Raw genomic sequence first — 57,671 nt, forward strand, 5'->3', positions numbered from 1 at the left:
CATTTAGGACAAGAAGGCTGGACGGTTCAACGGTTACTAAGAATGATCCAAGTAAATCTGTTTGAGAGAAAAACCTTAAAAGCTTTATTCATGCCCGATAAAATACCGATAAAACAAAAGGAAGCTCAATTGAGCCTCCTTTTATGAAAAATTGTGGGACAGCAGTGTGCCTACCGCATCCTTTTTTATTAATCTAACTACCCATTAGCGTCTGTTATAAATCGCTTGAGCTGCGGGCAAGTTTTTACGCATTGCTTCAATACGCTGGCCATTTGAAGGGTGAGTAGACAAGAATGATGCACCACCTGCACCTTCCAGTTTATTCATTTTTTCCCAAAGGGTAATGGCTGCTTGTGGGTTATAACCCGCACGTGCCATGAGCATTAAACCACCTTGGTCAGCACGACTTTCCAGACTACGTGAAAAAGGCAAACCTACGCCGACTTGAGCACCCAACTGCGCCGCAGCAGTACCCAACTGGCCCACATTACTTCCAGCAGCGCTTAGACCAATGTTTAAAGCCAAGTCAGTTAATGCTTGTTGACCAATTTTATTTTTAGAGTGTTCCTCTAAAGCATGCACCATTTCGTGACCCATGACTGCCGCGATTTCTGCATCAGTCAGGTTCAATTTATTCACGATACCGGTATAGAACACCACTTTACCACCCGGTGCCACATACGCATTAATCTGATCTGATTTTAGAACAGCCAGTTTCCAGTCAAATTTTTGGCCTGTCTGATTGATTTGATCGCCATAAGGTTTTAAACGCATAAATACAGAATTAATGCGTTTATAAGTCGTTGAAGATGTATCTAAAGTTTTATTTGCACTCGCTTCCTGAACGGTTTTATTAAAGCCTTGTGCTGCTGTTACATTTAATGTCGATGAATCTGCCCCTGCCATTTCTGCTACAGTCGTACAGCCTGAGACAGTGATTACACTAGCCGCACACAAACTTAAAACGAGTTTGCTCTTCATTATAATAATCTCCACCTTGAAAACAGATATCAGTTTTAGACAGATTATAGGGAATCATGAATAAGCTTTAAATTATTATTCCCTCCATATTCATATTATTTATGTAACTGTGTCTATTTAACAAACTGAAAAATAAGCCAATAAATAAGACATAAAGCATTCAAAACCAAATACACCTGGCAAAGGGGTTTAATTTTCTGTTCAAGCTGCTCATTTTTTCTTTTAAAAAATAAAATAGCATTTTGAATGAGAATTAATGGAACTAGAATACAGGCAATAATCACACTTAAACCAATAAATGCCGTATAGATAATATTTGGATCTTGCGTTTGAGCCTGAATAATCAGCATCGCAATGGTGGGCGCACCACCCATGGCAAATAATAAGGAATAAAAAATCGTTCCTGAAATATTCTTATGCATCCCGCACAACCTTTCATTTATCTTATGTTGGGTATTCTAACAAGTGCCAGTTATTTAAACAGTATTCTCTGATGCAACTTTAGTCTGGGCAAAATTTTCTCCCAATATATTCTCTTAGTGCATTATCAAAATAAGAACATAAAAAAAGCCCCGCAAATCGCGAGGCCTTTTGATCATCATTATATCAGCTTAAATTAAGCATCAAACGGATGACGTAAAACAATGGTTTCTTCACGGTCTGGACCAGTCGAAATAATATCGATTGGGCATTCGATCAATTGCTCAAGACGTTTAACATAGTTAAGCGCAGCTTGTGGTAATTGTTCTAATGTTTTAGCACCGAAAGTAGACTCAGACCAACCTGGCATAGTTTCGTAGATTGGTTTTAAAGATTCAAATGCAAGCGCATCAGAAGAACCGACACAACCTGAATCTGCAGCTTCATAACCTACACAGATTTTCACCTCTTCCAAACCGTCAAGAACATCAAGTTTAGTTAAGCAAATACCTGAAAGTGAGTTTACATCTACTGAACGACGAAGAATTTCAGCATCAAACCAACCGCAACGACGTTGACGACCAGTTGAAGCACCAAATTCAGAACCTACAGTTCCGAGGTGTTTACCAATCGCATCACCAACATCATTGGCAGCATCGTAAACAAGTTCAGTTGGGAATGGACCAGCACCTACACGAGTCGTGTACGCTTTAGTAATACCCAATACATAGTCAAGGTGCAAAGGACCCAGACCTGAACCCGAGCTTACGCCACCAGCCGTAGTGTTTGAAGAGGTTACATACGGATATGTACCGTGGTCTACGTCAAGAAGTGAACCTTGTGCGCCTTCAAACATGATGTTGTCACCGTTTTTACGGTAATTGTGCAATTCCGTAGTAACGTCCACAACCAGTGGAGCAACGACTTCACGCCATTGGTCGCAAAGTGCAAGCACATCTTCCAACTTAACCGCTTCAACACCGTAGTATTGAGTTAATTGGAAGTTATGGTAATCCAGAAGTTCAACAAGTTGAGCTTTAAGATGTTCACCACCACGAACCAGGTCAGCAACACGGATTGCACGGCGTGCAACTTTGTCTTCATACGCTGGACCAATACCACGACCCGTGGTACCGATTTTCGCATTACCACGTTTCTTCTCACGCGCTTGGTCAAGTGCAATGTGGTTCGGCAAAATTAACGGACAGTTTGGAGAGATGCGTAGACGTTCTTTAACCGGAACACCTTCTTTTTCAAGAATATCCATCTCTTTGATGAGTGCTTCAGGAGAAAGAACAACACCGTTACCAATTAAGCACAATACGTTTTCACGTAAAATACCAGATGGAATGAGGTGTAATACAGTTTTCTTACCACCAACCACGAGTGTATGACCAGCGTTATGTCCGCCTTGGTAACGAACTACCGCAGCCGCTTGATCTGTGAGCAGGTCAACGATTTTACCTTTACCTTCGTCGCCCCATTGGGTACCAAGTACCACAACATTCTTGCCCATAATAGCCTCATTGCATCATGCTGTTAAAATTGAAAACTTGAATTGGTGACTTGAAACCAATTCACGTCATTAAATCTTTTCGACTTTCCACTCACCTGCCACATTCACCAATTGGTGCGTTGCATGCGGTACCGAGTTTAAACTGTCATTTCCAAGTAATTGGATTACACCAAAGCCTTGTGTACGTGCATTTGAAATTGCTTTAAGCAAATCTGCAGCCGTACCTTTGGGTGCAACAACTACATTTAAATCTTTAAATTGACCTGTGCTTAACGCATATAAGTCGCACGAGAAACCTGTTGCAGGACGCGCACGACCAAAATGTTCGCCAATGCCGTCATAGCGACCACCTTGAGCCAGTGGAGCTGCACGGTTTGGTGCATACACTGCATACATTAAACCAGTGTGATAATGGTATGAACGTAATTCTACAACATCTATACCAATATGCAGATTTGGCCAACGTGACTGAATTTCGATTTGCGTGGTTTTCAAGGCGTCAAAGGCTTGCTTGAACGCTGCATCCGCGAAAATTTCAGCACTTAAATTGGCTTGTAATGCATCCAGATCACTTGAATAGCGACCTAGTGTATAAAAATCTGCACCAAATTTTAATTCTTGGGTAAATTCAGCAAGTTCAGGTAATGCTTTACGTTGATAAAGGTCAGAAAGATGACTTTCCACAGCCTTGGTCAAACCCGCATGTTTCACTAAACTACGGAACAAACCGACATGCCCTAAATCTAGATGGATCCCTTCTGCCAAGCCTGCTTTTTCAATCAAGCCGAGCATGACATCAACCATTTCGACATCAGCATCAATACTGTCCGAACCAAATAGCTCTGCACCGAGTTGCAGTGGTGCACGTGTGGTATTAAACCCTTGTGGTTTCGTATGTAAAACCGTTCCTGCATAGCAGTAACGAGCCACACCATCTACTGGATGTACATGCGCATCAATACGAGCCACTTGTGGTGTCATATCGGCACGCACACCAAGTAAACGACCGGATAACTGGTCGATGACTTTAAAAGTGGCTAAGTCTAAATCTTGATTCGATTCTGAAAGAGAAGATAGAGATTCGATGTATTCGATAAATGGCGTGTACACCAATTGATAACCTCGAGATGCGAGGAAATCTAGTGCGTCACGACGCAAAGTTTCAATCACTTGCGCCTGTTCTGGTAATACATCAGCTACACCATCAGGTAATAACCATGTCTCTGAAATGGGCATGTTGTAAACCTAAATTCTGTCAGAGCGGAAGTTATCCGCATAAAAAAATCGGGAGCACACCCGATTTCTCCTAGTCTAGCACGATAGTTTTGGCTGTGCACCTGACTTTTTCACAAAAACCAGCGGAATACTTATTGTTTAATCAGACAAAAATCGCCCGATTCGATTAAAGCACTCATACAGTTTAAATATGATACTAAATCAGTCCATTATTAGGTTAATGGCAATTCTGTAGTCTGCTTAATCTTCTGCAATGGAATTTCAGTTTTTACATTTTGCAGCCCTGAAATTTTGTTTAAATGATGAATCTAAAACTTACGGTACGCATCCAGATCAGCCACCACAATCCGTAAAAAGAAGTCACAATCCCCTGCCATCAACTGACATTCTACAACTTCAGGCATATCCTGAATCGCATCTACAAACTGGTCGACTGTTTCGGCATCCTGACTTTTTAACCAGATGCGGGCAAAAACTGTTAAACCCAAATTAACTTTAGTAGAATCCACCAACGCTACATATTTTTCAATAATGCCATCATCTTCTAACTGTTTTACGCGACGTAAACATGGTGAGGGAGACAATCCAATCACTTGCGCCAATTCATTATTTTGCAACTTTCCATTTTGCTGTAAGGCTTTCAAGATACGTTTATCAACTTGATCCATTTCACGCCACCCAAGAATTTAATTTCAAATTAATCATCATTGTTAATTTTTAATGCTCAATTAAACCTAAATCAAGCTAATTTAAGCGAAAAATTCCACTCTAACCCTTATAAAATACCATTCTTGAAAAACAAACCTTCTCTGCTCAGGTAAAACCGCATGTTGACGTTAAAAAACACCGTTCACGATTCAACCTATACAAAGAAGTATGTTGAATTTAAGCGCGGTGTTAAAACGTCTATTCCCCTACTGCTGGGTATTATTCCATTTGCACTGGTGCTAGGGGCTCAAGCCACCCAGAAAGGTTTTTCATTTTTTGAAGTTCCCTTATTAACAGGACTGAACTTCGCAGGCGGTTCTGAGTTTGCCATTCTGGAAGTCTGGATCAACCCACCTAATATCTTAATGCTGATATTTATTACTTTTTTGGTCAACAGCAGACACTTATTGATGGGCGCAAGTTTGGTGCCTTATTTACGCCATTTACCCAATAAAAAAGTTTTTCCTGCGCTGTTTTTTATGGTCGATGAAAGTTGGGAAGTCAGTTTAGCTGATGCGCAAAAGAGACAATCTAGCTGGGGTTACCAACAGGCATTCTGTATGCCCTTTTATGCAGGCTTATGCTTTGCCTTGTATATCATGTGGGTCGGTTTTACCAGCTTAGGCGCAATCATTGGTCCAGTTCTAGGTGACATTAATCGCCTCGGTTTTGATATGGCATTCCCTGCAGTATTTTTGGTGCTCTTGCGTGGTATGTGGAAAGGCGTTCGCGCAGCTCACCCATGGTTGGTCAGTTTAATTGCCGCTGCTTTAGCTTATTTATATTTACCGCAAGGCTGGTATGTACCCATTGGTGCAATCTCGGGAATCGCATCTGCGTTCTTTTTAATGGGAGATGAACAATGATTCACTCCGCAACGCTTCTTGCTATTGTGTTTATTGCAGCGACAACCTACCTCACGCGTGTTTTAGGTTATGTATTACTGAAAAATAAGACTTTAACAAATCGCCAAAAACGCATTTTAGAGGTTGTTCCCGGTTGTGTGCTTATTTCTGTGATTGCACCTTATTTTGTCAAGGACAACCCTGCTGACCTGCTTGCAATTGTGATTACCCTCATAGCAGCTTCACGTTTTTCATTACTGCCCACAGTTTTGATTAGCATGACATCTGCTGCTGTTTTAAGGTTGGTGATTCTTTAGATCCTAACAAAGATGAAGTTATATGGATGGTCTGTCCGAGGAGTTGACTGCCTTTGCTAATAATCCGACCAATTCAGCATTTTGCAACTCGACTTGACTGAGTTTATTGGTGGTTTTATCCAGTACTTGTTGCTGAATATGCATTTTTTTGGCCAAGTCCTGCATAATTTCCAAGGTTTTCTTCAAGTTCTCTTCCAAATGAATCACTTTTTCTTCTAATTGTTGCTTCATCTGAATGTCACTGACCGCCTCATTTTGATTTGAAAACTGTGCCCAAATCAAAAAAATCACTGCTATGGCTAATAGCAGAATAAAACTCCATATAAATATCAACATAGGACTGATGCTCTTATTTTATTTAGTTATTATTCAACATCATGGTGGATTAATGAAGTGAATTTTTTTAAAAGCTTGATTTAAGTAATTTATTTAAAAATTACTAAAAAAAGCTCAACCTTTTCACAGACACATTGAAAAACCATTTCATTTTTTTACAGACCAATTTTTATCAAGCTAAAGTTTATATTTATTGATCTATTTAGTTCGACTAAAACAGCATTTTATCAGTGTTTGATGCTCTCAATTTATTAAGTTTTGTTCTAATTTCGAAGCCTCATCGTTATTAACCTCGTTATTTACGATTCGAACATCCTCATCCCAAAATAATGGATCAATGAGACACTTTGTTTAAAGCATCTCATAGTATCAAAATATTCAGAACAACGAGGATTACCCTCTAATATTTTTTAGCTATCTGAATTTTATGATGTAAATGACTCACACAAATCCAGCAAGCGGTTGGCATAACCCCATTCATTGTCATACCAGGCAAATACTTTGGCCTGATGTCCAACCACCATGGTTTGGCTTAAATCCACAATCAAAGAATAAGGCGAGTGATTAAAATCAGATGATACCAAAGGCTCATCGGTCACATCCATAATTTCAGCATAATCATGCCGTGCCGACTTGACCAAGACTTCATTAATTTTATGCGCTGTGACATGCGATTGAGCCACAAAAGTTAAATCAATGGCAGCAACATTAATGGTGGGTACACGAATGGAATAACCATCAATCCGGTCTTCCATTTTAGGCATCACACGTTTTAATGCAGCCAAGGCTGAAGATGTGGTGGGAATAATATTTTGCCCTGAAGCACGCGCACGACGCAAGTCACGATGCGCATGATCCAGTACCGACTGATCAGCCGTTACCGCATGAATTTCAGCCATCAAAGCGGTATCAATTCCAAAAGCATCATCAATGATTTTAACTAAAGGAACCAAGGCTTGCGTAGTACAAGATACACTGGAAATAATTTGATCGGTGTCTTTAACTTCATAATGGTTTACACCATAAACAATGGCAGCATCCACACTGTCAAAAGGTGCAGCGCCAATAATGACGCGTTTCGCTCCTGCGGTAATATGTTTGGTTGCTGCTTCACGTGAACGGAACAAGCCGGTACATTCAAGTACCACATCAATATTTAAATTATTCCAAGGTAAGAGTTCAGGCTGTTGCTGACAGAATACCTGTACTTTTAATTGCGCCAAACCGGCTGAAATATGCAAAAAAATCTGTTCATTTTCCAGCAGCACTTCGACTTTGCCTTTAAAGCGTCCATGAGTAGTATCGTATTTAAATAAATGAACTAAAGTCTCTACCTCTGCAACATCATTAATCGCCACAATGTCAAAATGAAAATCTTTGGGATTTTCAAACCAAGCACGTAATACATTGCGACCAATTCGCCCGAAACCATTAATGGCTACTCGTTGCATCAGATATCCTTAACTCTTGGGTAGATGTAAACACGTGCCTATGTTAATGGATTTTAATCAAATACCAATACCATTTCTGTACATCAATTTATGAAATATGGTTGTGTGAATCATTCCCTATCCCACTTGTCCCATTTATTTCAAACCTGATCATCGCTAATTCTTGCGATATAAAAATATTCACTCCATCCTTCATGAAATTTTAAAAATAAGACCAAGCTTTAAATTAAGGTAGAGATTTCTCTCAATATGCCGATATAGTGATTACACAGAATTGTCATTAATTCGCCTTAAAGTGATTGGTGCATGAGGGTTTTTCCGTTATAATTTGGCGTTTTAAAATTTTAAGCCCAGTGTACTGAGGCAGTTCATTTTGCATGAAAATGCTCGGTATACTACTCGCCAATACGAAATATGGAGTGACTTGGTTGTGAGTACTCGTTTTATGACATCAGCTGAAATTCGTGAAGCATTTTTGCGTTACTTTGAATCGCAAGGGCATACACGTGTCGCGTCGAGTTCACTTGTACCCGCCAATGACCCGACTTTATTGTTTACCAATGCCGGGATGAACCAGTTTAAAGACTGCTTCCTGGGTTTGGAAAAACGTGATTATGTTCGCGCAACATCTTCACAAAAATGTGTACGTGCCGGTGGTAAACACAACGACCTGGACAATGTCGGTTATACCGCACGTCACCATACATTCTTTGAAATGTTAGGTAACTTTTCATTTGGTGATTACTTTAAACGTGATGCGATCAAATTTGCTTGGGAATTCTTAACGAGCAATGAATGGTTAGCGCTACCTAAAGATAAACTCTACGCCACTGTTTACCATACTGATAATGAAGCATTTGATATCTGGAACAAGGAAATTGGTCTAGATGCAAGCCGTATTATCCGCATTGGCGATAACAAGGGCGGTCAATACGCATCTGACAACTTCTGGGCAATGGGCGACACCGGTCCTTGCGGTCCATGTTCTGAAATTTTCTTTGACCATGGCGATCATATCTGGGGTGGCCTGCCGGGCACACCTGAAGAAGATGGCGACCGTTTCATTGAAATCTGGAACAACGTATTCATGCAGTTCAACCGTACTGCGGATGGCGTATTGCACCCTCTTCCAGCGCCTTCTGTAGATACAGGTATGGGCTTGGAACGTATTTCTGCAGTTTTACAACACGTAAACTCAAACTACGAAATCGACTTATTCCAACACCTACTCAAATCAGCTGCAGAAATTATTGGCATGGATACCACTGCCATTGAAACTGAAGCTGCTGCAAATAACAAACCAGTTGAATACCCTGCATCTTTAAAAGTTGTGGCTGACCATGCACGCTCATGCTGTTTCCTGATTGCTGACGGTGTAAACCCTTCAAACGAAGGTCGTGGTTATGTACTTCGTCGTATCATTCGTCGTGCGGTTCGTCACGGTAACAAATTGGGTGCGACCGGTTCATTCTTCCACAAAATGTTGCAACCACTCATCGAAGTGATGGGCGAAGCTTATCCTGAACTTGCAGCGCAACAAGCACGCATCGAAGCACAATTACTGAAAGAAGAAGAGCAATTTGCGAAAACTCTAGAGCAAGGTTTGAAATTGCTTGAAGGTGAATTGGCTCACTTAAAAGGTAACGTGATTCCGGGTGAAACCGTATTTAAACTGTATGACACTTACGGCTTCCCGACGGACTTAACCGCTGACATCGCGCGTGAACGTGATTTAAGCATTGATGAAGCTGGCTTTGAAGTTGAAATGGCTGCACAGCGTCAACGTGCACGTGATGCAGGTAAATTCGCAATTGATTACAACTCGATTGTAAACGTCGACAGCGAAACTCAATTCGAAGGCTATGATGCAACTCAAGGTGATGGTCAAATTGTTGCAATCTATAAAGATGGCGAACAAGTTGAAGAAGTGGTTGAAGGCGATGAAGCTTTAATCGTACTCAACCAGACGCCTTTCTACGCAGAAAGCGGTGGTCAAATCGGTGATACAGGGATCTTCAGAAACGAGACCGGTATTTTCGAAGTTCAAGATACCAAAAAATCTGGTGGCGCATTCGTTCATCAAGGTATCGTGACCATGGGTAGCTTAAATGCTTCTCAAAGCGTTGAAGCTACTGTTAAAGCCGACATTCGTGCTGCAACTGCGCGTAACCACTCTGCGACTCACCTTTTACATGCTGCCCTACGTCAAGTTTTGGGTTCGCATGTACAACAAAAAGGTTCACTGGTTGCAAGCGACATCCTGCGTTTTGACTTTGCCAATGACCAACCGGTGTCATTTGAACAACTTCAAGAAGTTGAACGTATTGTTAACCGCGAAGTGATTGCCAACACTGCTGTATCTACTGAACTTCTAGACATCGAATCTGCCAAAGAAAAAGGTGCGATGATGTTGTTCGGTGAAAAATATGGTGACGAAGTACGTGTACTTTCTATGGGTTCAATCACTGAAGATAAAAACTTCTCGATCGAACTTTGTGGTGGTATTCATGTAAAACGCACTGGTGACATCGGTCTGTTCAAAATCACTTCTGAAGGTGGTGTTGCAGCAGGTGTACGTCGTATTGAAGCGGTAACTGGTACTAAAGCAGTGGAAATTGTGCAAAAAACCGATTGTGATGTTCAATACATCAATGGTCTGTTAAAAGCACAAAATCATCAAACGGTAGAAAAAGTTGAAGCCGTTGTTGAAACTGCTCATCAATTGCAAAAACAAATTGAGCAATTGAACCAAAAACTTGCGAACTTCCAGGCAGCTGAACTTTTAAGCCAAGTTCAAACCATTGCTGGTCGTTCGACATTGATTACCACCGTTCAAAACATGGATGCGAAATCACTTCGAAACCTGCATGACGGTGTGAAATCTAAATTAGACAATGCAGTGATCGTGCTTGCTGGTGTAGAGGGCGATAAAGTTAGCCTGCTTGCATCTGTAGCAAAAGATTTCACTGCAAACATTAAAGCAGGTGACATCATCAAACACTTGGCTACCGAACTCGGTGGCAAAGGTGGTGGTAAACCTGACTTGGCACAAGGTGGCGCGCCACTTAACGAGAAGTTTGCACCAGTGATGGCAGATTTAACTGCCTGGCTTGAAGCAAAATAAAGACTTCACTTTTTGTGTAACGGACCCTGATAGCTATATCAGGGTCATGGCTTTTATGGAACAACTATGGCATTAATCGTTCAAAAATATGGCGGTACCTCTATGGGTACTCCCGAGCGCATTTTAAATGTTGCTCGTCGTGTAAAGCGCTGGCATGACCACGGCCACAAGGTAGTGGTGGTGGTATCAGCAATGAGTGGCGAAACCAATCGTCTGCTTGCTTTAGCGAAGGCCATTACCGAAACCCCTGACCCGCGTGAACTTGACCAAATGGTTTCTACCGGTGAACAGGTTACGATTTCTATGTTAGCGATGGCACTTAACTCGATTGGAGTTGAAGCAAAATCACTAACAGGTCGCCAAGTTGGCATCAAAACCGACAGCGCATTTAACAAAGCCCGCATTGAATCTATTGATACTGACGTATTAACTGAAAACCTGGATGCAGGCCGCGTACTTGTAGTTGCAGGCTTCCAAGGCTTTGATGAACAAGGCAATACCACGACTTTAGGTCGTGGCGGTTCAGACACTTCTGGTGTTGCACTTGCTGCCGCATTAAAAGCGGATGAATGCCAAATTTACACAGACGTGGATGGGGTTTATACCACCGACCCTCGTGTTGCACCTAAAGCAAAAAAAGTTGATCGTATTTCTTTTGAAGAAATGCTGGAAATGGCATCTTTGGGTTCTAAAGTTCTTCAAATTCGTTCAGTTGAATTTGCTGGTAAATACCAAGTGCCTTTACGTGTATTATCAAGTTTTGATAATGACGATGATGGCGCATTTGACGAAGACTTTAAACAAAACGTTGGTACACTTATTACGACTGAATTGGAAGACAACATGGAACAGCCAATTATCTCTGGTATCGCATTTAACCGTGACGAAGCAAAATTAACGATTCTAGGTGTGCCTGATGAACCAGGTATTGCAGCTAAAATCTTATGCCCAATTGGCGATGCTAACGTTGAAGTGGATATGATTATCCAGAACGTTGAAGAAGATGGTACAACTGATTTCACCTTTACGGTTAACCGTGGTGAATTAGCCAAAGCCAAAACCATTCTTGAAGATACCGCGAAAAAAATTGGTGCACGTGAAGTTTCAACCCGTGATGACATCGTAAAAGTGTCGATTGTGGGTGTAGGTATGCGTTCACATGCTGGTGTGGCAAGCAAAATGTTTACTGCCCTCGCTGAAGAAGGCATCAATATTTTGATGATCTCTACCTCAGAAATTAAAATTTCCGTGATCATTGAAGAAAATTATTTAGAACTTGCTGTGCGTACTCTTCACACTGCTTTCGGTTTAGACCGTGAATCTGGTGAATCAAGCGTACGTGCATAATATCGGAAAATGTGTCACAAATTGTCATTGTTAGACAGTTTTTAAAAAAGTAGAAAAAAACGGTACCACTATAGTTTTTCCTATAGTGGCTCTGTTATATTAGCCATGTGCTTTTAAGAAAATTTTAACTAAACACTATATGGGACGAGGTTTGTCACATTGCTTTGTTAAAATTTTCTTTGATATTTTAAGGTTGTGTTTTTTACATTTTAGATCAATTGCAGGTTTAGCATTTTGCAAGGAGATAAACATGCTGATTCTGACTAGACGTGTCGGAGAAACATTAATGATCGGGGACCAAGTCAGTGTAACTGTGCTTGGTGTTAAAGGAAATCAAGTTCGTATTGGTGTAAATGCTCCAAAAGAAGTATCTGTTCATCGTGAAGAAATTTACCAACGTATTCAGCATGAACGCGCTATGCACGAACATCTTCAACATCTCGATCAAGATTATCAACCTTCTTTTGAAGAAGATAATTTTCCACAGAATACCCAGAATGACTTTAATCGTTAAAAAGATTAAATGTTTTTCTCCTAAAGCGGCTTACATAAGCCGCTTTAAATTTATCTGGACATTAGTTTTGTTCAAGTAAAGCCAAGGCTTTTTTGACCGGTGCATAACTGCGACGATGCTGATCAATCACACCATGTTGCGCAATCGCCTCAAAATGGGCTTTGGTTGGATAACCCTTGTGTTTGGCAAAGCCAAAGTGCGGATATTGCTGATCAAGCTCTACCATTTGATGGTCACGCGTGACTTTTGCCAAAATACTGGCAGCTGAAATTTCTGCATGTATGGCATCACCACCTACAACTGCATCACAGCTCATCGTTAAGCCCTGTGGGACTTTATTTCCATCCACCAATACATGTTCAGGTTGTATGCTTAGAGCCTCTACAGCGCGGCGCATAGCCAATAATGATGCTTGAAGAATATTGATCTCGTCAATTTCTTCATGACTCGCTTCAGCAATGGCCCAAGCCAGAGCTTTTTCCTGTATTTCTATAAATAACTTTTCACGTTTTTTTTCAGTGAGTTTTTTAGAATCATTCAAGCCCTCAATCGGATTATTGGGATCTAAAATAACTGCAGCTGCAACAACTGAACCCACAAGTGGACCACGCCCTGCTTCATCTGCACCAGCGATTTTCATAACCTATCTACCTACAAAAAAAAAGAGGCTGAACAAGTCAGCCTATTTATTACTTCATTGACAATTATTGTACTGCTTCAGCGACACAGGCGTTAATTGTTTTAGTGACTGCATTTGAAACAATTGTCGTACGTGCTGCCGGATCAATCGCTGCTGTTGCCAAATCTACAGCTGTTACGCTTTGTGGCGCTTTTTCACTGACACAACCACAAATTTCAGACTGAATATTTTGTTTTTGCGTTGCAGTCATCAATTTAGTCGCAGTTTGCCATGCAGCAATATTATTCAACTCGGTTGTACATTTTGCGTTAATTGCAATTTTAATTGCAGCGTTACCGAGTTGCTGAGTTGCTGATTGCGTGCCTGTTGCACCCGGTGTGCCTGTAGTTGTGCCAGTTGACACACATGCAGTGAGCGCTAAAGTTAAAGGGGCAAGTACAGCAATTAATTTTTTCACAGTTAAATCCTTTGTTATAAAATCTGTTGGGCATATTCTGCCGAAACTTTTCCTTAGAAGAAATCGATATTTCAAATGAATTTTCCAGGTGCGTATTGTCTGTGCAAAAACAATACTGCTTTCAGCGTTGCAAGGATTATACGCTTCGTTCCATATTCATGGTTTTTTAGAATATGCTATTTGATTAGCATGCTGAGACTTATAAATTACATGTTGGTCTAACATGACAAGCACTTCACAATACTATACCCGTACAGCACAAATGCTTCATTGGCTGATGGCGGTTATTTTCATTGCCGCATGGTTGATTGGTTTTTATAGCGGAAATTTTTTAAGTTATGATATTGATGGCAGCTTTAAAGGCCAAGTCATCACCTTACATAAAAATATTGCAACCACGATTATATTTTTGATCTTGATTCGTCTGTTTTGGCGCTATACCCACCCCGTTCCACAACTGCCAGACACGATGTCGCCATCAATGAAAGTCTTGGCACATCTTGGGCATTTGGCTTTATATTTAATGTTGCTTGCATTGCCGATTACCGGCTGTTTGTTTAGCTGGAGTGCTGGACATCCTGCCCCTGTTTTGTACTTATTTGAAATCCCGCATCTAGTTCAAGACAATCCTGAACTGTTAGCCATTGTGAAGCCTATTCATATTTATTTGTCGTGGTTTGCCGGTTTTCTAGTGATAGGACATATCGCTGCTGCGTTAAAACATCATTTTATAGATAAAGATAATATTTTACGCAGTATGACTCGACACGAAAAATAGCCAAATAATGTCCAATAAAAAAGCCGCATCAGTTTATGCTAGGATGCGGCTTTTTCTTATTTCAAACTTACTTCAGGGCTTCTTGAGCACAACCCTTAACGCTATTTAACACGGCTTGTTTAATCAGACTATTTTTAGCCTCTTCACTCAACGATGCCATTGCCAGGTCTTTTGCAGACACATCATTCAGGGCATTATCACTCACACAGCCACAGATTTGTTTTTGCACCGAAGTTTGACGTTCTGAACTCATAAATAAGGCCGCTGATTGCCAGATTTTTGAATCATTGAGTTCACTTTTACAACCTTGTTCAACCACTGGTTTCAACATTTTCTGAGTTAAAGTAGAATTTTTATCGGTCGCAAAAACTGATACAGAACCAACCAACAAAGCAATAGCAGCTATCCAGCACAGACTCTTTTTCAAAATAAAACCTAATTTTTAACAAGTGATGATTGAGCAGATCAAAGTATCAATCTGCCCAATCCAAAAGCATTTTTCAAAGGAATGGATTACACCAAAGCATCAATCTGTTGTGACCATTTTTGTTTTTCAGCATCAGAGATAAATGATGCTTCAAACGAATTTTTAGCCAATTGCTTAAGCTCATCATTAGATAAATCCAAAGCTTCAGCAATCGCAATAAAGTTGTCATTCATATATCCACCAAAATACGATGGATCATCCGAATTTACAGTCACATGCACGCCTTGTTGCAATAAACGACGGATATTGTGTTGTGCCATATCATCGACCACACAGAGCTTTAAGTTACTTAAAGGACACACCGTTAAAGGCATTTTTTCCGCAATTAAACGTTGCATCAGTTTAGGATCTTCTTCTGAACGTACACCGTGGTCGATACGGTTGACCTTCAGTAAATCCAAAGCTTCCCATACATATTCTGCCGGACCTTCTTCACCGGCATGTGCTACCACCAAAAAGCCTGCTTCACGAGCTTTGGCAAATACCCGTTCAAACTTAGATGGTGGATGTCCCACTTCGCTTGAATCCAGACCTACAGCAATAATTTGATCTTTAAATGGCAAAGCCTGTTCTAAAGTTTCAAAAGCCGCTTCTTCACTTAAATGACGCAAGAAACACATGATTAAATGCGATGTAATGCCCCACTTGGCTTTTGCATCATCACAGGCGCGTTGCAAACCATTAATCACCATTGCGAATGCCACGCCACGATCGGTATGCGTTTGTGGATCGAAGAACATTTCAGTATGTACGACTTTATCTGCAGCGCATTTTTCAAAATATGCCCAAGCCAGATCATAAAAGTCTTGTTCGACTACTAAAACATTCGCGCCTGCATAATAAATGTCGAGGAAAGATTGCAGGTTGTGGAAGTTGTAGGCCTGTTTCACTTCATCTACAGATTTATACGGAATATCAATATGGTTACGTTGAGCAATGGCGAACATGAGTTCAGGCTCAAAAGTCCCTTCAATATGTACGTGTAACTCTGCTTTTGGCAGCGCTTGAATAAGCTCAAGTTGGTTCATATCTTATCCTTATAAAACTTTTTTCAAAAAATAAAAAAGGGTGCAAACTGAGTTTACACCCTACTGTGAATTTGGTGAATTAGCCACCAAATGCAGCAAATTTCAATGCCCACAGTGCCGCAATAATCCATACCATATATGGAACAGTTTTCGCCTTACCTGTACACAACTTAATCAACGCATAGCTAATGAAACCCATCGCAATACCATCTGCAATTGAATAAGCAAAAGGCATAAATACGATGGTTAAAAAGGCAGGAACCGCTTCAGTGATGTCTTCCCAGTCAATGTGTACAATTCCCTGAATCATCAACACACCCACAAATAGCAAGGCTGGTGCAGTCGCAAAACTTGGTACAGATTGCGCAAGTGGTGCTAAAAACAGGCATAACAAGAACATGATGCCAACAACAACAGCGGTTAAACCTGTACGACCACCTGCTGCAACACCCGCAGATGATTCAATATAAGGCGTTGTTGAAGATGTACCCAAAGCCGCACCTGCAACAATTGCAGTCGAATCGGCAAAAAGTGCTTTTTTCAAACGCGGCAGTTTACCGTCTTTCAATAAACCTGCACGATGTGATACACCCACCAATGTGCCTGTTGAGTCGAACAAATCGACCAGGAAGAATACAAAAATCACGCCCACCAAGCTAGCAGTGAACAAGCCTTGAAAGTCCATTTGCAGGAATGTTGGGGCAATAGATGGAATCTGACCAACCACGCCTTGAAATTGGTTATAACCCAATGCTGTCGCAATAGCAGTAATGACTAAAATACTGATAATAATCGCGCCACGCACTTTAAAGTGGTGCATCACTACAACCATTAAGAAACCAAGCAAAGCCAGCAGTACTGAAGGTTGTTTTAAATCACCCAAGCCCACTAAGGTTGCAGGATTATCGACAATAATGCCGGCATTTTTTAAAGCAACCAGTGCAAGGAACATACCAATACCACCGCCAATCGCCAGTTTTAATGACATTGGAATCGCATTGACAATGGCTTCACGAATTTTAAACATGCTGATCGCAATGAAGATCAAACCTGATACAAACACCGCAGCCAGTGCAGTTTGCCAAGGCACACCCATTCCCATACACACCGAATAGGTAAAGTAAGCATTCAAGCCCATACCCGGCGCAAGTGCGATTGGATAATTCGCAACAATCCCCATAACCAAACAACCGATTGCGGCTGCCAGACAGGTTGCGACAAAGACAGCCCCATGATCCATGCCTGTTTCGGACAAAATCATTGGATTGACAATAATGATGTAACACATCGTTAAGAAAGTGGTAACACCTGCAAGAACTTCTGTGCGAAAACTGGTTTTGTTTTCGCTTAACTTAAATAAGCGTTCAAGCATATTCTCTGAAGATGGATTAGGAGTCGTCATGACTTTACCCCGGTAAGTAAACTTTATGCCGTCAGCACGCTATAAAATTAATGATCCGCTACATCGAATCATCATTAATTTTATAGCTGTCAAAGCAATGGATATGCCAATTTTTCCATTTAAAAACAAGTAGATTGAACAATTTCTCATTGGAGCCAAAACAGTCAAATGACAAAAATTGTAAACAAAAAAGCTGCATAAAAGTTATGCAGCTCTACTTCGTTTAAATAAATCATATATTTATAAAACAAATATAATGATTCAATTATGGTTGTGGCAAATTATAGCACAATGATTTTTTATTGTTTCTAAAATTTATTATTCAATAAAATTCAATAAGATATACATAGTTTCAAATTTATGAATCAGCACTTCACGACTAAAGTTCACTTGATTTAGCAATGAAGCGATTTGAAGAATGAACGGGAAAGGCTTTAATCTCATTATTAGAAATAAATTTATTAGAATGGCTATCTGTGATATTAAGTGACTGATGTGCATCATCAATCAACTGCTTCACTTCTTTCTCTTTTTTTATTTCTGAATCCTGATAAACCCAATACCCGAGTACTAGCACGGCAAAAATAATGATGAGAATTAATAATTTTTTCATAACAAAATTTTATTATTTAGGTAACTTTTCATCATCATAACAAATAACCATAAAAAATGTCATATACATCACATTTCATCAAATGATTTTCCTGTATTTAACTTTAACCATTTTATTATTATCACAATTATTCTTTTAACCCTTAAAAAAATCCCGATTAGTTTCGGGATTTTTTGCCTACCAAAATAATCTTAAGCAGCTTGTTGCTCATCACGCTTAAACACCAATTCACCTTTGAGTGAACTTTCAGCATCAAAATAATAACCATCAGTATTAAATGATTTTAAGTCTTCTGCATTATTCAACTTATTTTCGATAATATAGCGTGCCATCAAACCCCGTGCTTTTTTGGCATAAAAGCTGATCACTTTGTATTTGCCATTTTTTTGATCCAAGAACACAGGCTTAATGATTTCAGCTTTAACTTTGCGCTCAATCACTGACTTATAATATTCATCCGACGCAATATTGACCAATAATTCTGAATTGGCTTGTTCCAAATCCTCATTAATCAAGCGGGTAATGTGATCGCCCCAGAATTGATATAAGTTATGACCACGTGTATTTTGCAATTTTGTGCCCATTTCTAAACGATACGGCATCATCAAATCTAAAGGACGCAATAAACCATAAAGCCCAGATAACATGCGCAAGTGATTTTGTGCAAATTCGATATGTTGATCATTCAGATCATAGGCATCTAAACCGGTATAAACATCGCCTTTAAAAGCAAATAAAGCCTGACGCGCATTGGAAAAATTAAACTCAGACTGCCAATCATTGAAACGTTCCACATTCAATTTGGCAATTTTTTCACTCACGCTCATTAAATTGGCGATATCTGCAGCAGACAGTTTACGACTTACGTCTATAAGTTCTTGTGAATGTTCCAGCAATCTTGGTAAGGTATGCGCATCGGTTGGTAATGCAGATTCATAATCTAAAGTCTTGGCAGGAGAAATTAAGGCGAGCATGAATAACCTGATCAAAAAATAATTAAACAAACTATAACAGTAGACTTATTTTATTTCCAATTTGTGTTTTTGCTGAACATTATCGGTAAAATATCTCATTCTCCTGTTATCCATCGGTTGCTATATGTCCGAGCAAATTTTCATTCAAGGCCCTGCCGGTCAACTTGAAATTTTTGTTGATTATCCACAGGGTGAAGTGAAAGGATTCGCGATTGTATGTCACCCCCACCCCTTGCAAGGCGGTAATCCGCAGCATAAGGTACCCACGCTTTTGGCTCAAATGTTTCTTGAGCGCGGTTGCATTGTCTATCGTCCGAGTTTTCGCGGTTCAGGTCAAAGTGATGGCCTCCATGACGAAGGCCATGGTGAAACGGATGATATTCTAGACGCCATTAAACAAATTCGCAGTAAACATATCAGCCTGCCTTTTTATGCGGGTGGCTTTAGTTTTGGCGCACATGTGATGGCGAAAAGTTATCATGCACTGCCTGATGAAATCAAACCGAAGCAATTGATTTTATGTGGTTTACCCACAGCGACTGTGGCAGGCCTACGCCATTATGTTACCCCTGCCATTAAAGGTGATATTCTGTTTATCCATGGTGAAGCCGATGAAGTCACTTTATTATCCGACTTAATCGAATGGGCTAAACCACAGCGTCATTTATTGACAATATTACCGGGTGCCAACCATTTCTTTACTGGATATTTAAAGCAATTGCGGATTGCGATCTCTCGCTTTTTAATTATCTAATCAGCATCGAAAAGTAATAAAAAAGACCGTCTTGAAGATGGTCTTTTTTATTACTTTTTAAATTTCATTTTTCTAGCAAATATATCTCTACTGAATGGGCTTTTTAGTATTTTTACAAGATGAGCAAATCGAAGAAATGACACATTAAAAAATGAGATGAGACAAAAATGCGACTTATAAAAGCCGCATTCATAGCTATATTTTACGATTAGCTGGTCGTCCATTTAAACTCACTAAAAGATTCATCTTCTTTTAAGGTGTTTTCAACCGCTTGAGCCAATTGGTTCAATAAACTTTGTTCGGTGATACGATCTAGCCAATCCTGCTCTTCATCCGGGTACGAGGTAATCTCGCAAACTAAATGCCCTTCTGCATCATGCCCCTGGCAAGTGACAGATAAAGGTAAAGATTGGTTGTCTACACTTACAGCAACCTGATCACCACTTTGTGACAAGGTCTGAAAACCGTATTGACCCAATTCTTTAGACAAGAGATCTGCAACATATTCCTGAGTCACATGACAATCATTCGGTTGCTGCGACACATGATTATGCTTTTCACAGTTTGCAGTAAATTGTAATTTTCTCATCGGTGCATCCAAACACATTCTTGTTGTATGGTTTTAGCATAAGCAATAAAAACAAAACAGCCAAGCAAAAGCTTGGCTGTTTTCCAACAAATATACAAAATTAGACTAATTACTCACTCACTTGAATCGCTAAACCGGCTTGATTTGCGAGTTCAGTGAATGTCGGGAAACTGGTTGCCACAGTTTCTGTACCGATAATTTTGATTTCGCCCGAAGTACGCAAGCCTGCCATACTAAAACTCATCGCAATACGATGGTCATGATGCGATTCAATTTCACCGCCATTGAAGATTGCAGACCAGTCACCTGATTTACCTTTACCTTCAATAATGATGCCATCATCTGTTGGTGTGCAGTCGATGCCCATGGTTTGCAAGCCATCTGCCATCACTTGAATACGGTCAGACTCTTTCACACGAAGTTCAGCAGCACCGGTCAAAATGGTTTGACCTTCGGCACATGCCGCAGCAATAAACAATGCCGGGAATTCATCAATCGCCAATGGCACCTGATCTTCTGGCATGTGAATGCCTTTTAAGGTACGCGTACCACGAATACGAATATCTGCAATTGGCTCACCACCGGCAATACGCTCATTTTCAACAGTCAAATCAGCGCCCATCTGTTTCAGGATTTCAATGACACCGGTACGGGTTGGGTTAATCCCGACCGCTTCCAGGGTCACATCTGAACCTTCAGTAATGGCAGCACCGACCATGAAAAACGCAGCAGATGAAATATCGGATGGCACCTGAATTTCAGTCCCCACCAATTTACCGCCACCTTGCAGTGAAATACGGTTACCTTCAGTTTTCACTTCATAACCAAAAGCACGCAGCATACGTTCAGTATGGTCACGGGTTGGCTCAGGTTCAGTCACCGAAGTTTCACCATTTGCCCAAAGACCCGCCAATAAAATCCCTGATTTCACCTGAGCCGATGCCATTGGCAAATCGTAGTGAATACCTTGAAGGTTTTGGCTGCCAGTAATTGAAACTGGCGGTGTCCCACGTTCACCTGTGGTTTGAATCTGTGCACCCATTTCCCGTAATGGTTTGGCAATACGTTCCATTGGACGTTTAGACAATGAAGCATCACCCGTCATCACAGAATCAAATTTTTGTGCAGACAACATGCCTGAAAGCAAACGCATGGATGTACCCGAGTTACCCATGTATAAGGCACTTACCGGTGCTTTTAAACCATTGATCCCCACACCATGAATAGTCACTTTACCATTCTTAGGTCCTTCAATGCTAACGCCCATATCACGGAATGCCTGAAGCGTCGCTAAAGCATCTTCACCTTCCAAGAAACCTGTCACGTGCGTTGTACCTTCAGCAATCGCACCAAACATGATGGAGCGATGTGACACCGATTTGTCACCTGGCACGGTAAATTTACCTTTAAATGTCTTATCACCTGGCAAAATGGTAAATTGTTGTGTCACTTTATCGTTCTCCATCAAAGGTTTTTTAGCGAGCATATGATTAAAGTGTTGTCGCGCTGCTTGTGCATGCTCCAACAGTCCGATCAATGCTTTGGAATCTTCATTTTCAATCAGCTTCCGAATTTGAGCAAGTTGCTGCTCAAAACCATCCACGGCATTCAAAATGGCTTTTTTATTGGCAAAAAAGATATCATGCCACATTTGTGGATCACTGGCTGCAATGCGCGAAAAATCTCGAAATCCACCAGCAGCATAACGGAAAATATCCAGATTATCTTCACGGTTTGCCAGTTGCTCAACCAGGTTAAAGGCCATCAAATGCGGAAGATGGCTGGTATGTGCCAGCACTTCATCATGCTTGTCCACATCCATGCAAATCACTTCCGCTTTGGCCGCTTGCCACAGTTGAATCAGTTTATCCACTGCCCAGTCACTACTCGTAGGTAGCGGTGTCAAAATGACTTTATGGTTGGCAAATAAATCGACCTTACCTGCATGCACACCGGTATGTTCTGCACCTGCAATCGGATGACCCGGTACAAAACCTTCGGGTAGATTTTCACCATACACCGCCTTTGCAGCCTCAACCACATTGCCCTTGGTACTTCCCACATCGGTAATAATGGTTTTCTCTGACAAATAAGGTTTGATGGTTTCCAGCACTTTTTGCGTTGCACGCACAGGCAAAGCCAAAACAACCAGATCCGCATCTTGTACTGCATCGACAGGGTTGCTATAGCCTTCCTGAATCAGTCCAAGCGCTTTTGCATCATCCAGCGTTTTTTGCGAACGGGTCGAAGCAACGATCTGCTTTGCCAGATTTTCAGCAATGATCACACGAGCCAGACTTGAGCCAATCAGCCCAAGTCCAATAAAGGCAACTTTTTCAAACAGTGGCTGAGACATGGCTTAGGCTTTTTCCTCTACAGCACTATTTGCTAAATCAAGGACTTTGGCAAGTGCTGTCAGGAACTTGGCATTTTCAGCTTCAGTACCAATTGATACACGCAGGTGATTTGCAATACCAACTGGACGGACAATCACACCTTCTTTCAATAATGCATTGAACGTCTGTGCAGGGTCAGCCTGAACATCGACCAAAATAAAGTTGGCACGTGAAGGTACATAATCCAGACCAAGAGCAGCAAAACCTTGTTCAAGCTGCTTCATGCCCGCTTTATTGACAATACGCGATTGTTCAATAAAGTCTTCATCTTTCAATGCGGCTACAGCTGCGACCATTGCAAGATGATTCACATTAAATGGCTGACGAATACGGTTCAAGTAATCAGTCACTTCAGCTGATGCCAAGGCAAAACCTACACGAAGTGCAGCCAAGCCATAACATTTAGACAAGGTACGGCTGACAATGATGTTTGGATATTGCTCAAGGAATTTCAAACTGTTGAAGTTTTCCGGGAAATATTCCACATAAGCTTCATCCAGAACCACAATCACATTGGCCGGTACTTTTTGCATGAAAGCTTCAAATTCAGCTTCTTCAAACCAAGTTCCGGTTGGGTTGTTTGGATTGGCAATAAAAATCAGTTTGGTATTGTCTTTAATCGCCGCTGCCATGGCATTCAGGTCATGAGCAAAGCCTTTTGCAGGCACTTCAATCGCTTCTGCATTAATCGCTTGAGTCACCAAAGCATATACGGCAAATGCATGCTGGCTATATACCACAGAATCTTTTTCTGAAACGAATGCACGGGCAAACATTTCAAGCAAGTCGTTTGAACCATTACCCAAAGTAATCCGGTCAGCAGTCACGCCAAATTGTGTCTGAATCTGGTCTTTTAAAATAAAACCGCCACCGTCTGGATAGCGTCCAATTTCTGCCAGTTCAGCAGCCACGGCTTGCTTCACCTTTTCAGAACAACCCAACGGATTTTCATTCGAGGCCAATTTGACGATATCAGTAATCCCTAACTCACGCTCAAGTTCACTAATAGGTTTACCTGGTTGATAAGGCTTTAACTTTGAGATGCCTTCATTGGCAGGGACAAACGACATGTTACTCTTCCAGTTATTTCAAGTGATAAACGTGGTCAACCTCACTTTAAAATTGACCACTGCTTTGATGGATAAGATTTACAATACTGCAATCGGGTAAGAACCCAACACTCGAACTTCTTTCACCAAAGGACGAATTTCTTCAATTGCTGCTTTGACATTTTCTTGCTCAACATGGCCTTCCAGGTCAATGAAGAAAACATAGGCCCATTTTTCAGGCAATGCAGGACGAGTTTCAATACTGGTTAGACTAATGTTGTGTTTTGCGAAGGGTGCCAGAATTTCCAGTAAGGCACCGGCACGGTCATGTGCAGAAATCAGCAATGAAGTTTTGTCATTACCACTTGGTGGCACTTTTTCACGGCCAATCACCAAGAAACGCGTGGTATTTTCCGGGTTATCTTCGATGTTGCCGTGTAGAATTTCCAGGTCATAAATACTTGCAGCGACATCAGAGGCGATTGCTGCTGAATGCCATTCATTGCGAATACGGCGGGCAGCTTCTGCATTTGAACTTAAGGCAACACGTTCAACACCCGGATAATGTGCATCTAACCAGCCACGGCATTGTGCCAGAGTTTGTTGATGTGCATAAATCTGTTTGATGCTGTCTTTACGGGTATTCGATGACACTAAAAATTGATGATGGATACGCAGTTCAACTTCGCCAATCACGTTTAAGTGCGAAGACTTGAAACAGTCTAAAGTATGGTTCACTACACCTTCAGATGAGTTTTCAACCGGCACCAAACCATAATGCGCACTGCCCGCTTCGACTTCACGGAACACTTCATCAATGGTTGGAAGTGGGCGGACAATCGCATCCTGACCAAAATGTTTCAGTACTGCTGAATGGGTATACGTGCCGACAGGCCCCAGGAATGCAATACTTTGTGGGGCTTCTAGTGCCAGACAAGCCGACATGATTTCGCGGAATAAACGCGCCATGGTCACATCAGATAACGGTCCTTCATTACGCTGCATAACATTACGTAAAACTTGTGCTTCACGTTCAGGACGGTAAAACATCGGATTCTCTTCAGAAGCAAATTTTGCTTTTGCCACTGCTTCTGCCAATTTCGCTCGACGATTGATAAGTTGTTGAATCTGCTGATCTACAGAGTCAATATCCTCACGAATTTGAGCAAGGTCAAGAGAAGTCTTGGTGTTTTGATCGTCGTGGATCATTGTTATGTCGCCCTTCGAAAACATTATGCAAACAGTATAACAATAGTTAGCTTTCAAATGTTACGCAATAAGACTTTGATTGATTCAGTCTTAAAAACATACAGTTGATTTAATCAGCAATTTTATTCCTCATGTTTTTGTCATGAATATTTAAAATTGATGACTTTTTGCCCATTTGCTCAAAATTGAGCTATAAGCGTAGGTCGTTAAATCTGGATCAGCCCTGCAAATTTTATGTCATTTAGTGGTATGGATTTATCGATATTTGCAAATAAGCTCATATTTTTCAGGTCTTATTCAGCAAAGATTATCGATTGATTTTTTTGTATGGCATCAAATTCATTGAACAGATTTGAGCATTGCGAAAACACCTGTTTACTCGATGTTAAAAGATCAATGTCAGGACCAACATAAAAAATCGAATGTTGATGGTTAGTTACATACCGGTGATATTGCCAAATTTATCCCAATGAAATTGAAGCTATTCTGGCAGAACATCCTGATGTCATTGAGGCTGCAGTCATTGGCATACCGGATGAACACACTGAAGAATCCCTCAAAGCCTTCATTACGTCCAGTAACCCAAACCTTTCAAGCGATCACATGATAAAACACTGCAAAGAAAACCTGACTGCCTATAAAGTTCCCAAATTCATTGAGATATTGAATGGGTTACCAAAGTCAACAGTCGGAAAAATCCTACAGACTGAACTTCGACAAAGGGAATAACAAAAAAATATCGCTTAGACTCAACTCATTACAACACTAAAACCTATCCCTAAAGCCCTATTTTCAGGGCTTTCTCTTTTGCAATAGCCATTTACCAAACTCCATCACAAAACTTTAATGTTTAATTTATAGTCTTTTAATAAAGCAATTCAGAGAATAATAATGTCAAAAAGAATCGCCGTTTTAGTGACTCATGATTTTGAAGATTTGGAATACTCAGAACCCGTACAGGCCTTTCGTGCCGCACGTCATAGTATTTTGAATATTGAAAATAGAGCAGGTAATATTGTCTATGGTAAAAAGCGGAAATCTGCAGTGACCATCGACCAAAGTATTGATGAAGTTTCAGTGCATGATTTTGATGCCTTACTCATTCCCGGTGGTCATTCCCCTGACCACCTGTGTAATGATGCTCGTTTTGTCAATTTTATACGTAAATTTGCCAATGCAAAAAAGCCCATTATGAGTATTTGTCACAATCCCCAGCTACTGATTAGCGCAAAAGTAGTGAAAGGGCGATTAATGACTACGCTTAAAACTTTCGCCACTGATCTGATCAATGCTGGCGCAGTGTATTACGACGTAGGAGTCGTGAATGATAATAATCTGTATATATCTTCACGTTCACCTGACGATTTACCCGCCTTTATTGAAGAAAGCCTGATGGTCTTGAGTCAATAAAAAAGAGCCTAATGGCTCTTTTTTATTTTAAGGATTAGCGTCCCAATATACTGCGTGCCACAATTTCTTTCATAATTTCATTGGTACCACCATATATTCGTTGAATACGGGCATCCACAAAGAAACGTGAAATTGGATATTCGGTCATATAGCCATACCCGCCAAACAGTTGTAATAAGTTATCGGCAATTTTCATTTGCATATCTGTACTGAAACTTTTTAATGCCGCAGCAGTTTCTACATCAAGTTTACCCTGCATATACAGTTCGACATTTTGGTTATAAAACGCGGCTGTTGCCAGTTCATCAATTTTCGCTTGTGCCAAAACAAAACGGGTATTCTGAAATTGGCTAATCGGCTGACCAAAAGCTTGACGTTCTTTTACATAAGCAATCGTGACATCAATTGAACCGCGAATCGCACCAATGGCTGTTGATGCAATCGCAGTACGTTCACGTGGTAACTCTTGCATTAAATAGGCGAAGCCTTGACCCGGCTGACCCAGTAATTGATCCTTCGGTACTTTAATATTATCGAAGAATAATTCAGAGGTATCTTGTGAATGCAAACCAATTTTGTTCAGGTTGCTACCCTTTTTAAAGCCTTCTAAATGCGTATCCAGTAGCAATAAAGATACGCCTTTTGCACGTGCTTGCGGATCAGTTTTGGCTGCCAGCACCACCAAATCGGCATGTTGACCATTTGAAATAAAGGTTTTAGAACCATTTAACAGGTAGTGATCATCCTGCAAAATCGCATTAGTACGCATAGCCTGTAAATCTGAACCTGCCCCCGGTTCAGTCATCCCAATGGCACCGACCACCTCACCAGAAACCATTTTCGGCAACCAGTATTGTTTTTGCTCTTCAGTCCCAATATGCAAAATATACGGCGCTGCAATTTCAGAATGGCATGAAATACCGGTGGATAATGCACTAAATCCTGCGCGCGCAGACTCTTCAACCAGCATGAGTGAGTAATGGGTTGGAACCCCATAACCGCCATATTCTTCGGGCACATCGACACACAAGAAACCATTTTCGCCCAATGCATTCCAGATCGAACGCGGCATAATGCCTTCTTGCTCCCACTGTTCATAATGCGGTGCAACATGCTCATTCAAAAAGCGTCTAAAGTTATCGCGAAACAGTTCTAAATCAGCATCATAAGCCAACATATAGCGTCCTTGTATCTGGTTGTTGTATTTATTCCTACCCCATCCTATTCATTTTATAGAAATCTGTCATGTTCTACAGGCATCATATTTCATGACTTTTGGGTCAATAAAAAAGGAAGCCGAAGCTTCCTTTTTAAGGTCAAAGAGAATTAAGCATGCGGCTTAACTTCTTCTTCCATCAGGCTATCAATTTCAGCTGGATTTGCTAATGCATAATCAAGCTTGTCTTTGTCTAGTTGACCAACCCATTTTGCAACCACCAAAGTTGCCAATGAGTTACCCACCAAGTTAGTCAATGCACGCGCTTCTGACATGAAACGGTCAATACCCAGAATCAATGCCAGACCTGCCACTGGAATATGACCCACTGCTGACAATGTCGCAGCCATGACAATAAAGCCAGAACCCGTTACACCCGCTGCACCTTTAGAAGAAATCAACAACACCACAAGTAATGTAATTTGATGTTCAATATCCAACGGTGTATTGGTTGCTTGGGCAATAAAGATTGCTGCCATGGTCAGGTAAATAGACGTACCATCCAGATTAAATGAATAACCTGTTGGAATGACCAGACCCACCACTGACTTTTCCGCACCCGCAAGTTCAAGTTTTTTCAACATACGTGGCAATACTGATTCTGAAGATGAAGTACCCAGTACAATCAACAGCTCTTCACGAATCAGGCGAATCATTTTCATGATGCTAAAGCCTGTGATACGTGCAATCGTCCCTAAAACAAGGAAAATAAACAGCAGACAGGTAAGGTAGAAACAGATGATTAACTGTGCCAACTGCGCCAGTGAACCAATACCGTATTTACCAATGGTAAATGCCATCGCACCAAACGCACCGATCGGCGCCAACTTCATAATCATGTTTACGATATTAAAGAATACATGGGCAATTTGGTCGACCAGTTTCAATACTGGTTTACCGGCATCACCAAGTTTATGCAGCGCAAAACCGAACAGAATAGCGAAAAGCAGTACTTGTAGAATTTCACCTTCAGCAAATGCACCCACCACCGTATTCGGGATGATATTCATCAGGAAATCGACGGTCGATTGCGATTGACCTGATTCTACATATTTAGAAATACCTGAGGTATCTAAAGATGCAGGATCAATGTTCATGCCTACACCTGGTTTTGCAATATTAATTACAAGTAAACCGATCAGTAAGGCAATCGTTGAAACTATTTCAAAGTAAAGTAAAGCAACACCACCAGTTTTACCCACTGATTTCATGCTTTCCATACCAGCAATACCACTAACGACAGTACAGAAGATTACTGGCGCGATGATCATTTTAATCAAACGAATAAAAGCATCACCTAAAGGTTTAAGTTGTTCACCTAAGCCTGGAACATGTTGTTCTGCACCATTGATTATTTGCGTTCCACTTGGTGAAAAATGACCAACGAGGATACCCGCAATAATGGCAACAATCACTTGAAAATAGAGTGACTTATAAATTGGTTTTTTAGCCATGACATTACTTCACGATATATTTATAAATAAGAAATATTCAGTTTTTGTCTATTTTCAAAAAATAAACAGCCCAAAACCCTTTTGCCAAGCAAAAGAGCGCCAAGGCATTGAATTCCTTCAATACTGAACAATAATACGTATTATGAATGTGATTAAAAATCACGATATTCTGAACTTTTCCAAATTCAAAATCGTTAGATCAGGAGATTGCAATGCAACGAAAATTTACCATAGATTAAATTTTACCTAATTTTTTAGCATTTATTCTCGTTTATTTGTTAATAAGACTAAATAATCGCCTATTTCTTATTAGACATTAGTCTAGATTCGACCCATCAAGTTTTATTGGAATTAAGCTGAAATATTTCTATCAACTTTATAAAATATCCGCATACTTATTTTACTTGCCCATTAAAAAGTTAGCCTTATGCAAACCAAAAGAAACATCTACAAAGATTTTGAACATCCTTTTGCACAATATGTCCGTATTGTAGGTAAAGGAAAAAATGGTGCACGTTCGCTCAGTTATGATGAAGCCTATCAAGCCTTTAGCATGATCTTGAAAGATGAAGTGCTGGATGTTCAGCTGGGTGCTTTCTTAATGCTATTACGTGTTAAAGAAGAATCTGTAGATGAACTGGCCGGTTTTGTACAAGCCACCCGTGACCAACTCAATTTTAAAACCTTAGATGTCGATTTAGATTGGTCATCGTATGCAGGTAAACGTAAGCATTATCCATGGTTTTTATTGGCAGCACTGACTTTGGCACAACAGGGTTATAAAATTGTCATGCATGGCGCATCGGGTCATACCATTAACCGTCTTTATACTGAACAGGTATTAGAATACCTAGGTTACGCTATTTGCCAAAATGACACAGATGTGAAACAACAATTACAACAACGCAATTTTGCCTATATTCCTTTAGAAGTGATTTCACCCATCTTAAGTGACTTGATTGCCTTACGTAACGTGATGGGCTTACGTTCACCGATTCATACCCTAGCCCGTTTAATTAATCCCTTCAATGCCAAAGCAACGGTGCAAGCGATCTTCCATCCTGCCTATCGAACTTCACACCAGCAAGCGGCTTTTAAATTGGGTTATAAAAACAGTGCTGTGATTAAAGGTGAAGGTGGGGAATTTGAACGTAATCCTGATGCTAAAACTTTAATTTGTGGCATTAAAAATGGCGAGCTGTACGAGCACGAATTACCTAAATTGACTGAAAACCGTAGCCCGATTGAGGAAGAACTGGATTTAGCGGTTTTTAAAGCAGTTTGGGAAGGCAAGCAAAGTCATGAATATGGTGAAATTGCAGTAACTGAAACCATGGGGATTGCTTTATATACCATGGGCGCTTGTGATTCTTATGATGAGACAATGTTAAAGGCCAAAGAGCTTTGGGCAAACCGAAAAGTTATTTAATAGATTAAAGGGTCAGGCTCTGCGGAGTCTTAACGCTCATAATCGAATATTGGGAGCTCGTTGTGTTACTTTTTAAAAATGAGTAACACTGTTACGCAAGAAAACTTTTACCATTCGCAAAACTCGGCAAATACCACCGAGTATCATGTCTCTCGCAAAAACAGGACTATATTAATATAGTCCTGCCTCGAACAGTTGCGAATGGCTTTTCCGTGTAGCCATAATCAACTTTTATTTAAAGTTTAACTACTCAAAACAACCCATCATTAGACGAAACGAATTGGCTTAAACTCTTCGTCTTGCTGCGGGTCATGTGAATCGCAGTGTTCATCTTCTTCTTTGGTTCCGCGGTCAATATAGCCACTACGTTCAGTTTCAGGCAAATTTTTCATTTCCCAAGCATAAACTGCCTGCATACAGGTTTGACGCTGCTCTTTGCTGAGCGCTACGCCATTTGGCCATTTACCAATTTCCACTGCTGTCTTTAAACGCGAAACAATTTCAGGATCGAGTACGGCCAGCATTTGTTCAATATTCATCATTTAATCCTGCTGTTGTAAAGAGTCAAAATCTTGATTCCAACCAAGTTTGGTACGGCATGCCATATAGAAGTCATACCCTGGCGGATGAAGTAAATTCAATTTAAATGGATGTTTACGGATATGTAAACTATCCCCAACATTGAGTGAAACGCTATGTTGACCATCAGCACTGACCATGGGTAACACGCGATTTTCACGAATCATAATCTTAATTTCACTTTGCCCACCGACCACAATAGGACGTGAAGACAAGGTATGTGGATGCATCGGTACCAAAGAAATGGCATCCATACTTGGATGGACAATCGGTCCACCACCCGACAAAGCATATGCTGTAGAACCAGTCGGTGTAGAGACAATCAGACCATCACTATGCTGACGATAGACATATTGACCATCAATATTCAGTTCGAAGTCAATCATATGAACCGACCTGCCAGAATGTAAAACCACATCATTCAGCGCAATGGCATCATAAATACTTTCACCTTTGGAACGAATTTCCATTTCCAGCAAGAAACGGCGATCCAACTGAAACTGACCTTTGAGCACTTGGTCAAGCTTGAATATAACTTCGGTCGGCTTAATATCGGTTAAAAAGCCCAAACGACCACGGTTCACACCAATCACAGGCGTATTGTGTTTTACCAGTGCGCGTGCAGCATGCAATAAAGAGCCATCGCCACCGACCACAATCACCAAATCAACCACTTCACCCAGTAAAGCACGACTGACGGTTTGCGTATTGGGATAAGGAACTAGTTCTGCTGTTTGAGAATCAAAAACAGGATGAAGCCCTAAACTTAAAAGATGATCATGAATGAGACTTAAAGTTTCAACAACGGAGGATTTATCTGGACGTCCTATTAATCCGATGTTTCGAAAAGTCTTGTGTGAAATTTGCACCTGAGTCATCGCTCCGCTACGATTCCTGCCTATCATAGCATTAACCCTATTCATTTTAAAAAACTTTAAAGTTTCATGTAGCACTCTCTATAGATGAATGATTTACTAAACAACGATTTGCATCCCATCCATATACCCACTACAACAAACATTTGTACAAATTTAAATAATATTGATTTTTTATGATAAAGATCACATTTTATAAGTAGTATCTTGAGATCTATAATGCAGCTCAATACCTCATGTCTATAAATGTGCTCTAAAATCAACCCAACATCTCCAAAAAAAAGACTAAGCTGTAAAAACAACATCTTTTATAAAATCAATAACTAATTACAAATATTCTGTGCTTTTTATCGCAATATTTTATCTTCATTCACAGATTAATTATTGCAAATAAGTGAAAAGCTTCGCATGATTAGCACAATTAATCAGGATCTTATAATAGTTGATGAAGTCTGAACGTGGTATCGGTTTACTAGCGCTTATTTTTTCAATATTAGTCATTGGTGCTTTCTTGACTTTTAGCATCTATTTAATCCGAATGGACAATATTGTGCGGAATAAATTTGAAGGACAACGTTGGGATATTCCGGCGAAAGTATTTGCTCGTCCTTTGGAAATCTATACCAATGCCCCGGTTAATCAAACAGACTTTACTCAAGAGCTGAAATTACTCGGCTATAAAAATTCTGATAGCTATACCAAATCGGGAAGTTACGTTACCTCAGGTGATGCACTGTATGTGCATACACGTGGTTTCGACTTTGGCGATAGCGCAGAACCTGAACAGGTGTTAAAAGTCACCTTTAACAATGATCAAGTGGGTGAAGTCAGTGCGACCAAACCTTCATCTACCGGTATTGCTCGTTTAGAACCTTTGTTGATTGGCGGCATTTACCCGCAACACAATGAAGACCGTGTGCTGATTAAACTCGACAAAGTCCCTAAACCTTTAATTGAAGCACTCATTGCGACAGAAGACCGTAACTTCTATCATCATCATGGGGTTTCAGTCCGCGGTACAGCACGTGCTTTAGTCAGTAATGTCACCGGTGGCAAACGTCAAGGTGGTTCAACTCTAACCCAGCAATTGGTTAAAAACTTTTATTTAAGCCCAGAAAAAACCTTAAAACGCAAAGTAAATGAAGCCTTGATGGCACTGTTAATTGAGCTTCATTATGATAAAGATGAAATTCTAGAAGCTTATTTAAATGAAGTGAACTTGGGTCAAAATGGTAACTATTCTATTAATGGTTATGGTCTGGCTTCACAGTTTTACTTCGGCTTACCGCTGAGTGAATTGAATATCGCTCAACAAGCCTATTTGGTCGGTTTGGTTCAAGGACCAACACTTTTCAATCCGTGGAGAAATCCAGAAGGTGCAAAAAGACGTCGTGATATTGTGCTAAACAATATGCTCGTGATGGGCTATCTGACTCAGGAACAGTTTGAGCAGGAAGTAGCACGACCACTCAATGTGATTGCGAAACCGACTTTAGGCCCTGCCCGCTTCCCGGATTTTCTGGATATTGTGCGTCGACAACTACGTACTGAATATCAAGAAGGTGATTTAACCAATCAAGGTTTAAGAATTTTCACCACACTTGATCCGATTGCACAAACCAAAGTCCAAGAGGCTTTTAAAGCTTCAGTTTCCGGTTTAGCCAATGCCAATCCTAAACGTTTAAAAGATTTGCAAGGTGCGGTTTTAATTTCACATCCTGAAAATGGTGAACTGGTTGCAGCAGTGGGTTCTACACAAGACTTTACCGGTTTTAACCGTGCTTTAGATGCAAAACGTCAAGTGGGTTCTTTACTTAAACCGGTGATTTATTTAAGTGCCATTGAATCGGGACGTTACAACTGGGCAAGCCCAATTGAAGATAGCGCGATGAATATTGTCAGTGAAGGAAAAACCTGGACGCCTAAAAACTATAGCGGTGGTGATCATGGGGTTGTGCCAATGGCAGAAGCATTGGCGAATTCCTATAACCTTGCAGCAGTGCGTTTAGGTCAAGAATTTGGGCTTTCCACCTTCAGTAATCATCTGAAAAAATTTGGTGTGACTTCAGATATTCCAACTTATCCTTCTATCTTCCTCGGTGCAGTTGATATGTCACCGATGGAAGTGATGAGCATTTATAGCAACTTTGCTACGGGCGGATTTAAATACCCAATCAAATCAATTCGTTCTGTTGTAGATGCAAACGGACGTTTACTGGATCGTTATGGTCTGACCGTTCAAAAAACCATTGACCCTTCTGCCGCATATATTTTGAATTATGGCTTACAACAAGTGATGAGTTCAGGTACAGGTCGTTCGGCTTATAGCGCGTTACCAACCAGTTTAAAACTGGCAGGGAAATCGGGAACCACCAATGATACGCGTGACTCATGGTTTGCAGGTTATTCGGGTAATTATTTAAGTGTGGTTTGGTTAGGTCTGGATGACAATAAAGTTACCGGTTTAACCGGTTCGTCAGGTGCCCTGCCTGTTTGGACCAATGTCATGAAGCAACTGCGCCAAAAACCGGTGAACTTACGCCAAACTGAAAATGTACAATGGCAATGGATTGACCGCACGACTGGCTATTTATCTGCCCAAGGGTGTGAAGGTGCAATGTATATTCCATTACTACGCAATAATGTGCCACGCCAAGCTACAGCATGTGGTTTACCGCATTATCAAGTCGAGCCGGGTTACAATTCTGACACCGAAAGCAATCAGGCTGCACCTGCAGAAAACGATAGTATCGAAAACTATATTCGTGAAAGTGAAACTGAAATGCCGCGTGACTCTTCCAATGATAGTCAGGTCATTTCAAGCGGTAGCTATGATAATTAGTGGTGACAATTCATAATGAATGTTCGATTCAACATGTATAAGCAAGTGCTGATCGGTTTAGGCTTAATAGCTTTGGTGGGCTGTCAAAGCCTGCCAGCCCCTGAGACCAAGGAACCGGCGAAAGCTGCACCTTCTGAAAAGAAGGAAATTAAAACCCCTTCTGGTGTGGTCATTAGCCCTTATGAGCGCGAAGAAATTCAACGTAAAAAAATGCAGGTAGTCGTTCCTGAGCAAAGAAGCACGCAGCAATTTGATGATGGTCGTGAACTTCCTGCATTTAAAAAACTCATGCAAAAAACCCAGCTTGCATATAAACAAGGGCAATGGAATCAGGCGGAGGCTGCTGCGCTTCAGGCACAGCGCTTGGCACCACAATCTGCCGAGACTTTTTTGTATTTAGCTTTGGTGGCCAATAAGAAAAATAAACCTGCAAATGCGGAAGCTTTAGCACAACGTGGACTGAGTTATGCACAAAGCAATGCTATGAAAAAGCAACTGTGGTTGGTCATTTTAAAAGCTGCACAACAGCAAAAAGATCAAAAAACCATTCAACAAGCGCAAAAAGCACTGAAAGCCTTATAAAATTCTGGATGTATCGAGATGAATAATTCAGAGCTTAATACATCCTGTTATTCGATTTTTATAAACTCTATGTTTTATAAAAATCGAATCCCTGCAATTCCATAAGCCCCCTGCTGCTGAGCCGTCATCAAATCACCGGCTTGCATTCCCCCTAAAGCAAAAACAGGAATTTCGACTTGAGCAGCCAAGTTCTTAAACTGTTCCCATCCCAGTGCCCGAGCCTCTGGATGCGTTTCTGTAGCCAACACTGGACTCAATAAAATGGCATCACAACCAATTTTCTGTGCCTGTTTCATCGAGACTAAATCATGACAAGCCGCAATATAGCGTTTGCCCATGATTAAATCGCCCTGCATTAAAGACATGACTTGCGACTGCTTTAAATGGATGGCTGAAATGGCCTGTTGTTGAATTGAATTGAGCTGTTGGTAAAGATCAATATTCACAATCAGCTTGGACAATTGCTCAACACTTAAGCTGGAAATTTCAATGATCTGGACTTGAGTCCCCTCAACACGCCAATACATCAGCTGATCCAGTTTTAATTGGTTTAACGTATCTAACCGATCTGAAATTTTAATCTGATGTGCCCAATGCAAGCGCTTAATCATGGCTTGATTGGCTTTGGGAAAATTTAAACTGAGCAATTCATCACGGCTATACCATGTCCAAGGCTGTTGAATTTCATTCAATAAAGCGCTCGGTACGATGGCATGAAATAAATGCAAATTCACAATCACATCGTCATATTCATGCCGAATTACATCAAAAGCATGCCAGTCCTGTAAACCTATTCCAACTTCTTCATAAATTTCACGGCGACAGGCTGCTAAAGGACTTTCACCTTGTTCAACTTTGCCGCCTGGAAATTCATGTTTATTTCCCTGATGCTGTTTTGCTTCACGCCATCCTACAAGTACCTTGTCCTGATGCAATAATATTGCAATTGCAACGTGAATCGTGGGTTTCGACATGCCATACTCCTTTGCGTGAAAATATTACAGAGTGTAAGCAAATTTAAGTTTTTTATAAAATCTTAAATAATGCATTGACAGGCCTATTCGATAATGATTATCATTTAAAACATTCACTATATACCACGGAGTCGAAGGAATGAACGCACCATTTAGCCTGTTTACACCTAATAATGATCTAGCCCACTCACTACCGATGTTGCACTCGAACAACCTGTTTTCTTTAGGCCGAGAAATTCGAATCATGCATGCCGGAGAAGAATATCGTTTACGTTTAACCCGTAACAATCGACTCATTCTGACCAAATAAAACTGATTCTAACCAAATAAAATAGTAACAAGCCAATAATAATATTCGTGGAAACCAGCAGTATGTTTGTGTACATACTGCTTTTTAGCGCTGAAGATTGAGTGGGAATTGCAGCTCGACCTTTAATCCACCATGCGCAGATTGAGAAAAATGAATTTCACCTGCATGCAACTCCATAATTTTTTGACAGATCGAAAGCCCCAAACCAGAACCTTGAGTTTTGGTTCCTAATGCGCGATAAAAGCGTTCGCCCAGTCGTTGCAGCACATCTTCTGTCACACCTTGCCCATCATCTTCTATCGTAATCTTTACCTGCTGATGCTTCTGTTGCAGATCAATAAATACATGCCCATTCTGCCCGGCATAGCGAATCGCATTATCAATCAGGTTCCGAATACAACTGAAAATGAGTTTTTCATTAGCCCAAATAGAAAGATGAGGCGAAAGCTGAGTCTGGATCTGAATATTTTTTTCTATTGCAAACGGTTGCAAGGCTTGAATGACATCCAATACCACAAGCTGCAAATCAATCTCAGTTTTAGGCAATTGAGTGGTATTGGTCGGATCTAAACGTGCAAGTAACAGTAGGTTTTCTAACACCTGTGTGCCACGACTGACATCATTTTGGATGCTGACCAAGTCCTGTGCTAGGTCTGGATATTTCCGTTTCAGCACCTGTAAACGCATTTGAATGGCAGATAACGGCGAACGTAATTCATGCGAGGCATCGGCGGTAAAACGCTGTTCTGCAAGCAAAGATTGATTCAGGCGCTGTAACAATTGATTCAATTGCCAAACCATCGGTTGTAATTCTTTTAACTCGGGTGTTTGCTGCTGAATCGGGGCGAGATCATCGGCACTTTTAGCTGAAATTTCTCTGGATAGTTGATGAATGACTTTAAATTGGCGTTTCACGGCAAAATGTAGAATCAGCCACTGGATGAACCAGAGCACAATTAAAATCAGGCCATAGCCCATGACATTTTGAGCCAAAGCTTTAAAGCGCTCTCCCATGGGCTGCAATAGCAGTACCGACGTATTCAGTTCAGGATTTTCCGTGGTGTAAATACGCCACAATTGCTGATCGTGCCAAATCAGATCATAACCTTCATCGAAATTATTTTTGAACGTTGAAGACAGATGGTCCAAATGGAAATTTTCTGATTCGCTCAGTACCTGTTGCTGATCTTTTAACTGATATTGAATATCAAATTCATCACTGAGTTCATCGACCTGTTGCCCTGAACTCGTGCTTACATCTGAAATCAACAGCATGTCAGCGATTTCATCCATGAGCTGGTCTTGCACTCGCATGGTCTGATACAGGGAAATCCCCATAAAAAGCAGCAATGCCAGTACACCTGCCACCATTGAACTGAGTAATGAGGTCTTGATCAGTTTGCTTTGTAGAGACACGGCGTGTGACATATTAATCATGACTCATGCGATAGCCCAAACCCCGAATAGTTTTGATATATTGGCTGCCTATTTTTTTACGTAATTGATAGATAAATACTTCTATGGCATTACTTTCTATTTCATCGCCCCACGCATAGAGGGATTCTTCCAGTTGCTCACGGGTCATCACATGTTCAGGTTTCTGCATCAGTTTATGCAAAATCTGAAATTCCTTGGCAGTTAAATTTACATTCCGACCATCTTGAATCAGGGTCTTGGCTTGTGGGTCCAAAACCAGATTAGCATAACGCAAATATTGATCTGCACTGCTTTGATGTTGTCGTAGTTGTGAGCGTACGCGCGCGGAAAGTTCTTCCAGACTAAACGGCTTGACCAAATAGTCATTGGCGCCCAAATCCAGACCTTCGACCCGATCATGAATACTGTCCCGCGCCGTAATAAAAATCACAGGGGTTGCTTGCTGCTGTGCTCGTAACGTTTTAAGAATTTCGTCCCCAGTGGCTTTGGGTAGCCCACGATCGAGCAAGACACAATCATACTGATGCTGTTCAATGGCTAAAATGGCATGATCGCCACGTTCGACCCAGTCGATATTATAACCATCCATTTCTAACCATGTTTTGATGCTTTCCGCTTGGGAAGCATCATCTTCTGCCAGTAAGATTCGCATGTATTGTTCTCATGTATGAGGCATTTTCTACTTTTAAGATAGCATGCTTTAAAAGTCGCTGGATTCAAAAAAACCACATGAATGACTCATGTGGTTTTAAGTGAAATATAAAAGGAGATAGAAAACTTTTTCCTTATAGCTTTATTTCAATTGATCGACCAACTTAGAATTTAACCGCATCGACATCAATTTCAACACGTTTCGCAGGTTTGTAATCAATGTCGACTTCACCAGTGATGGTCACAGGTGTTTTGGCATTCACAGGTTTACCCTGCCATAACTCGTCATCAATCTCGACCGTAATCGTGCCCGTGTTATCACGGAATTGATATTTTTCATCACCGACCGCTTTCACCACATAACCTTTAAGCTGCACTTTGCTATCATCTTTTAAAGTTAAGGCCTGTTTAACCGTGGTGGTCTTTTGTGGTGCAATGGCAGCTTGATTCACGGCAGTATTTGCAATGGCAAATGTCGTTGCACCAATTAAACCAGTAATTAAAGCTGCTTTAGAGATCATGTTCATGTTGAAGTCCTCATCTTTTTGTTCATCATTTCGATGAAGTGATTAAAACAAATCTAGATGAGGTGAATCTTAAGATTGCTACTTTTTAAAAATCGCTTAATTCAAAGGAACAACCCGCAAAACCTCTTCCAAAGTGGTCAGTCCATCCAGAACTTTACGTGCCCCCGCAATGCGCAGCGGTTCAACGTCCTCTTTCTTGGCTTGTTGACGCAATTCATTTAAATTGGCATTGGCACTAATCAGTTGTTTAGTCTCTAAACTTAACGGCATAAATTCATAGATTCCGACACGACCTTTATAGCCTGTATGTCGACACGCTTCACAACCCACCGCTTGAAACACAAAGCTTGGCATCTCGATCGTAAAGTCGTAGGTCAAATGCTTCCATTCTTGCTCATTGATAAAGGTTTCTGCTTTACAATGCGGGCAAAGTTTACGGACCAGACGCTGTGCCAGCACGCCCAAAATGGTCGCTGCGGTTAAAAATGGCTGCACCCCTAAATCATGTAAACGGGTCAAACTTGAAGGTGCATCATTGGTATGCAAGGTCGATAACACCAAGTGACCGGTTAATGCAGCTTGAATCGCCATATTGGCGGTATCGTGGTCACGAATCTCTCCGACCATAATAATGTCCGGATCCTGACGCATTAAAGCACGCACGCCATCGGCAAAACCTAGGTCAATCCCTTGATTGACCTGCATCTGGTTAAAGCTCGGTTCGAGCATTTCGATGGGATCTTCAATGGTACAGACATTCACTTCTTCTGTAGCCAGTTGTTTCAGTGAAGAATAAAGCGTCGTAGTTTTCCCCGAACCGGTTGGGCCAGTCACCAAGATAATCCCGTGACTATGTGCCGTTAAAGCCTGCCAATCATTGAGTAAGCCGCCTTCAAAACCCAGTTGTTGAAAACTGCGTACCAACACTTCCGGATCAAAAATACGCATCACCAACTTTTCGCCAAAAGCCGTCGGCAAAGTCGATAAACGCAACTCGGTTTCTTGTCCTTTTGGAGTACGAGTTTTTAATCGTCCATCTTGCGGTTTACGCTTTTCTGCAACATTCATGCGACCTAAAATTTTAATCCGCGAAATCACGGCGGTCAGGGTATTGGCTGGCATTTTATAAATGGTATGCAATACCCCGTCTATTCGAAACCGCACTTTACCTGTGTCTTTACGCGGCTCGAGGTGGATATCACTTGCACCTTGCTCAAAAGCAAACTGTAAAACCCAGTCCACCAGTTTCACAATATGCTGATCATTGGCATCAGGGTTTTGCGTATCACCCAGTTGTAAAAGCGCTTCTACCCCTTTGTTATCACGATCATAAGCACTGGATTTTTGCGATGAATTGACCGCACGACTGACTTGGTAATACTCGACCAGATAGCGCTGTAATTGATCGGGACTTAACAGTACACGCTGAATTTTTCTAGGTGCAATCGTATGTTCAAGATTGGCCACCCATTCAGTTTTAAAAGGTTGATCGGTTGCAATCAGGACTTTATCCGCCTGTATTTCAACCGCCAAAATTTTATTACGCACAGCAAATTCTTGCGACATGATACTGGTCAAAGCACCGACATCAGCTTTTAAAGGATCAATAATATAAAAAGGGATCTTGGCTTTTTCTGCAATCCACTGACATAAACGGTTTAAGGTCAATGTGGATTGAGGATGGGATAGATCGACCAAATTAAAATGTGCAATCCACTGCAATGGATGCCATTTCAGCTGCTCACGTTGGCGGTGTGTGGTTTGTATCAGCAGTTTGTTACGCTCGGTAATACGCCCATCTTTTTGTAGTTGTTCCAGACACCAAGATGTGTCCATTTCAAAATTAAAATTCATTGTTCTAAGCCCCAAACCATAAACACACTATAGCAAACTAAATTTCTTCTGACGTAAATCACGTTTAGAAAAACAGTAGCCCTGCCATTACCGAAAACTGATTCCGTTCTCATCGGTCATTCAAATGAAAACTATAACTTTTTTTGGCAGTGATTACGCTTTTACTTTCACTCATTTATAGCGAATAATGCCAAAGATGCTGATTAATTACGCAGCACACTTTTCCATACTTCGGCTATTGGATGAACCCTGTGAATAATATGCTAAATCTGTCACTGCAAAGCACATCATTTCAAGAACTGCTGATGATTATGGCAGCGGCATTAGGCTGTGGTTTGCTGATTGGTTTAGAACGTGAACGGAGTAAGCAACGTGAAAATCAGCATAGTTTTGCAGGGGTTCGCTCATTTGTGATCTGTGCATTACTCGGTGCACTATGCTTTATCTTGGGACCTGTTTTTGGGGTTGTGGGTGCAATTAGTGTGGCTGCCATTAGTATTTTTTCGCTTAAAAATCAGCTAAAAGATCCAGGTGTGACCACTGAACTGGCATTCGTGATGACCTACTTCATTGGGGCACTGTGTATTTGGAATGTCACACTGGCTGCAAGCTTATCCGTAGTACTAACCTTTATTTTAATGATGAAACATTCCATCCATGGTTTTGCAGGAAAATGGATCACCGAAGCAGAATTTAAAGATGGTTTATTTTTACTGGCACTGATTTTAATTGGCCTGCCGCTTACTCCAAATACTCCTTTATGGGGCACAGTGCTCAATCCGCATATTATTTTAAAACTGCTCACTTTGATTCTTGTCGTGCAGGCATTGGCACATATTGCCAAACGCTTACTTTCAACCAAAAGAGCCCTCATTCTTTCTTCCATTGCTTCTGGATTTGTATCCAGTACCGCAACGATTGCGCATTTAGGCATGCAAGTACGCAATGGAGAAATCGATGCTCAATCAAATGCAGGTGCAGCACTGATGTCCTGTATTTCAACTTTAGTGCTGTTATTGATTGTTGTAGGAGGTGTTTCTTTAGTCTGGCTAAAGCTGCTGATATTTCCCTTGCTCATCGCCATTGCTATTTTAGTACTTTGCGCTTACTGGCTTTTACGTAAAGCAGAACCTGTCGAAGAAATAGAAGCTGAAGATAGTCCCATGTTTAGCTTAAAAGAAGCAGCGATTATTGCCGGGACGTTAACGGTCATTCAGGCTGGTGTGTATGGCTTGGAGCTTTTACTCGGCGATTCTGGTTTAATTGCAGGTACACTCTTGGCTTCACTGTTTGAAATTCATGCCGCTGCGGCCACTGTAGTTATCCAAGGTGAACCCACAAATACCAGCTTACTGTATGCAATGATGCTAGGTCTGGGCGCTCATGCTGTTTCTAAATCCATTAATGCAGCCATCAGTGGTGGATTAAAATTTGCACTTTATTTTGTACCGGTACAAATTCTGCATATGGCCGTTTTAATTGCTGTGCTCTGGTGGATGGTACAGAATTAAGCTGAGAGCGTAACCAATGCTACCACCGTAATGTGATCCAATCCTACTAAAAAGCTCACATCAAAATTGGCAAAATTCATTTTATAAATCCGTTCAGGATCATTTTGATAAGCCGGTCTTGGATCAAGTGATAAAACTTGTTCCAATTCGTTCACAAGCTGTTCGTTTAACTTTTGACATTTCATTAAATCCTGCTTTTGCTGCTCTGCACTTTCTGTCCAAATAACAGCTATTCGTTCAGGTTCATCCTGTGCATAACCACTCTCAGCATCCAGCACTGCATCTGAATATTGAATATAAGGCTTGATATCTATAATGGGTGTGCCATCTAGAAGATCACTGCCTGTGACATAAACCCGAACCGACTTACCGACTTTTTTCACTTCTTTGAGTTGAACCACAGACAAACCCATGGGTGCAGGACGGTACATGCTACGTGTCGCAAACACGCCTATTTTCTTATTTCCACCTAAACGCGGTGGACGGACTTGGGGGCGAAATTTTGGATTATCTTGTTGATTCTTATTGTCATGGAACTGCCAAATCAACCACAAATGACTGAATTCATTGATTCCTTCAAATGCCAGTAAATCATTATAAGGTTCCAGCATTTCAATATACGATTCGACCTGAACCAGATTCGGTTGTCTTGGGATGCCAAATTTTTCACGATAGGGAGAATTCATATACCCGATTATTGGCACTTTAAGCTCAGTCATAATCACTTTTTCTGATAAGGTCAATTAAATATATTCAGTTTATCGAGAATGTTTTTAGATTAGAATAGTAAGCTGTTCTAATTTGATAATTTATTGAGACCTTTAATGGCTGCTTTCAACGTCGAAAAGATTACTCACGTACACCACTGGAATGACACATTATTCAGTTTTAAAACCACGCGTGACACTGCGCTACGTTTTAAAAATGGTCAATTTGTGATGATTGGACTGGAAGTAAATGGTAAGCCTTTAATGCGTGCTTATTCTATTGCTAGCGCTAACTATGAAGAAGAGTTAGAGTTTTTCTCTATTAAAGTGCCAGATGGTCCTTTAACTTCTATTTTACAAAAAGTAAAAGTTGGCGATGAAATTCTGGTTTCTAAGAAACCGACGGGTACTTTGGTACTAGACGATTTAAACCCGGGTAAAAACTTGTACCTTCTTTCTTCCGGTACGGGTCTTGCTCCATTCTTGTCTGTGATCCGTGACCCTGAAACTTATGAGCGTTTTGAAAAAATCATCGTGGTTCATGGTACACGTTTCATTTCTGAACTGGCTTACCAAGACTTAATTGAAAATGAAATTCCAAACCACGAATTCTTCTCAGAACTTGGTGCGAAAGAAAAGTTGGTTTACTATCCGACTGTGACTCGTGAAGAGTTTCACACTCAAGGTCGTGTAACCACTGCAATTGAAACGGGTCAACTATTTGAAAAAATTGGTTTACCACGTTTCAACCCGGAAACTGACCGTGCAATGCTGTGCGGTAGCCCGGCATTCCTGGACGACGTTGCTGCACTTCTTGACCAACACGGTCTAAAAGAATCACCTCGTATGGGTGTACTTGGCGACTACGTGATTGAACGTGCATTCGTTGAAAAATAAGATTTAAATTTACAAGTCTTAAAAAACCGAGCTATTTAGCTCGGTTTTTTAAATCTCTCGATTTAATTATTTGCCTTTACCTTCCTGGTTAGCCTGCCCCGTACAACCTGCACCACCACCAATCACAAAACCAAGTTCTGCTTTACATGAACCAATCATTCTTCCATTCGAATCAAAGGTGGTTACTGTTGAAGCACAACCAGTCATCAATACTGCGCAAGCCAATGCGACTAAGCTAGAAATTTTCATCCTATTTTCCCTACTATAAAATTTTTTAAAAAGTGATTAATTATCTGAAAGCATAATTTTCGATGATTTAGGGGGCAGCGGTAACAATCCTGACTGTTGATCAATCTTTGAATAATCCACACCTTCAGAATTAGCGCCACCGTAACAAATTGCGCGAGCGCCCAATATAAAACCAGAAGTGGCTTTGCAAGAACCGATGACTTTTCCCGTTGCATCATAGGTCACCACTTTCGCGCTACACCCCGTGATCAACAACACCGTACCCACAACTAAAAATTTAATTAATTTCACTAAACCCTCTACTAAAAATTTCTAAAATATCCAATTTATTTTGAGAAAATATTTACATTACTTATATTTAATTTGAATTCTAGCAAAATGTTTTTATTTGTAAAGGAGTAAATATTATGTGAATTTGGATATGTATTTTGACTTAAGCGATGAAAATACATTCAAACGACTGGGGTTTATTAAACGTTGTCGCGCTCTAGATATTTCACTCAGCGAGATTGAAGCGTTGCTTGAATTAGAACAACAGCCATCGCAAAGTTGTCACGCTGTGAATCAATTGACTGAATAATACATTGAGCAAGTCACTGATAAAAATATAGAATTACAAAAATTCCAACAACATCTAATCCAGCTACACGCCTCTTGCAGCACACCAGAAACGATTGATAGCTGCCAGATTTTGAAGCAGCTCGAAGCTGAGAATAAGTAAAAACCCAACTAAAATACTAGGTTGAATCATTTTTTTAGTTCTCTACAATAAAGCCATATTTTTTATATGCCTTTAATTTTGTCATGAGCATTACTCACGTTACAGAACTTCTCTCACCCGCTGGCTCGCTCAAAAACATGCGCTATGCTTTTGCTTATGGTGCCGATGCTGTCTATGCAGGTCAGCCGCGTTATAGCTTACGTGTACGTAATAATGCCTTCGATCATGACAATCTAAAAATAGGTATTGAGGAAGCTCATGCGTTGGGCAAAAAATTCTATGTAGTGGTGAACATCCAACCGCATAACAGCAAACTCAAGAATTTCATCCGTGACTTGGAACCTGTGGTTGCCATGCAACCTGATGCGCTGATTATGTCTGATCCGGGCTTAATCATGATGGTACGTGAGCATTTTCCTGATGTTCCGGTACACCTTTCAGTTCAGGCCAATGCAGTCAACTGGGCAACGGTGAAGTTCTGGCAAAACATGGGTTTGACCCGCGTAATTTTGTCTCGTGAACTTTCTATTGAAGAAATTGAAGAAATTAAAAACACTGTGCCAGGCATGGAAATTGAAGTTTTCGTGCATGGTGCATTGTGTATGGCTTATTCCGGTCGTTGCTTACTTTCAGGCTATATGAACAAACGTGATGCAAATCAGGGCGCTTGCACCAATGCCTGTCGCTGGGATTATAAAATTCACGATGCAGCTGAAGATGAAACTGGAGATGTGATTCCAGTTCAACAAATTGAAGAATCATCATCATGCTGCCAACATAAAGATGCCGACGAGCAACACGCCCTAGAACAACATCAATTTGGCGAGCCGGTTTTACTACAACGCAATGAAGAAGATATGTTTGCCGCTGAAGAAGATGAACATGGCACCTACTTCATGAACTCCAAAGACTTGCGTGCGGTACAGCATGTCGAACGTTTAACCAAGATGGGCATTCATTCACTGAAGATTGAAGGTCGTACCAAGTCCTACTTCTACTGTGCCCGTACTGCACAAATCTACCGCAAAGCGATTGATGATGCGTTGGCAGGTAAACCTTTTGATCCATCACTAATGACCCAGCTTGAAGGCTTGGCGAATCGCGGTTATACCGAAGGTTTCCTGCGTCGTCATGTGCATAGCGAATATCAAAATTATGAAACGGGTTCATCACGTTTTGATCATCAACAGTTTGTAGGCGAAGTGTTAGAACGTAACGGTGACTATATCAAGATTGATGTGAAAAACCGTTTTGTCGTCGGGGATTCTTTAGAGTTAATGACGACGAAAGGCAACATCACTTTTACTTTGACTGAAATTAAAGATAAAAAAGGCAATTTGATTGAAGATGCCAAAGGTTCCGGTCATGTCGTTGATATTCCAGTCCCTGCCGATGTCGACATGGATTATGCCCTGCTGATTCGCAACTTGCCGAATTCAACTGCAGATATTTCTGCTGCGTCTTTGGCTTATCAAGCGATTTAAAGCGAGATAGATATGGCATTACTCATCACCGATAAATGCATCAATTGTGATATGTGTTTACCTGAATGTCCGAATGAAGCCATTTATGAGGGCGATAAAGTGTATGAGATTGATGTGGATCGCTGTACTGAATGTGTCGGCTTTTATGAGCACCAAACTTGTATTGCGGTATGTCCAATTGAGTGCATTATTCCGCATCCTGAGCATATGGAAACACAAGAGCAATTAATGCAGAAGTTTAAGGGATTGAATTTATTTAAATCTTAGAGATTTTTATGAAACTGGAATAAAAATTGCTTAATTAAACTTAATAAGCATGGGGAAAGAACAATAAAAAAGGGCAAAACAAAAAATGTAGAAAATCAAAATAACAATAGAAAGGGTCGTGATAAAAAAAGGAACTCAGCGTTAGCGCCCTGAGTTCCTATAAAAGGGTAAAACAAAAACTTGGGGAACTAAAGCCAAAGTGTCTATGTTTAAGTCTACATAGCCACTTTGGCTTTTTTACTTATTGCCCCGAACGGATGATGTAATCAAAAGCAGACAGTGATGCTTTGGCACCTTCACCCGTTGCAATGATGATCTGCTTGTACGGAACGGTGGTACAGTCACCCGCAGCAAACACACCCTTGACATTGGTTTCGTTACGCTCGTTAATCACGATCTCGCCACGGTTGGAAAGTTCCACTTTCGATGCTTTCAGGAAATCGGTGTTTGGCAACAAGCCAATTTGCACAAAGATCCCAGCCAGTTCAACCGTGTGTTCAACATCGGTGGTACGGTCTTTGTATTTCAGCGCTGTTACCTGTGAACCGTCACCGACCACTTCTGTAGAAAGTGCATTCATGATTACGGTGGTGTTCGGCAAGCTGTTGAGCTTGTCTTGTAAGACTTGGTCGGCACGAAGTTTGGTATCGAACTCAACCAAGGTAACGTGTTCAACAATACCCGCCAAGTCAATCGCCGCTTCCACACCCGAGTTCCCGCCACCGATCACCGCCACACGTTTGCCCTTGAATAGTGGACCGTCACAGTGCGGGCAGTACGCCACACCACGGGTTTTATATTCCTGCTCGCCCGGAACATTCATTTCTCTCCAGCGTGCACCGGTCGACAGAATGATGGTTTTTGATTCCAGTTTAGCCCCATTTTCCAGCGTCACTTCTACCAGACCATTGGCGGTTTCATCGCCCCCTTTAATCGCCGCCACTTTTTGCAGGTTCATGATGTCGACATCATAAGCACGCACATGCGCTTCCATTTCAGCGGCAAATTTCGGACCCTGGGTCTTTTGCACTGAAGTGTAGTTTTCAATGTCCATGGTATCCATGACCTGACCACCAAAGCGTTCCGCCACAATCCCGGTTTGGATGCCTTTACGTGCCGCATAGATCGCAGCAGTATTGCCTGCAGGGCCACCACCAATCACCAGCACATCAAATGCGCCTTTGGCATTGAGTTTTTCTGCATCTTTGGCTGATGAATCCGAATCCAGTTTGGCCACGATTTCTTCCAAAGTCATACGGCCCTGACCAATATGTTCACCATTCTGGAACAGCATCGGAACCGCCATGATTTTGCGCTGTTCCACTTCCTCCTGGAAGAAGGCCCCGTCAATCATGGTGGCTGTCGCGCCCGGATTGTTGATCGCAATCAGATTCAAGGCTTGCACCACATCCGGACAGTTATGGCAGCTTAAAGAAACAAAGACATCAAAGTCAGAGGTTAAATTCAAGCCCTTGATTTGTGCCAAGACTTCATCAGACACTTTTGGGGCATAACCCGACACTTGCAGCAATGCCAGAATCAAGGAGGTAAATTCATGTCCCATCGGCAGACCGGCAAAGTTCACGCGTGGCTGTTCGCCGACTTTGGCGATCCCGAAGCTTGGGGTACGTTTATTGGTTCCGTCAAAGCGAGCTGTTACCTGATCCGACAGTGCTGCAACCTCGGTCACCAGTTCCTTGATCTTGTCGGATTTGTCGGATGAATCGAGGGATGCCACCAGTTCAATCGGGCTTTCCAGACGTTCCAGTAAAGTTTTAAGTTGCGCTGAAGTATTTTGATCTAACATGGCTAACGTCTCCAAGGGAGTAAATGTTTATTTAATAAGGCTATAGTAAGACAAATGATTAAATAGGTAAAACAGTTTGTTTTTATTACTAAGATCGGATTATTAAATCAAGTAGCGTTTATCTTAAATTCTATAAGTACTGCCTCATTTAAAACTTAAGAAAAATTGCAATGAAATAACAGTCAAGAAAAACAATAAAAGCCCCTTCCGAGGCTTTTGAATTGCATTATTTAAGGTGTAATGCGTTGTTCAACTCTTAACACGCGCCCTTTTAAATGCTGCGATAAGAAAAATAAAATCAAACTCAAAATTGCAGATAAAATAAACATAGCAATAATAAAGATATTCACCAAGTCGCTCATTTTTTCAGCTTGATCTACCTGCCTTGAAACACTTTGCGCCATCGGGGTGAGTGTCTTTCCATAAAGTTGATGCTGCATGGTCCACAATTGTTCGGGCTTGAAGCCATATTCAATAAAGTGAGGATCTGTTTTTTCGGCTTTAACCAAAGCCAGAACCTGAGGAATGGCAGCATCTTTATCGACTGGTTTATGTAACAACGCGGCTTGTGCAAGTAAATAAGCCTTCACGGGTTCATCTAATTCAGTACGCTGTAAATACTGTGCCAATTCACTTTGCTGAATATTTTTATCGTATTGAATCGCTTCGCTATAAGCATTATTTACCTCATCATTTAAATCGTATTGCAGAAAGGTTAAACTCGACCACAACACAATAAAGGCAACCAGCCAGCCGACAAATTTCAAAATAAAGGACTGAAAACGCGTATAGAAGAAGCGTATTTTTTTCAAAAAATGAATGACAAAAAATGCCCCGACAAAAGAAACAAATAGCTTAAGAATCAGCCAGCCAAACCACGATAACAGATTGGTAAAATAATCGGTGTGCTGACCGAGTTCAGCAAGATTTGCATCTACACTCATCGGCATATGCAATTGTTTCAATTCGGTGGTAACACCAAAAAAACTATAGACAAAATCATGTTGTAGAACTAATGCCACCACTGATGCAAGGAAAACGGTGCTGCTAGTGATGCAAAATAAGGTCAGATTGCGTTGGCGCTTTTTCAGCACTACAACACCAGATTCAATCTGTTGCGGATTCACAGCATATTCATCTAAGGGAGGCAAACGGTTTCTCCTAAAGTGCAGCCAATGAACTTAAGCCTATTCTTAAGATTTATTCACTCCACTGGTACTTGATTCTATAACCAAATGATTCAAATTTTCTTGCAAGGCACGTAAACGCGTGGTGGCTTCAGCACGTTTTTGCATACCTTCTTTTTGCACCTGAATCACATCATTCACAGTTTTAATGAGGGTGTTTTGCACATGTTCAAGCGTTTCAATATCAATCACTGAACGTTGATTGGCTTTGGCGGTATCGACCGAGTTTTGATGCAGCAAGTCTGCATTACGGCGTAACAGATCATTGGTTGCATCATCAATACTATTGGCAAGTTGCACACTATTTTTCTGTTCATTTAGGGAAATGGCCAAACTGATCTGGTTTTTCCACGCGGGTAAAGTAATGTTTTTAATCGCATAAAACTTATCGACCAACATCAAGTTATTGGACTGGATAATTCGGATCATTGGTAAAGTTTGCATTGCCGATTGCTGCAAAACCTGTAAATCACTGACCCGTTTTTCCAGATTATTGGCCAGATGATTCAGATCATAAACCTTTTGCACCGATGCCTGATCTTGAGTTTGAGTGGTTAAAGTTGCAATTTCCTGCTGGATTTCATGTTCTTTCAACTTCCCGGCAGCAATATAAATACCCAATTGTTTATATTCATCCTGCACCCCATGGAACATTTTATCCAAGGTATCAACGCGACTTTTGAGTCCCGATTGTGAAGTTTCAATTTCTTTAACTAAAACATCAATTTGTTCTTTGGTACTATTAAAATGCTGGTCAAAGTTCTGCTTGGCGCCCTTCATTTTACTGATCAAGCCACCAAAAAAACCCGAACTTTTTTTCTTGTTTAAAATGCTGCTGGTATTCAACTGCTGTGCTACTTGAACCACCTGATTCAATTTTTGACCTGTGGCATCCAGATCTTTATTTTGCACAAGATTCAACAATTCATCGGTATAGGTCGACGTTTTTGTCGCAATATTTTTACCATATTCAGCCACTGCTGTATGGCTCATTGCAGCCAATTCTTTACGTGCATTCATCACTTCATTAAAGTCCGAATCCTGCAAACCCATTTCTTGCAAGTTCAGTTGCTGAAATTTTTGCTGAACCACATCGCTGCTTACTTCAGCTGGTAAATCTTTATGCTCAAAATCGGTCATGTCTCACCTAGTATCATTATTAATGTGTTGGTTTCTGTAGTGATTTTCTTAAAGTTTTGATCAGGTTCTCTCGGCTATTATCCAACTTTTCCAACTCAATTGTCGAATTGCTTTGATTGCTTTGTTTAACATGATATTGCCATGCCGGAATCAAGACCTGCTGTGCCTCTTTAAAACGATCCAGCAAGGTAAAAGAAAGCTGTTGAGATAACTGCATTTGTGTAATTGCAATATCATTACTGGCCTGCAACGTTTGTAATGTATTAATTTTTTTAGATAATCTCTCCGAAAAATTATCCAAAGGATGCTGATTCTTTACAAAATTGGGATATTCCACTAAAAACTCTTGTGCAGCCTTGATGTACTTTGCCATTTGCTCACGATGTCCAAGCAACTGCTGAAAACGTGCCTGTGACTTTTGAATCTCGATTTGCAATTTTTGACTTAAATGATTGGCCCGATTGAGCAATTGGTCTAGATTTTTATAATATTCAACCTGCCCCGATCCATATTCCAGGTCAATCCCCAACCACTTTTGCAAAGCATTAAATTTACGTGTTTTTAAATATTTTTTTGAATCTGCCAAGGATTGAATCAGCTGTTCAATCGTCGAACTGAGTTGCTGGGTAAGATGTAGATCTACCCCATTAAGTAACACCGACTGTGCCTGAATAAGTTGATCAGCATAATGATTCAGACGATATTGATCATTCAGCAAAGGTACTAAATCATTACGCTGAATGGAGAGAAGTTCAGCCCGATTCACCTCAATTTCAGCCAAAGGAACAAGAACATCTATCTGTGACATAATATTAGAAACTCAATAAAATCATTTTTATAGTACGGCTTTCATACAAAATATCATGTAGTGTTTTGCAATTTCTAGAACATATTTATATTAAATTGGATAAAGATTTAAACAAGTTTTTAAAACAATTCATTTTACGAATTTACAAAGTGCTCAATTTATAGAGACAAGTCGGCTCTTTTGTATAATTTCATACAATGCTTGTAAGGTTAACATCTCAATTACTTGATAACTCAGGTGAATAATTTTGTGAGTTTCTACGAGCTACAATACATGTAATGACAAATTTAAAGAAACATTCTGTTTTGTCATTCCATTTTTTTGCTAACAAAAGTTTTTTAATCTTGTCGGCAACTTTTTAATGATGAAAAATCATAAATAAAATAAATAATTTTAATTACTTAGAAAATTAACCAGGAAATTTCTTAATCAAATGATCTACTTTACTCAAAAGATAAGAATGATTTATTGGCGTGATTGTCGGGTAATTATGGTTAATTGTTGACCAATTCTTTATTCTAGTGTTCTGCTAATACGGGAGTATTAGACAGCAATGAAAATTTAAATAAAAAAATTGCTTTCATGGAACTGAACTGGACAATAATGATATGAAAAACAAAAAATTATTTTTTAAATGGACGTCGAATGTTTTACTTGCATCTACAGCTTTCAGCTCGCTAGCTATGAATGCAACTACAGCAACAACGCCTGCTCCACCAAATAGCCAACAGGTATTTTTTGTGGGCAATAACTGGGATGGAACCGTGACCGTCATTCGTCCCTCACAGGATTTTGGCAAAATCGGTGTCATTAACATGGTGCCTGATCGCAAAGAGCGTTTAAAGGAAATCCACCTCAATCCAATTAAACTGATTGCTTATACTTATATTCAGTCCACCGCTGGTGAAGGTAACGATCAATTGGTCGATGACATGTATTCCACCCCAGATGGCAAGTCAGTGGTGGCATCTCGCCCAAGTTTTGCAGATGTGGTGTCTATCAATATTGCGACGGGCAAGATCAACTGGCGCACCCCTGTTGAGGGTTTCCGTGCGGATCATATGGCTGTTTCTCCTGATGGTCAGCGCTTAGCTGTCTCAGCATCTTCGGGTAACGTCGTTCATGTTCTAGACATCAACACCGGTAAGGAATTGGGACGCTTTGCAACAGGCGACAAACCGCATGAAAACATCTTCTTTGATGGTGGTTCAAAAATTTTGAATTCAGCGATTGGTAATGTAGAAACCGCCATGGATGCATCATGGCAAGATTTCACCAAGGGTAAACGATTCATCACCATTGCTGATGCGAATACATTTAAAGTGCTCAAGAAAATTGATTTCCGTCCCGCATTAGATGCAATCGGTCGTAAAGATTTATCCAATGCAGTGCGTCCCATCGTGCTTAGTAATGATGAAAGTAAAATTTATGCACAGGTTTCATTTTTTAACGGCTTGATCGAGTATGACCTGAACCAGAATAAAATTACTCGCATTGGTCAACTCCCGGGCAGCTCTACCATTCCGTCTGACCGGACAAAATATGTAAATGACTCCCGTCATCATGGATTATCCATCAGTGCTGATGGTGAGAAATTGTGTGTGGCAGGCACCATGGATGACTATGCCACCATTGTCGACCGTTCAACCTTAAAAGCTGGCAAGCTGATCGCTGCAGGCAAGCCATATTGGGCAACACAAAGTCCTGATGGGAAAAGCTGCGTGATTTCAGAGAGTGCGACTGACGTGGTCACCGTCATTGATTTTGCCACAGGTGAAAAGGTTCTGAGTGTTCCGGTCGGTAATCATCCACAGCGTGTTCGTATAGGTTATGCACCGGCAGGCTGGTCAACCAAGTAATGAACGGTAATGAGTGGATAATTGATGAATTGAACAGACCTGATTGTAGATGAGGTCTGTTTTTTAATTTAAATGAAATTAACAGGTTTGGTAGCATGGCTCACACTTTACGACTTGGCATCATCGTTGGAATAATTGTGACTTTATTACTCCTAGGCATTGTCTATTTCTTTCAACCCGCAACCCCGGTTCCACCAGAAACAGCTCAGTCCATCGTTCATAAAACTCCAGTGAACAGCGCTTTAAAAAAGAATGTCGAACATTTAAAACCCAAGCAAGCAATACCCCTACAATCCTCAAATCAGATAGGATTGATCCAACAGCGTGACCGACTTTATCAGGATTTCGAACAAATCAGTCATTCATTGAGTGTGGGACAGCAACCTGATTTTCGTCAGGTAAGTGATTTATTGAAAAAGCAAAAACAGCTTGTAAAAGCAAGTGGGCTTTCAGCGAATGATGCAATTTCCTATTGCCAATTTTTAAGACAAATTTTACCGGCAATGGATCAGCAGATTAATCAACATATTCTACAATTAGAGCAACTTAAGCATACGACTTCATAAAAGTTGATAAGCAAAGTCCCATTCATATAGTCTTTGTGTATTTCAAGTTTCTAATTGGGTTGCTTCTGGGGATTTGATTGCCGAAGATGCTGGTTAGGTTGATCAGGTTGCGGATTAGGCGGATTAGGTACTTTTTTTTCATCAGGCTGTTGAGGATATTCAATATGTAAGGTTGGTTGATCCGGTTGTGGATTTTGTGGTTGATTAGCCATATCTAACTCCCTCCTTTTAGATTGGGTTTTCATATCGTCTTCATCACGACACTAACAATTTACTCTTTCTTTGCTCTTATCCAACCCTAAGTCTGTGTCAATTCTCTTCTTTGTAAATACGATAACTGCATATTATTGATTCACAAGTGCACTATCACAGTGACATTCACAATCATTACCTAAAATCATCTCCCTTTAACATTAAGACCATCATTCATAATAAAAAACACTTTCACTTATATCTGGCTTACTGTTGAATTTGTGTGCAAATTTAATATTTGTCTAAGCTAAGAACCAATGGCGAAATACTGTATAAAAATGGAAGGAAAATTTTTAGCTTACTGTGATCTACTTAACTATCTATATTCTTGGGATGCTTCTAATTTAGATCAAACCCTTGGTAAATCTTGGTATTGGGCTAACGATGATTGAGTAGCAAAGCAATTTGATGATCAGATAAAAGCCAACTCATTTCTTAATATGAAGCAAGGGCAATTTTCAATGGGTGGATTGATGAGTTAGATCGTCACGTTGTTGTTTAATACCGAGCATCCGATTGCGATGAATATGTTGTCTGTGCAGTAGGTGTATTGGCATTTTTTAACGCGGGGCTGTAGTAGATAAGATTAAATTTCTGTCCAATTTAATAGTATTTTAAGCTGTTGTTTGGGACTGCCATAGAAACCTAAATTCACATTCTTTAATAAACGATGGAAAGGCATTTCGGTCAATACCATTGTATTTTCTAAGCACTCTTTTAGCCTGATTCCAGAAGTTTTCGATGCCATTGATATGATTTTGACCATCAGCAAAATGGCTTGAATGATTGATGCGATGATGGCTAAAGCCAGCGATATCCAAAGCATTATAGCTATGCCAATGATCGGTATAAACTATGCTATCTGGATTGATTCTCTTAGATATTACAGGCATTAGTGTGCTTGATTTGGTATCAGGAACGATAATCGTATAAACTTTACCATTACGTTTAAGCAGTCCAAAGACAATCACTTTGCCAGCTGCACCTCTTCCACGCTTTCCTTTGCGAACCCCACCAAAATAACTCTCATCTAATTCAATATGCCCTTGAAAAACCTCTAAGGCATCTTGGTCAAGATGATACATAATGACTTCGCGAATCTTCTTGTAGAATAGTGCTGCAGAATTGGATTGTATACCAAGAAAATCGGCAGCAGTTCGAGCTGTAACTTCAGCAACAAAAAACTCTAGTAGTTTTCTTTGAGTTTTTTATTTAATTTACATCGAGTTATCTTCATAAACGTAGATTATCATAAAGCTAATCTACTACAGCCCCAAGAAAAGCTCTACATTCTCGTTGATTTCATAAAATAGCTATCAATTTTCTGTTTAAATTTTATGACATTACTTTGATTATTAAATAATAATTACTATAATTCGCAACGTTTTGCACGGTTGTACCTTTATTTTTTTGTTGGGTTATAAATTTCTTGCTTATGAATATTAAATTTTTGGGTGTTATTACATTATTTCTTGGACTTATCAATCCTGTGGCTGCCATGCCATTCGACCCATTGATCGGAACATGGAGAGTTATTGATGATCGTACAGGTTATTACGTTTCTGAAATTGTGATTCGTAAGAACTCTAAAACACAGCAATATAGTGCTGTTGTTACTAAAAGCCGACAAGCACCTGGTGTGGAGAATCCAGATGTATGTGGTAAATGCCCAGGTGTATTAAAGGATCAACCAATTTTTGGTATGGAAGTACTGAAGGGCATGGTAGTAAATGGCAGTAATACTCAATTTAATAAGGGGGTATGGCTTAACACGCAAGATGGCCGCACTTATGATATTGAAGCTCGTTTAAATGATTCTCGAGATCAGATGAAAGTTTTTGGTAAGGTAAAAAATGGCAATACCACCAGTGCTATGACTTGGAAAAAGTTTTAAAAAAGTTGCAGATGAGCGCTTGCCATTGATCATGATCTCAATATAAAAAGCTTCACCACGCTTACGAGGCTTCGGTAATTTCATGACGTAAATTCCAAAAATCTTGACGTAATCTTGACGTAAATTTAACTGCAATATCGGCAAAAAGTAGCGATTATAAAGATAGTGCAGATAACGGCGTACATTATTCAAGACAATAAAAAAGGGTTCTAAGCTACTGTTTTCGCTTAAAACCCTTATAACATAACGTTTGGAATCTTGGTAGGTATATCCAGACTCGAACTGGAGACCTCTACGATGTCAACGTAGCGCTCTAACCAACTGAGCTATACACCTAAGTGCTGTGAATCATATTCATTTTTATTTTTTAAGACAAGTGCTTTCTTTTATTTTTTAAAGCATATGCACAAGTTTTAAGCATTTCTTTAAATTGCTTTAATTTTTGATCATTTTGCGCCATAGAAAATCGTTGCTGCTGATAATGTTCTGCTATTTGGATAAAGATCATGTGTTCATCTTCTTCTATCACATCGGCTAAACGATGCATCCAGGTAAAAAAAGTTTCAGCTGGCTGCTTGCGTAATGGCGCTTCTAGTTGTTTAGAAAACCGTTGAATCACACGCTCATATGCAGAACCCTGCTGTCTATCACGATAGTAAATCCAAGTAAAATAAAGAATCACCACAAACAAAATGCTTGAGAGCAATATCAAGGTACTGGCATAAGCTGTTTTCAGACCTAATTTCGACAACCAGCTTTGCTGTTTTTCGGCATCATATCCCACGACTTTGCTTTGCCACTGAAAACTCGCATAGTCACTCCAGATTCGCATATTTTTCATCATTGAAAATTGACGATATTTCCACTTCTGCTCTTTATTTCCCAAGATACTTCGGTCATTTTTAATATAATTCTGCATTCCTCCATCTATGCGCTGGGGAGCAATGATTGCGGTTGGATCAATCCGTTGCCATTTTCCATTGAGTTGCACTTCTGTCCACGCATGGGCAT

Annotated in this window: 56 protein-coding genes, 1 tRNA gene and 3 pseudogenes (1 of these 60 running past the window's edge); 22 read left to right on the top strand and 38 right to left on the bottom strand. The window is 40.5% G+C overall.

Translation table 11 applies throughout. The features are described 5' to 3' along the window. Nucleotides 1-147, top strand: a pseudogene (locus E0409_RS00925) (IS4 family transposase); the annotation flags it as partial. Nucleotides 148-204: 57 nt separating this feature from the next. Here E0409_RS00925 and E0409_RS00930 read toward each other — a convergent pair. The 5 genes and pseudogenes from E0409_RS00930 to E0409_RS00950 form a co-directional block, all read right to left on the bottom strand. Beyond that, nucleotides 205-981, bottom strand: coding sequence for a M48 family metallopeptidase (locus E0409_RS00930; protein ID WP_131286686.1), 777 nt, complete (start codon nucleotides 979-981; stop codon nucleotides 205-207). 113 nt (nucleotides 982-1,094) lie between these two features. Further along, nucleotides 1,095-1,403, bottom strand: a complete 309-nt coding sequence (locus tag E0409_RS00935) for a hypothetical protein (protein WP_131286688.1) — start codon at nucleotides 1,401-1,403, stop codon at nucleotides 1,095-1,097. Between the two features lie 194 nt (nucleotides 1,404-1,597). Beyond that, nucleotides 1,598-2,917 carry an adenylosuccinate synthase gene (locus tag E0409_RS00940; RefSeq protein ID WP_131286690.1) on the bottom strand — a complete coding sequence of 440 codons (1,320 nt, stop codon included), beginning with the start codon at nucleotides 2,915-2,917 and terminating at the stop codon, nucleotides 1,598-1,600. A 69-nt stretch (nucleotides 2,918-2,986) separates the two neighbouring features. Then, nucleotides 2,987-4,153 (bottom strand): ATP phosphoribosyltransferase regulatory subunit, encoded by a 1,167-nt coding sequence (locus tag E0409_RS00945; RefSeq protein WP_131286692.1) that lies wholly within the window; start codon nucleotides 4,151-4,153, stop codon nucleotides 2,987-2,989. A 212-nt stretch (nucleotides 4,154-4,365) separates the two neighbouring features. Beyond that, nucleotides 4,366-4,821 (bottom strand): annotated as a pseudogene (locus E0409_RS00950) (Lrp/AsnC family transcriptional regulator). A 159-nt stretch (nucleotides 4,822-4,980) separates the two neighbouring features. Here E0409_RS00950 and E0409_RS00955 point away from each other — a divergent pair. Together E0409_RS00955 and E0409_RS00960 are read left to right on the top strand one after the other, a co-directional pair. Then, nucleotides 4,981-5,727: an AzlC family ABC transporter permease gene (locus E0409_RS00955; protein WP_131286694.1), complete on the top strand. Its 747-nt coding sequence runs from the start codon at nucleotides 4,981-4,983 to the stop codon at nucleotides 5,725-5,727. Then, complete coding sequence (locus E0409_RS00960) at nucleotides 5,724-6,023, top strand: AzlD family protein (RefSeq protein ID WP_131286696.1); 300 nt, start codon at nucleotides 5,724-5,726, stop codon at nucleotides 6,021-6,023. The genes E0409_RS00955 and E0409_RS00960 overlap by 4 nt, the downstream gene beginning before the upstream one ends. A gap of 18 nt (nucleotides 6,024-6,041) precedes the next feature. On the opposite strand, the gene E0409_RS00965 is transcribed toward E0409_RS00960, so the two are convergent. Both E0409_RS00965 and E0409_RS00970 read right to left on the bottom strand, forming a co-directional pair. Beyond that, nucleotides 6,042-6,356 carry a hypothetical protein gene (locus E0409_RS00965; protein ID WP_131286999.1) on the bottom strand — a complete coding sequence of 105 codons (315 nt, stop codon included), beginning with the start codon at nucleotides 6,354-6,356 and terminating at the stop codon, nucleotides 6,042-6,044. Between the two features lie 428 nt (nucleotides 6,357-6,784). After that, nucleotides 6,785-7,810 (bottom strand): type I glyceraldehyde-3-phosphate dehydrogenase, encoded by a 1,026-nt coding sequence (locus E0409_RS00970; RefSeq protein ID WP_131286698.1) that lies wholly within the window; start codon nucleotides 7,808-7,810, stop codon nucleotides 6,785-6,787. 430 nt (nucleotides 7,811-8,240) lie between these two features. Between E0409_RS00970 and alaS the strand changes: the two genes are divergently transcribed. The 3 genes from alaS (at nucleotide 8,241) to csrA (ending at nucleotide 12,795) form a co-directional block, all read left to right on the top strand. After that, nucleotides 8,241-10,934, top strand: a complete 2,694-nt coding sequence (gene alaS, locus E0409_RS00975; protein ID WP_171458769.1) for an alanine--tRNA ligase — start codon at nucleotides 8,241-8,243, stop codon at nucleotides 10,932-10,934. A 66-nt stretch (nucleotides 10,935-11,000) separates the two neighbouring features. Further along, nucleotides 11,001-12,281, top strand: a complete 1,281-nt coding sequence (locus tag E0409_RS00980; protein WP_131286699.1) for an aspartate kinase — start codon at nucleotides 11,001-11,003, stop codon at nucleotides 12,279-12,281. Nucleotides 12,282-12,531: 250 nt separating this feature from the next. Beyond that, nucleotides 12,532-12,795 carry a carbon storage regulator CsrA gene (gene csrA / locus E0409_RS00985; RefSeq protein WP_067723263.1) on the top strand — a complete coding sequence of 88 codons (264 nt, stop codon included), beginning with the start codon at nucleotides 12,532-12,534 and terminating at the stop codon, nucleotides 12,793-12,795. 61 nt (nucleotides 12,796-12,856) lie between these two features. Here csrA and rnhB read toward each other — a convergent pair whose 3' ends face one another. Further along, nucleotides 12,857-13,435 carry a ribonuclease HII gene (gene rnhB, locus E0409_RS00990; RefSeq protein WP_131286702.1) on the bottom strand — a complete coding sequence of 193 codons (579 nt, stop codon included), beginning with the start codon at nucleotides 13,433-13,435 and terminating at the stop codon, nucleotides 12,857-12,859. 64 nt (nucleotides 13,436-13,499) lie between these two features. After that, a complete protein-coding gene (locus E0409_RS00995) occupies nucleotides 13,500-13,892 on the bottom strand; it encodes a hypothetical protein (RefSeq protein WP_131286704.1) in 393 nt (130 codons plus the stop codon). 223 nt (nucleotides 13,893-14,115) lie between these two features. Here E0409_RS00995 and E0409_RS01000 point away from each other — a divergent pair, with 223 nt between their 5' ends. After that, nucleotides 14,116-14,670, top strand: coding sequence for a cytochrome b (locus E0409_RS01000; RefSeq protein WP_131286706.1), 555 nt, complete (start codon nucleotides 14,116-14,118; stop codon nucleotides 14,668-14,670). A gap of 67 nt (nucleotides 14,671-14,737) precedes the next feature. Here E0409_RS01000 and E0409_RS01005 read toward each other — a convergent pair whose 3' ends face one another. The 5 genes from E0409_RS01005 to yaaA form a co-directional block, all read right to left on the bottom strand. Continuing rightward, entirely contained in the window at nucleotides 14,738-15,097 is a 360-nt protein-coding gene (locus E0409_RS01005; protein ID WP_252151756.1) for a hypothetical protein, read from the bottom strand. A gap of 86 nt (nucleotides 15,098-15,183) precedes the next feature. Then, a complete protein-coding gene (locus tag E0409_RS01010) occupies nucleotides 15,184-16,185 on the bottom strand; it encodes an adenosine deaminase (protein ID WP_131286710.1) in 1,002 nt (333 codons plus the stop codon). 79 nt (nucleotides 16,186-16,264) lie between these two features. Then, entirely contained in the window at nucleotides 16,265-17,587 is a 1,323-nt protein-coding gene (locus E0409_RS01015; protein ID WP_131286712.1) for an NCS2 family permease, read from the bottom strand. Between the two features lie 379 nt (nucleotides 17,588-17,966). Then, nucleotides 17,967-18,200, bottom strand: coding sequence for a hypothetical protein (locus E0409_RS01020; protein WP_131286714.1), 234 nt, complete (start codon nucleotides 18,198-18,200; stop codon nucleotides 17,967-17,969). Between the two features lie 191 nt (nucleotides 18,201-18,391). Then, nucleotides 18,392-19,174: a peroxide stress protein YaaA gene (gene yaaA, locus E0409_RS01025; protein WP_131286716.1), complete on the bottom strand. Its 783-nt coding sequence runs from the start codon at nucleotides 19,172-19,174 to the stop codon at nucleotides 18,392-18,394. A 124-nt stretch (nucleotides 19,175-19,298) separates the two neighbouring features. Here yaaA and E0409_RS01030 point away from each other — a divergent pair, with 124 nt between their 5' ends. Further along, on the top strand, nucleotides 19,299-19,928 hold the full coding sequence (locus E0409_RS01030; RefSeq protein ID WP_131286718.1) for an alpha/beta hydrolase: 630 nt from the start codon (nucleotides 19,299-19,301) through the stop codon (nucleotides 19,926-19,928). A gap of 208 nt (nucleotides 19,929-20,136) precedes the next feature. Here E0409_RS01030 and E0409_RS01035 read toward each other — a convergent pair whose 3' ends face one another. The 4 genes from E0409_RS01035 to pheA all read right to left on the bottom strand — a co-directional run bounded on the left by E0409_RS01035 (nucleotide 20,137) and on the right by pheA (nucleotide 25,171). After that, nucleotides 20,137-20,517, bottom strand: coding sequence for a hypothetical protein (locus E0409_RS01035; RefSeq protein ID WP_131286720.1), 381 nt, complete (start codon nucleotides 20,515-20,517; stop codon nucleotides 20,137-20,139). Nucleotides 20,518-20,626: 109 nt separating this feature from the next. Then, complete coding sequence (locus tag E0409_RS01040) at nucleotides 20,627-22,873, bottom strand: bifunctional prephenate dehydrogenase/3-phosphoshikimate 1-carboxyvinyltransferase (RefSeq protein WP_131286721.1); 2,247 nt, start codon at nucleotides 22,871-22,873, stop codon at nucleotides 20,627-20,629. 3 nt (nucleotides 22,874-22,876) lie between these two features. Beyond that, nucleotides 22,877-23,983: a histidinol-phosphate transaminase gene (gene hisC / locus E0409_RS01045; RefSeq protein ID WP_131286724.1), complete on the bottom strand. Its 1,107-nt coding sequence runs from the start codon at nucleotides 23,981-23,983 to the stop codon at nucleotides 22,877-22,879. 78 nt (nucleotides 23,984-24,061) lie between these two features. Continuing rightward, complete coding sequence (gene pheA / locus E0409_RS01050) at nucleotides 24,062-25,171, bottom strand: prephenate dehydratase (protein ID WP_131286726.1); 1,110 nt, start codon at nucleotides 25,169-25,171, stop codon at nucleotides 24,062-24,064. A 483-nt stretch (nucleotides 25,172-25,654) separates the two neighbouring features. Between pheA and E0409_RS01055 the strand changes: the two genes are divergently transcribed. Together E0409_RS01055 and E0409_RS01060 are read left to right on the top strand one after the other, a co-directional pair. Next, a complete protein-coding gene (locus tag E0409_RS01055) occupies nucleotides 25,655-25,900 on the top strand; it encodes an AMP-binding enzyme (protein ID WP_502699776.1) in 246 nt (81 codons plus the stop codon). Between the two features lie 162 nt (nucleotides 25,901-26,062). Further along, complete coding sequence (locus tag E0409_RS01060; protein ID WP_131286728.1) at nucleotides 26,063-26,581, top strand: type 1 glutamine amidotransferase domain-containing protein; 519 nt, start codon at nucleotides 26,063-26,065, stop codon at nucleotides 26,579-26,581. Nucleotides 26,582-26,615: 34 nt separating this feature from the next. Here the strand turns inward: E0409_RS01060 and E0409_RS01065 are convergent, their stop codons facing one another. Next, on the bottom strand, nucleotides 26,616-27,758 hold the full coding sequence (locus tag E0409_RS01065; protein ID WP_131286730.1) for an acyl-CoA dehydrogenase family protein: 1,143 nt from the start codon (nucleotides 27,756-27,758) through the stop codon (nucleotides 26,616-26,618). A 149-nt stretch (nucleotides 27,759-27,907) separates the two neighbouring features. Further along, nucleotides 27,908-29,251, bottom strand: a complete 1,344-nt coding sequence (locus tag E0409_RS01070; RefSeq protein WP_131286732.1) for a dicarboxylate/amino acid:cation symporter — start codon at nucleotides 29,249-29,251, stop codon at nucleotides 27,908-27,910. A 427-nt stretch (nucleotides 29,252-29,678) separates the two neighbouring features. Between E0409_RS01070 and E0409_RS01075 the strand changes: the two genes are divergently transcribed. Next, complete coding sequence (locus E0409_RS01075; protein WP_131286734.1) at nucleotides 29,679-30,680, top strand: glycosyl transferase family protein; 1,002 nt, start codon at nucleotides 29,679-29,681, stop codon at nucleotides 30,678-30,680. A gap of 266 nt (nucleotides 30,681-30,946) precedes the next feature. Here E0409_RS01075 and E0409_RS01080 read toward each other — a convergent pair whose 3' ends face one another. Both E0409_RS01080 and E0409_RS01085 read right to left on the bottom strand, forming a co-directional pair. Then, the gene (locus E0409_RS01080; RefSeq protein ID WP_131286736.1) at nucleotides 30,947-31,219 is read right to left on the bottom strand and encodes a YeaC family protein; all 273 of its coding nucleotides are present in this window, start codon (nucleotides 31,217-31,219) and stop codon (nucleotides 30,947-30,949) included. 3 nt (nucleotides 31,220-31,222) lie between these two features. Beyond that, nucleotides 31,223-32,164: an NAD(+) kinase gene (locus tag E0409_RS01085; RefSeq protein ID WP_131286738.1), complete on the bottom strand. Its 942-nt coding sequence runs from the start codon at nucleotides 32,162-32,164 to the stop codon at nucleotides 31,223-31,225. A gap of 415 nt (nucleotides 32,165-32,579) precedes the next feature. On the opposite strand from E0409_RS01085, the gene mrcB reads away from it, so the two are divergent. Both mrcB and E0409_RS01095 read left to right on the top strand, forming a co-directional pair. Further along, nucleotides 32,580-34,976 (top strand): penicillin-binding protein 1B, encoded by a 2,397-nt coding sequence (gene mrcB / locus E0409_RS01090; protein ID WP_131286740.1) that lies wholly within the window; start codon nucleotides 32,580-32,582, stop codon nucleotides 34,974-34,976. Between the two features lie 33 nt (nucleotides 34,977-35,009). After that, nucleotides 35,010-35,558: a tetratricopeptide repeat protein gene (locus E0409_RS01095; protein ID WP_131287010.1), complete on the top strand. Its 549-nt coding sequence runs from the start codon at nucleotides 35,010-35,012 to the stop codon at nucleotides 35,556-35,558. A 74-nt stretch (nucleotides 35,559-35,632) separates the two neighbouring features. Here E0409_RS01095 and E0409_RS01100 read toward each other — a convergent pair whose 3' ends face one another. Further along, nucleotides 35,633-36,532 carry an NUDIX domain-containing protein gene (locus tag E0409_RS01100; protein WP_131286742.1) on the bottom strand — a complete coding sequence of 300 codons (900 nt, stop codon included), beginning with the start codon at nucleotides 36,530-36,532 and terminating at the stop codon, nucleotides 35,633-35,635. A 139-nt stretch (nucleotides 36,533-36,671) separates the two neighbouring features. On the opposite strand from E0409_RS01100, the gene hemP reads away from it, so the two are divergent. Continuing rightward, nucleotides 36,672-36,842 carry a hemin uptake protein HemP gene (hemP, locus tag E0409_RS01105; protein ID WP_131286744.1) on the top strand — a complete coding sequence of 57 codons (171 nt, stop codon included), beginning with the start codon at nucleotides 36,672-36,674 and terminating at the stop codon, nucleotides 36,840-36,842. Between the two features lie 84 nt (nucleotides 36,843-36,926). Here hemP and E0409_RS01110 read toward each other — a convergent pair whose 3' ends face one another. The 4 genes from E0409_RS01110 to tfpB all read right to left on the bottom strand — a co-directional run bounded on the left by E0409_RS01110 (nucleotide 36,927) and on the right by tfpB (nucleotide 41,311). Beyond that, nucleotides 36,927-38,270: a sensor histidine kinase gene (locus E0409_RS01110; protein WP_131286746.1), complete on the bottom strand. Its 1,344-nt coding sequence runs from the start codon at nucleotides 38,268-38,270 to the stop codon at nucleotides 36,927-36,929. 1 nt (nucleotide 38,271) lies between these two features. Then, nucleotides 38,272-38,931 (bottom strand): response regulator transcription factor, encoded by a 660-nt coding sequence (locus E0409_RS01115; protein WP_131286748.1) that lies wholly within the window; start codon nucleotides 38,929-38,931, stop codon nucleotides 38,272-38,274. A gap of 163 nt (nucleotides 38,932-39,094) precedes the next feature. Further along, nucleotides 39,095-39,457 (bottom strand): NirD/YgiW/YdeI family stress tolerance protein, encoded by a 363-nt coding sequence (locus E0409_RS01120; RefSeq protein WP_131286750.1) that lies wholly within the window; start codon nucleotides 39,455-39,457, stop codon nucleotides 39,095-39,097. Between the two features lie 96 nt (nucleotides 39,458-39,553). Further along, entirely contained in the window at nucleotides 39,554-41,311 is a 1,758-nt protein-coding gene (gene tfpB, locus E0409_RS01125; protein WP_131286752.1) for a type IV pilus assembly ATPase TfpB, read from the bottom strand. 260 nt (nucleotides 41,312-41,571) lie between these two features. On the opposite strand from tfpB, the gene E0409_RS01130 reads away from it, so the two are divergent. Further along, a complete protein-coding gene (locus E0409_RS01130) occupies nucleotides 41,572-42,822 on the top strand; it encodes an MgtC/SapB family protein (protein ID WP_131287012.1) in 1,251 nt (416 codons plus the stop codon). Here E0409_RS01130 and tsaA read toward each other — a convergent pair. Then, nucleotides 42,819-43,541, bottom strand: a complete 723-nt coding sequence (tsaA, locus tag E0409_RS01135) for a tRNA (N6-threonylcarbamoyladenosine(37)-N6)-methyltransferase TrmO (RefSeq protein WP_131286754.1) — start codon at nucleotides 43,539-43,541, stop codon at nucleotides 42,819-42,821. The two genes, E0409_RS01130 and tsaA, sit on opposite strands and share 4 nt — an antisense overlap. Before the next feature lie 105 nt (nucleotides 43,542-43,646). On the opposite strand from tsaA, the gene E0409_RS01140 reads away from it, so the two are divergent. Next, nucleotides 43,647-44,426 (top strand): ferredoxin--NADP reductase, encoded by a 780-nt coding sequence (locus E0409_RS01140; protein WP_131286756.1) that lies wholly within the window; start codon nucleotides 43,647-43,649, stop codon nucleotides 44,424-44,426. A gap of 66 nt (nucleotides 44,427-44,492) precedes the next feature. Here the strand turns inward: E0409_RS01140 and E0409_RS01145 are convergent, their stop codons facing one another. Next, on the bottom strand, nucleotides 44,493-44,675 hold the full coding sequence (locus E0409_RS01145) for a hypothetical protein (RefSeq protein ID WP_131286758.1): 183 nt from the start codon (nucleotides 44,673-44,675) through the stop codon (nucleotides 44,493-44,495). Nucleotides 44,676-44,711: 36 nt separating this feature from the next. Beyond that, nucleotides 44,712-44,966, bottom strand: a complete 255-nt coding sequence (locus E0409_RS01150) for a hypothetical protein (protein ID WP_131286760.1) — start codon at nucleotides 44,964-44,966, stop codon at nucleotides 44,712-44,714. Between the two features lie 118 nt (nucleotides 44,967-45,084). On the opposite strand from E0409_RS01150, the gene E0409_RS16930 reads away from it, so the two are divergent. The 3 genes from E0409_RS16930 to E0409_RS01165 all read left to right on the top strand — a co-directional run bounded on the left by E0409_RS16930 (nucleotide 45,085) and on the right by E0409_RS01165 (nucleotide 47,147). After that, entirely contained in the window at nucleotides 45,085-45,255 is a 171-nt protein-coding gene (locus tag E0409_RS16930) for a MerR family DNA-binding protein (RefSeq protein WP_353682171.1), read from the top strand. 224 nt (nucleotides 45,256-45,479) lie between these two features. Then, the gene (trhP, locus tag E0409_RS01160) at nucleotides 45,480-46,880 is read left to right on the top strand and encodes a prephenate-dependent tRNA uridine(34) hydroxylase TrhP (protein ID WP_131286762.1); all 1,401 of its coding nucleotides are present in this window, start codon (nucleotides 45,480-45,482) and stop codon (nucleotides 46,878-46,880) included. Between the two features lie 12 nt (nucleotides 46,881-46,892). After that, nucleotides 46,893-47,147, top strand: a complete 255-nt coding sequence (locus tag E0409_RS01165; RefSeq protein WP_131286764.1) for a YfhL family 4Fe-4S dicluster ferredoxin — start codon at nucleotides 46,893-46,895, stop codon at nucleotides 47,145-47,147. A 241-nt stretch (nucleotides 47,148-47,388) separates the two neighbouring features. On the opposite strand, the gene ahpF is transcribed toward E0409_RS01165, so the two are convergent. The 4 genes from ahpF to E0409_RS01185 form a co-directional block, all read right to left on the bottom strand. Then, nucleotides 47,389-48,954 (bottom strand): alkyl hydroperoxide reductase subunit F, encoded by a 1,566-nt coding sequence (ahpF, locus tag E0409_RS01170; RefSeq protein WP_131286766.1) that lies wholly within the window; start codon nucleotides 48,952-48,954, stop codon nucleotides 47,389-47,391. A gap of 230 nt (nucleotides 48,955-49,184) precedes the next feature. Next, nucleotides 49,185-50,105 (bottom strand): hypothetical protein, encoded by a 921-nt coding sequence (locus E0409_RS01175; protein WP_131286768.1) that lies wholly within the window; start codon nucleotides 50,103-50,105, stop codon nucleotides 49,185-49,187. 42 nt (nucleotides 50,106-50,147) lie between these two features. Beyond that, nucleotides 50,148-51,281 carry a toxic anion resistance protein gene (locus E0409_RS01180; RefSeq protein ID WP_131286770.1) on the bottom strand — a complete coding sequence of 378 codons (1,134 nt, stop codon included), beginning with the start codon at nucleotides 51,279-51,281 and terminating at the stop codon, nucleotides 50,148-50,150. Nucleotides 51,282-51,300: 19 nt separating this feature from the next. Beyond that, nucleotides 51,301-52,089 carry a tellurium resistance protein gene (locus E0409_RS01185; RefSeq protein WP_131286772.1) on the bottom strand — a complete coding sequence of 263 codons (789 nt, stop codon included), beginning with the start codon at nucleotides 52,087-52,089 and terminating at the stop codon, nucleotides 51,301-51,303. 683 nt (nucleotides 52,090-52,772) lie between these two features. Here E0409_RS01185 and E0409_RS01190 point away from each other — a divergent pair. Further along, a complete protein-coding gene (locus tag E0409_RS01190) occupies nucleotides 52,773-53,948 on the top strand; it encodes a YncE family protein (protein WP_252151758.1) in 1,176 nt (391 codons plus the stop codon). 95 nt (nucleotides 53,949-54,043) lie between these two features. Then, on the top strand, nucleotides 54,044-54,514 hold the full coding sequence (locus E0409_RS01195) for a hypothetical protein (RefSeq protein ID WP_131286776.1): 471 nt from the start codon (nucleotides 54,044-54,046) through the stop codon (nucleotides 54,512-54,514). 50 nt (nucleotides 54,515-54,564) lie between these two features. Here E0409_RS01195 and E0409_RS16430 read toward each other — a convergent pair whose 3' ends face one another. Beyond that, entirely contained in the window at nucleotides 54,565-54,726 is a 162-nt protein-coding gene (locus E0409_RS16430; RefSeq protein WP_165541281.1) for a hypothetical protein, read from the bottom strand. A gap of 626 nt (nucleotides 54,727-55,352) precedes the next feature. Next, nucleotides 55,353-56,003, bottom strand: a pseudogene (locus tag E0409_RS01200) (IS1595 family transposase). 198 nt (nucleotides 56,004-56,201) lie between these two features. On the opposite strand from E0409_RS01200, the gene E0409_RS01205 reads away from it, so the two are divergent. Next, nucleotides 56,202-56,660: a DUF2147 domain-containing protein gene (locus tag E0409_RS01205; protein WP_131286778.1), complete on the top strand. Its 459-nt coding sequence runs from the start codon at nucleotides 56,202-56,204 to the stop codon at nucleotides 56,658-56,660. Nucleotides 56,661-56,919: 259 nt separating this feature from the next. Here E0409_RS01205 and E0409_RS01210 read toward each other — a convergent pair. Beyond that, nucleotides 56,920-56,996: transfer RNA gene (locus tag E0409_RS01210), tRNA-Val, on the bottom strand. A gap of 31 nt (nucleotides 56,997-57,027) precedes the next feature. Beyond that, nucleotides 57,028-57,671, bottom strand: the final stretch of a protein-coding gene (locus tag E0409_RS01215; RefSeq protein WP_131286780.1) for a transglutaminase TgpA family protein. Its footprint extends 1,369 nt past the window's final position; only the last 644 of its 2,013 coding nucleotides appear in the window; the start codon falls outside the window, past its right edge; its stop codon occupies nucleotides 57,028-57,030.

It is taken from the genome of Acinetobacter sp. ANC 4862 (assembly GCF_004336635.1).
Classification (GTDB): domain Bacteria; phylum Pseudomonadota; class Gammaproteobacteria; order Pseudomonadales; family Moraxellaceae; genus Acinetobacter.

Coding starts and splice junctions, on each gene's coding strand:
- E0409_RS00930 (WP_131286686.1), bottom strand. CDS start 981: ATGAAGAGCAAACTCGTTTTAAGTTTGTGTGCGGCTAGTGTAATCACT.
- E0409_RS00935 (WP_131286688.1), bottom strand. CDS start 1,403: ATGCATAAGAATATTTCAGGAACGATTTTTTATTCCTTATTATTTGCC.
- E0409_RS00940 (WP_131286690.1), bottom strand. CDS start 2,917: ATGGGCAAGAATGTTGTGGTACTTGGTACCCAATGGGGCGACGAAGGT.
- E0409_RS00945 (WP_131286692.1), bottom strand. CDS start 4,153: ATGCCCATTTCAGAGACATGGTTATTACCTGATGGTGTAGCTGATGTA.
- E0409_RS00955 (WP_131286694.1), top strand. CDS start 4,981: ATGTTGACGTTAAAAAACACCGTTCACGATTCAACCTATACAAAGAAG.
- E0409_RS00960 (WP_131286696.1), top strand. CDS start 5,724: ATGATTCACTCCGCAACGCTTCTTGCTATTGTGTTTATTGCAGCGACA.
- E0409_RS00970 (WP_131286698.1), bottom strand. CDS start 7,810: ATGCAACGAGTAGCCATTAATGGTTTCGGGCGAATTGGTCGCAATGTA.
- E0409_RS00980 (WP_131286699.1), top strand. CDS start 11,001: ATGGCATTAATCGTTCAAAAATATGGCGGTACCTCTATGGGTACTCCC.
- csrA (WP_067723263.1), top strand. CDS start 12,532: ATGCTGATTCTGACTAGACGTGTCGGAGAAACATTAATGATCGGGGAC.
- rnhB (WP_131286702.1), bottom strand. CDS start 13,435: ATGAAAATCGCTGGTGCAGATGAAGCAGGGCGTGGTCCACTTGTGGGT.
- E0409_RS01000 (WP_131286706.1), top strand. CDS start 14,116: ATGACAAGCACTTCACAATACTATACCCGTACAGCACAAATGCTTCAT.
- E0409_RS01010 (WP_131286710.1), bottom strand. CDS start 16,185: ATGAACCAACTTGAGCTTATTCAAGCGCTGCCAAAAGCAGAGTTACAC.
- E0409_RS01015 (WP_131286712.1), bottom strand. CDS start 17,587: ATGACGACTCCTAATCCATCTTCAGAGAATATGCTTGAACGCTTATTT.
- E0409_RS01020 (WP_131286714.1), bottom strand. CDS start 18,200: ATGAAAAAATTATTAATTCTCATCATTATTTTTGCCGTGCTAGTACTC.
- yaaA (WP_131286716.1), bottom strand. CDS start 19,174: ATGCTCGCCTTAATTTCTCCTGCCAAGACTTTAGATTATGAATCTGCA.
- E0409_RS01030 (WP_131286718.1), top strand. CDS start 19,299: ATGTCCGAGCAAATTTTCATTCAAGGCCCTGCCGGTCAACTTGAAATT.
- E0409_RS01035 (WP_131286720.1), bottom strand. CDS start 20,517: ATGAGAAAATTACAATTTACTGCAAACTGTGAAAAGCATAATCATGTG.
- E0409_RS01040 (WP_131286721.1), bottom strand. CDS start 22,873: ATGTCTCAGCCACTGTTTGAAAAAGTTGCCTTTATTGGACTTGGGCTG.
- hisC (WP_131286724.1), bottom strand. CDS start 23,983: ATGTCGTTTGTCCCTGCCAATGAAGGCATCTCAAAGTTAAAGCCTTAT.
- pheA (WP_131286726.1), bottom strand. CDS start 25,171: ATGATCCACGACGATCAAAACACCAAGACTTCTCTTGACCTTGCTCAA.
- E0409_RS01060 (WP_131286728.1), top strand. CDS start 26,063: ATGTCAAAAAGAATCGCCGTTTTAGTGACTCATGATTTTGAAGATTTG.
- E0409_RS01065 (WP_131286730.1), bottom strand. CDS start 27,758: ATGTTGGCTTATGATGCTGATTTAGAACTGTTTCGCGATAACTTTAGA.
- E0409_RS01070 (WP_131286732.1), bottom strand. CDS start 29,251: ATGGCTAAAAAACCAATTTATAAGTCACTCTATTTTCAAGTGATTGTT.
- E0409_RS01075 (WP_131286734.1), top strand. CDS start 29,679: ATGCAAACCAAAAGAAACATCTACAAAGATTTTGAACATCCTTTTGCA.
- E0409_RS01080 (WP_131286736.1), bottom strand. CDS start 31,219: ATGAATATTGAACAAATGCTGGCCGTACTCGATCCTGAAATTGTTTCG.
- E0409_RS01085 (WP_131286738.1), bottom strand. CDS start 32,164: ATGATAGGCAGGAATCGTAGCGGAGCGATGACTCAGGTGCAAATTTCA.
- mrcB (WP_131286740.1), top strand. CDS start 32,580: ATGAAGTCTGAACGTGGTATCGGTTTACTAGCGCTTATTTTTTCAATA.
- E0409_RS01095 (WP_131287010.1), top strand. CDS start 35,010: ATGTATAAGCAAGTGCTGATCGGTTTAGGCTTAATAGCTTTGGTGGGC.
- E0409_RS01100 (WP_131286742.1), bottom strand. CDS start 36,532: ATGTCGAAACCCACGATTCACGTTGCAATTGCAATATTATTGCATCAG.
- hemP (WP_131286744.1), top strand. CDS start 36,672: ATGAACGCACCATTTAGCCTGTTTACACCTAATAATGATCTAGCCCAC.
- E0409_RS01110 (WP_131286746.1), bottom strand. CDS start 38,270: ATGTCACACGCCGTGTCTCTACAAAGCAAACTGATCAAGACCTCATTA.
- E0409_RS01115 (WP_131286748.1), bottom strand. CDS start 38,931: ATGCGAATCTTACTGGCAGAAGATGATGCTTCCCAAGCGGAAAGCATC.
- E0409_RS01120 (WP_131286750.1), bottom strand. CDS start 39,457: ATGAACATGATCTCTAAAGCAGCTTTAATTACTGGTTTAATTGGTGCA.
- tfpB (WP_131286752.1), bottom strand. CDS start 41,311: ATGAATTTTAATTTTGAAATGGACACATCTTGGTGTCTGGAACAACTA.
- E0409_RS01130 (WP_131287012.1), top strand. CDS start 41,572: ATGCTAAATCTGTCACTGCAAAGCACATCATTTCAAGAACTGCTGATG.
- tsaA (WP_131286754.1), bottom strand. CDS start 43,541: ATGACTGAGCTTAAAGTGCCAATAATCGGGTATATGAATTCTCCCTAT.
- E0409_RS01140 (WP_131286756.1), top strand. CDS start 43,647: ATGGCTGCTTTCAACGTCGAAAAGATTACTCACGTACACCACTGGAAT.
- E0409_RS01145 (WP_131286758.1), bottom strand. CDS start 44,675: ATGAAAATTTCTAGCTTAGTCGCATTGGCTTGCGCAGTATTGATGACT.
- trhP (WP_131286762.1), top strand. CDS start 45,480: ATGAGCATTACTCACGTTACAGAACTTCTCTCACCCGCTGGCTCGCTC.
- E0409_RS01165 (WP_131286764.1), top strand. CDS start 46,893: ATGGCATTACTCATCACCGATAAATGCATCAATTGTGATATGTGTTTA.
- ahpF (WP_131286766.1), bottom strand. CDS start 48,954: ATGTTAGATCAAAATACTTCAGCGCAACTTAAAACTTTACTGGAACGT.
- E0409_RS01180 (WP_131286770.1), bottom strand. CDS start 51,281: ATGACCGATTTTGAGCATAAAGATTTACCAGCTGAAGTAAGCAGCGAT.
- E0409_RS01185 (WP_131286772.1), bottom strand. CDS start 52,089: ATGTCACAGATAGATGTTCTTGTTCCTTTGGCTGAAATTGAGGTGAAT.
- E0409_RS01190 (WP_252151758.1), top strand. CDS start 52,773: ATGAATGCAACTACAGCAACAACGCCTGCTCCACCAAATAGCCAACAG.
- E0409_RS01195 (WP_131286776.1), top strand. CDS start 54,044: ATGGCTCACACTTTACGACTTGGCATCATCGTTGGAATAATTGTGACT.
- E0409_RS16430 (WP_165541281.1), bottom strand. CDS start 54,726: ATGGCTAATCAACCACAAAATCCACAACCGGATCAACCAACCTTACAT.
- E0409_RS01205 (WP_131286778.1), top strand. CDS start 56,202: ATGAATATTAAATTTTTGGGTGTTATTACATTATTTCTTGGACTTATC.